The organism is Lysinibacillus sp. NPDC098008, from assembly GCF_044760715.1.
GTDB lineage: Bacteria > Bacillota > Bacilli > Bacillales_A > Planococcaceae > Lysinibacillus.
In genome coordinates this window covers 55071-107608 of the sequence record NZ_JBIWBA010000012.1, presented here as the reverse complement: position 1 = coordinate 107608, position 52538 = coordinate 55071, and the positions used below count along the sequence as shown (strand labels likewise).

Genomic DNA, 52538 nt, shown 5'->3' with positions numbered 1-52538 from the left:
CACACCCGTTCCCATCCCGAACACGGAAGTTAAGCTCTTTCGCGCCGATGGTAGTTGGGGGCTTCCCCCTGTGAGAGTAGGACATCGCTAGGCAACCTATATAGAAAAGCAGTTAGCATTTAGCTGACTGCTGTTTTTTTATTATAGAATAGACAGCTCGCATGTCCTCTACATTCATACAGCATATGCTATTTGAACATTCCATGCGAAATCGCAATAAATGCCTTTTTGCTTTATGTTCACTAACTAACCAACCTTATATAATAAACTTCTTCTTATACAAATACATATTTCCCTTCATTTTTTAAAATTCAACTAATGCTACTTACATGATTCGGTAGCCAAAATCCAACTATTACATACAAGTACAAGGGTAACTAATTGAACGAGGGGCATTTTATCAACTAAGTACATAGTTCAACAAATGCTTTTGCATGTACTAATAAGAGCATTTTATATTACCGACTAAAATTTCAAACAATGACAAACCCAAACTATATGATGAAATGCTCATTTTTAATGTTTCATCGTAGTTTGGGTTTTCTATTTATATATGTGGATTTTACGTGTTCTAGCCTTATTTTTTTATTATTTAAAATTCCAGAGCATTTCTAAGGTTATTAAGATAAGATTGGCTGACTGGTAGTTCACTTCCATCAACTAATGTAACGATAAAATTGGATGTGAGATCGCGTGCCATCTTTTTGATAAAATGAATATTTACAATATATGATCTATGAATACGAATAAAATAGGAGGGTAACCTTGTTTGTAGTTCCTTGAGTGTAATATTTGTTTTAAATTGCTCACTATCTACATAAAACCACGTTTTTTTCTGCAGGCTTTCTATATGAGATATTTTATTGATCGCTATAGGATTCCATTCTTCCTCTTGCTTCCCTGTTAAAAATTGAAATGGCTCTGTCTTTTTTATAGAAAAGGATGGAGGTAAAACAATTACTAATGCTGCAGGTTGATTTTGCAGGCTAATTGGATAACCAATGCCATAATAGGGTGTATCAAATAAAGAATTATCTAAAATAGCTTCTGTCTTTTGACGTGTTTGTAGCACCTGCTCTGCAATACTGCCTGGTAATACCGGTTGCCCCACTTCTAAGTGGATATTTTGATGGCTTGAATGAAAATAAACATACATATTATTAACAGCAATAGCTACGGATGAATTTGCAGGAATCCAATCCCTCAACATCGTAATATATTGTTGTGAAATATCTTTTGTGAACGAATCTAACTTATTATTCATTGTGAATATCCCCCTTGTTTGTAAACAGTCTTCCAAATTTCATCGTTAGAAAAGGCAGTTTCATCTTTGAAATTTGGTCTTTTATCAAAAAATAATGAAAATTTAAATATTCTGTTATATATTAATTTACAACAAATAAACCTGTTATGGAACAGTAAATTAAAAGTTTTTTAACAGAGTATATTGTACACAAAGGGGAAGGTGGAATTTTAATATGTCAACTCGTCAAGAAAGAATCGAAGCTTTAGAAAAAGAATGGGCTGAAAACCCACGTTGGGCTGGTATTGAACGCACATATTCAGCAGAGGAAGTTGTTAAACTACAAGGTTCTGTTGTTATTGAGCAGACATTAGCACAAAGAGGTGCTACTCGACTTTGGAATTCACTACATGAGGAGCCATTTATTAATGCATTGGGGGCATTAACAGGTAATCAGGCAGTGCAACAGGTCAAAGCGGGATTAAAAGCTATCTATCTATCAGGTTGGCAAGTAGCGGCAGATGCAAACCTTTCAGGGCAAATGTATCCTGACCAATCGTTATATCCAGCAAACTCTGTACCAGCAGTAGTAAAACGAATTAATCAAGCGCTTCAACGTGCAGATCAAATCGATTACGCTGAAGGACGAGTAGATGAATTCGATTGGTTCGCACCAATTGTAGCAGATGCGGAGGCGGGCTTTGGTGGTCCATTAAATGTATTCGAGCTTGTGAAAGGTATGATTGAGGCTGGAGCAGCTGGCGTTCACCTAGAGGACCAATTAGCTTCTGAGAAGAAATGTGGTCACTTAGGAGGTAAAGTTTTACTGCCAACGCAAAATGCAGTGCGTAACTTAATTGCTGCTCGACTAGCAACAGATGTTCTGGGTGTAGATACAATTTTAATCGCTCGTACAGATGCTGATGCTGCGGATATGGTTACATCAGATATTGACCCACGTGATGCTGAGTTCATTACTGGCGAACGTACTCCTGAAGGCTTCTTCCGTACAAAAGCAGGTATCAAACAAGCGATTGCTCGTGGTTTAGCTTACGCGCCATATGCAGATTTAATTTGGTGCGAAACTTCTAAGCCATCACTTGAGGAAGCTCGTGAATTTGCTGAGGCTATTCATGCAGAGTTCCCAGGTAAAATGCTTGCCTATAACTGCTCGCCTTCATTCAACTGGAAAGCAAATCTTTCAGAGGAGGAAATTGCTGAGTATCAACGCGAGCTTGGTAAACTAGGATATAAATTCCAATTCGTTACATTAGCAGGCTTCCATGCACTTAACCATTCTATGTTTGAGCTTGCATATGACTATAAAGATAATGGTATGGCTGCATACTCTAAGCTACAGCAAGCGGAATTTGCTTCTGAATCAAAAGGCTATACAGCTACACGCCACCAACGTGAAGTAGGTACTGGATACTTTGATGAAATCTCTCAAGTAATCTCTGGCGGTACTTCTTCTACAACGGCAATGGCAGGTTCTACAGAAACAGAACAGTTTGTTTAAGCTTTTATAAAATACGTATACTCCTAAATTCATAATCATAGAGTAGTCACCTCTGCTCCTCCTAAAGCAGAGGTGACAAAATTACAATCGCAAAGGTGGGTAAGCAGCTAATGGAACAAGCAACAACAGGTAAGCTTAAAATTATTGGAGAACAAAATGAGCAAACAAATGAAATTTTAACACCTGAAGCTCTTGAGTTTATTCTTGCTTTGCATGAAAAATTTGATGCTCGTCGCAAAGAGCTATTAGAGGCTCGTCAAGAACGACAAAAGCGACTTGATGCAGGAGAGAAGCTTGATTTCTTACCTGAAACAAAGCATATTCGTGAGGGTGATTGGACAATTGCTCCACTACCAGCAGACTTGCAAGATCGTCGTGTTGAAATTACAGGACCAGTTGACCGCAAAATGGTTATTAATGCATTAAACTCTGGGGCTAAAATGTTTATGGCTTGCTTTGAGGATGCTTCATCGCCAACATGGGAAAATATGATTGGTGGTCAAATTAATATGCGTGATGCTATTAATAAGACGATTGAATTTACACAACAATCCAATGGCAAAACGTACAAGTTAAATGATAAAACGGCTGTACTTTTAGTGCGTCCTAGAGGGTTACATTTATTAGAGAAGCATGTACTTGTTGATGGAGAGCCGATTTCTGGGAGCTTCTTTGATTTTGGCTTATATCTATTCCATAATGCTAAAAATGCATTGGCACAAGGAACAGGACCTTATTTCTACCTACCAAAGCTTGAAAGTCATTTAGAAGCACGTCTATGGAATGATGTCTTTGTATTTGCTCAAGACTATATTGGTATTCCACAAGGCACAATTAAGGCAACAGTCTTAATTGAAACAATTTTAGCAGCATTTGAAATGGATGAGATTTTATATGAGCTTCGAGAGCATTCAGCAGGGCTAAATTGTGGCCGTTGGGATTATATTTTCAGTTATATTAAGCGTCTACGCAATCAACCTGATGTTATTTTGCCAGACCGTGGGCAAGTAACGATGACGGTGCCATTTATGAAGGCATATACATCATTATGTATACAAACATGTCATAAGCGTAATGCGCCAGCAATGGGCGGTATGGCTGCGCAAATTCCTGTTAAAAACGATGATGAGGCGAATGCTATAGCATTTGCAAAGGTTGCAGAGGACAAACGTCGTGAGGCAACAGAGGGGCACGATGGTACATGGGTAGCACATCCAGGTATGGTTGCAACAGCAATGGAGCAATTTGATGCTATTATGCCAACACCGAATCAAATTCATAAAAAGCGTGAGGATGTACATGTTACAGCAGAAGATTTAGTAGCTGTGCCAGAGGGAACAATTACACTTGAAGGTCTTCGCATTAACTGTAGTGTTGGTGTCCAATATATTGCTTCATGGCTTCGTGGTAATGGTGCTGCGCCAATTAATAATTTGATGGAGGATGCTGCGACAGCAGAAATTTCTCGTACACAAGTATGGCAATGGATTCGACATCCAAAAGGTATTTTAGAGGATGGTCGTGGTATTACATTAGCATTTGTATTAGAAATCTTGGAGGAGGAGCTTGTGAAAATTAAAGAGGCTGTTGGGGAACAAGCCTATAACAATGGTCGCTATGAGGAAGCTGCTGAATTGTTTAAATCTTTAATTGAACAAGATGAATTTGCGGAATTCTTGACGCTCCCAGGATATGAAAAATTAGCATAAACAATAAATCTACTATCTTAATCAAACTTTCCTATTCCACTTTATTTAAAGAAATGAGCACGAGTTATCAAAGGGGTCTATTTATAAAATGTAAGAGATTTAAAGGGGGAAAGATGTCTTGCTAGCTTAGATGGGGAGCTAGTAAGGCATTTTTTTGTATGGAAATCTGCATGACTGTATGTCTATGCGGATTTTTTATTTTTCAATGCTATTTATTTTTGTTATACTATTTATATAACAAAAATGGAGTTGATAACAATGTTTATTCAAATAGAGCCAAATTCTGATGTACCGATCTATGAGCAGGTGACACGTCAAATTATTGAAGGAATTGCAAGGGGAGAAATGAAACCAGGTGATACTTTACCTTCTGTGCGAAGTTTAGCTGCTGATTTAGGGGTGAATATGCATACAGTCAATAAGAGCTATCATGAATTGGAGGCAAAAGGTATTATTACCATACGGGCCAAATCGGGAGCAATTGTACGCTCTACAGAGGAAAGAGCTTTAACGCCTGAACAATTGCGACAAATTGAAAAGAATTTAAAGCCTGTTGTGGCAGAAGGTATGGTGCTTGGCGCAACAGCAGAACAAATTGAGCACATGATGAAAAAGGTGTTTGCTGATTTACAAATACCAGCAGAGGGAGTGTAGCAAAATGTTACTTGGTGTTTTTAGTATAATCTACATCATAACGTTAATTTTGCAAATCATTGTGCCATTTATTGTCCGGGAAACGATTGTTTTTGGCGTAACAGTGCCAGAGCAAAATATTAAACATTCTACTTTAGCTAAGATGAAAAAGCGTTATACTCAAATTGTAGGAAGTGCAGGTTTTTTCTTGTTCATTATCATGGTTATTAGTTATAAAATGCTAGCTCCATCTGAATCCATGCAAAGCCTTGTTCTCCTTGGCTGCTTATTTGGTATGTTAATCGTAAGCATGCTGCTATACTGGGTGAATTATCAAAAGGTATCTGCGCTGAAAAAGCAGGAACAGTGGGGGCTGCATATTAAGCAGGTGCGAGCAGTTGACTTAACAGCACGTAGTCGCGATGAAATGCTACCATGGTCATTTTTTGCTGTGCCTCTAGCCATCCCTATATTTTTAATGATTTATACGGTGCTGTATTATGATCAAATGCCAGCAAATATAGCGGTGCACTGGGGACCAAATGGGGAAGCAGATGCTTGGAAAGCTAAAACATACTTCACAGCTATGTCATTGCCGATACTTATGCTGTTGATGCAATGCATGATGTGGGGAATTGCAGATTCCATTAAACGATCTGCCATTAAGCTAGCAGTGAATCGCAAGGAGGAATCATTGGAGGATCAACTAAAGACACGTAAATATATAAGTTGGAATCTTCTATTGGTAAGCTATGCTTTAACAATTTTATTGACGGTGTTGCAGTTAAGCAATATTTATCCTTCTATAATTGAGGGCTATAAACTTTTACCACTGTTTATTTTATTTTTAGTTGTTGTGCTTGGCTCACTAGTAGTGTATGCAATGAAAAAACATAAGCATAAAGTACACTATAAGGAAAGTATTGATTCACAAGTAATGGATGTCGATGAAGACCGCTATTGGAAGGGCGGTTTAATTTATATGAATCGCCATGACCCATCTGTTTTTGTGGAAAAACGCTTTGGTATCGGCTGGACAATGAACCTTGCTAACCCTAGAGGTTATATTGTGATTGGCTTGCCATTTATCTTATTACTGTTGATTTCCATTTTTTCATTATAAAATAGTCATAACTACTAATAAAAATTCGTTCCAAGTGAGCGGATTTTTTATTTTGATTGAACGGGGGCAGGCTAATGAAAATACTTGTTGTTGATGATGATGTGCATATTTTACAGCTTGTAACAATTTATTTAACAAAAGAGGGCTATCAGGTGCTTTGTGCAAAAAATGGGCAGCAGGCATTGGCATTATTGGAGGAAAATGTACCTGATTTAGCTGTAGTTGATGTGATGATGCCAGGAATGGACGGTTTTACATTAACAGAGATATTAACACAGCAATATGATATTTCCGTTTTATTATTAACAGCAAAGGGTGCATTAGCCGATAAGGAGCGGGGCTTTTTGGCAGGCTCAGATGATTATGTTGTCAAGCCGTTTGAACCAAAAGAGTTATTATTTCGTATAGCGGCTATACTACGCAGGTTGGATAAAAGCAATCAAGCAACCACTCAGGTAGGGAACCTTATCATTGATCGCCGAAGCTTTGAGGTTGGGATTGGGGAAGATACGCTTCTATTGCCTCTAAAGGAATTTGAATTACTAGCATTACTGGCTTCACGTCCGAATCAGGTATTTACACGCAGCTATATTATGGAACAAATATGGGGCTATGACTATGACGGAGATGAGCAAACATTGACTACACATATTAAACGAATTCGTGAACGATTAAATCGCTATCAGACAGCTGTTACCATTACAACAGTGCGAGGCGTTGGCTATAAGTTAGAGGAAACTAGATGAAAACGTTATATGGAAAATTTGTTATTATAACGATGCTTGTAATGGTTGGTAGTATGGGTATTGGCTTTTTAGCGACAAATACTTATTATCATCAAGTAGTAAAAGCTAAAAACGATGCGAAAAATGTAAAAATCGCACAGGATATTGTCAACTATATTGAAACGGCTAAACCACAGGATTTAGATAATTATTTAGCAACACTTGGCGATATTGGCTATCAAATTTATGTAACAACTGGTGATGAAGCACGCTTTTTTGGTGGGCAATATCGTGATAAAACATTGCCACAGTCGGTTATTGAGGATGTATTAGGTGGAGAAATCTATCATGGTATGCGGGACTTTCCAAAAGAAACCTTTGTAACAGGCTTTTTTGCGAATGAGCTTATTAATACAATTGGTGTACCCTTTCGTTATAATGATCAATCCTATGCATTATTTATTCGACCAGATATTCGACTATTATTTTCAGAAGTGCATACAATACTTGCTGGGTTAATTTTAGTGATGACAATATTGAGCCTACTTGCGATGCTATTGTTTGCAAGAGCATTGATTCGACCAATTACAAAGCTAACGGCTGCAACACATCAGCTTGCACATGAAAAGTTTGATACAGCACTTGATATTGAGCGGGCAGATGAAATAGGTCAATTAGCAACGAGCTTTACGATTATGACTGAAAAATTACAGGAAAATGATCGTATACGAAAGGAGTTTATTAGCAATGTATCACATGATTTTCAGTCGCCATTGCTAAATATTCAAGGCTATGTTGATCTCCTGAAAAATCCACAATTATTAGAGCAGGAACGGCAGGAGTATGCAACAATTATTGAGCTTGAAACAAAACGTCTATCTACATTAACAAAGCAATTATTATTACTAACATCACTCGATCAATCCACAAGAATAATGACACAACAGCCCTATCGCTTGGATGAGCAGCTAAAAGAAACGATAAGAAAATATCGTTGGCAGATTGAAGAGGCACAGCTCCAGCTTAGTTACAAAATGGAACAAATAATATATAAGGGAGATGCAGAGCTGCTCCAAAATGTTTGGGATAATTTGCTAACAAATGCTATCAAATATAATAAAGAGCATGGGCAGATCGATATCCGCCTGCTGGAGAATACAAACTCTATTGATATTTTTATCGAGGATAATGGTATTGGAATGACATCTGAGCAATTATCAAAAGTATATGAACGTTTTTACCGTGCAGATACTTCTAGAACGAGGCAGGGCACAGGGCTGGGATTAGCGATTGTAAAGCAAATTATTGAGCTGCATGGTGGCACTATACAAATGGAAAGTGCTATAAATGCTGGCACAAAGGTTACTATTCATTTGCCTAAACTGTTATAAGAAGTTCATATAAAGTTTATATTCACACGATAAACTCCTTATTAAGTTAAATACGCTTAGAAGGAGTTATCGTATGGAACAAAAATGGAGTATACGTCTTATTCGGTTAGCAGCGATTTTTGCGTTCATTGGCACATACTTAGGAACACATATGTCAGGCTCAGGTAGCTATGAATATCGACCAATCCATGCACATATTTTACTTGTTGGCTGGTTGACTATGTTTGCGTGGGGTATTTTTTATCGTGTTTTCCAAGTAAAATCGCCAAAATTAATAATGATTCATGGCTGGACAGCGATTCTCGGTGTTTTTGGTTTAACAGTGGGAATGTGGTTTTATACAATGAACCCGTTTCATTTAGACGACACCTTTACGTTAGTATTCTTTATTATAGGTGGCACTACATTGTTAATTAGCTTTGCTTTATTTATTGTTGTCACATTTATGATTCGAAAATAATAACAACGCCCATATCATAGGCTAGTTTGTGATATGGGCGTTTTGATTAGCAGAGGTGAAGAAAATGCCACTGATCGAGGGTTTACTTTATTCCATATTTTCGAGTGATCTTTTTAACCACATTGTTGCTTCTTGATAGTCTTGTGCGACACCAAGTCCCTTTTTGTAAAGCATACCAAGCTGATACTGTGCCTTTTGATGCCCTTGATTGGCCGCAAGTCGATAGAGCTGGGCAGCTCTTGCAAAATCCTTTGGTACACCTTGTCCATGAATGTGCATTTGAGCTAATTGATATTGAGCCTTTGCATGCCCCTTTGCTGCAGCCTGTTCAATCCATTTTGCTGCCTCCGTGTAATCCTGCTCAACGCCCTTTCCTTTATCAAATAAATTACCAAGCTGATATTGTGCACCTGCATGTCCCTGAATCGCAGCTAACCGATAGCATCTACGTGCCTCCTCAAGGTCTAGAGCAACCCCTAATCCTTGCTCATACAATAGCCCTAATTGATACTCCGCCTGAATATGTGATTGATCGGTTGCCGCTCTCCACCATTTTGCCGCTTCCGTATAATTTACAGGAATATCCGTTCCTGCTGTTAGTAATAGCCCAAGCTCATATTGTGCATCTGCATAACCCTTTTCAGCCGCAGCCTTTAAGTATGATAGTGCTTTTTTGGGCTGCTGTAGCTGATAAGCATAGAGGCGTCCAAGCTCAAAGCCTGCACTAATATGCCCTTGCTCCGCAGCTAATAATAGCCATCTCTCTGCTGTGGCAAAATTTTGCTCTTTTTGATACAGTAGCCCAAGGCAATATTGAGCATTTAGATGCCCTTTATGTGCGGCAAGCTTAAACCACTTAATGGCTTCTTGCCCGTCCTGCTCAATGCCTTGCCCCGTATTATAGAGCATGGCTAGCTGAAACTCTGCATTTGTATGGTCCTGCAATGCAGCTATATGAAACCATTTTGCTGCCTCTTCAAAATTTTGCGAAATACCACGCCCCTTAAGGTACATATAGCCTAAATTGTATTGGGCACTAGCATCTCCTGCTAATGCAGCCATTTCAAAATAAGCAATCGCTTCTTCATAGCTTTGCTTAACACCTGTCCCATTATGATAGAGAAAGCCAAGATTATTTTGAGCGCTTGTATTCCCTTGATTGGCAGCTAATGAGTACCATTTTGCCGCTTCCTGAAAGTTTTGCGCCATACCAAGCCCTTGGTTATAAAGTACACCAAGGTTGTATTGTGCATCTGCATTGCCTAAATCCGCAGCAATTTGATAATAGTGTGCTGCCTTCTGATAATCTTGTGTTATACCTTGACCTAGATGATAAAGCACACCAAGGCTATAATAAGCATTTGCATCATTTTGCGCTGCTGCTCGTTCATACCACATTTTAGCGAGTGCATAATCTTTTTGCACACCACGCCCATGATTATATAAAACACCTAAATTATATTGAGCGCTAGCATCGCCATTTTGTGCAGCAACCTCAAACCAGCTTGCTGCATGTTGATAAGCCTCTATAGATTCCTCTTGCTGTAGCGTGTCATTGAAAAGAGCAACTGCCTCTTTAGCGAGAGCGGTTTGGCGAGTTGATTGAAATTTTCGGTCATATCGCTTAATAAACCATTCTACAATATCACTATTATAATCAAGCACAATTTTTGCAGCCTTTGCTTCTACAAGCTCATTGCTATTACTATTGGTCATTTTATATACAAGGTTCATCAATAAATAAATACGACGTGGATGAATTTGTGTAATAAAGCTTCGATTATTGAGCAGCGTTCGAACATTTTTTAATTTCGGCTTTGTATGCATCTCCAAGCGATAGACCTCATATAAAATGTCCGCTAGTACAAGGAGAGATTTTTGCAAGGATAGCGCTGGATTTGTAGCAGCAAGCATACTAGCCTCCCGAAAATTTTTAGCTAATGTTGTAAAGGATAGTTGCTGTAACTTTTGATATTGCTTTTGTAGCACTTCATTATGTATAACGATAACAATCACCTCTTTCATCAAATGTTCTTCCTTCATATATCGGAAAAATCGCCATTTTATTGATATGTTTTCATGGTATTCATCAGTTGAATTGTTAGTATTACATGATACTATTTGATATAAGGAAAATGCATACAACCTGTCAGCCTATAGGTGGAGGAGAAAAATGAAAAATATTGCAGCTATTATTCCAGCATATAATCCACAACAGTCACTTATTACTTTTGTCCATCAGTTATTAACAACAACGATTACACAAATTATTATTGTGGATGATGGCAGTGATGCAAAATATAAAGGTATTTTTGATGAGTTAAAACAAATAGATGGCTGCCAAGTCCTTCATCACGATTTCAATATTGGAAAGGGTGGTGCACTGAAGACAGCGTTTGCTTATATACAGGGACATAGAAAGATGTTTCAAGGTGTTCTTACTGTAGGAGCACATGGTCAGCATACATTACAAGATGTTAAGCTTGTCTTAACAATGACAAAGGTATTTTCAGAAGGAATTGTGCTAGGTGTTCGTAATTTTCACTCCACTGATAGTACATTTTTTTCCTATTGGGGAAACCGTGCAACAACATTGCTTTTTGAACTACTGTACCATCGAAAATTAATGGATACACAAACTGGTTTACGTTATATTTCGATTAATGAGTTGCCTTGGTTGATAAAAGTAAAAGGTGAACGCTATGATTATGATACAAATATGCTTATTGCTGCACTTAAAAGAAAGTGTCCTATCTTTGAGGTAGAGATTGGACAGCTACGTATAAAGAAAAATACAATTATCCAATATGATGAAGTTACAAATGCAGGAACCATTATTACGAAAATGCTAATGAATTATTTAAAACCAAGAATATAGTGCAGTATAAATAAAAGGAGCAAAGCTTATGGAATACTCAGACCAAGTGAAAAATCGTGTGAAGCGGATGGAGGGGCAGCTACGTGGTATTTTAAAGATGATGGAGGAGGGAAAGGACTGTAAGGCAGTTATTACCCAGCTATCAGCTGTCCGCTCTGCTGTAGATCGTACAGTCGGTGTAATTGTTAGCACAAACCTATTGGAGTGTGTACAAAATGCTGAAGGCGATGGTGAAAAAATGAATGAAGCTATACAGGAAGCTGTTAATTTAGTGGTGAAAAGTCGATAATATTTTCTTGAATGAAGTAAGGCAACACTGAATCTATAATATATAAGAAGCATAAAAGGGCTTGAGAGTGAGTTCTTTATGCTTTTTTTGTATATAATGAAAGAAAGACAACTGGAGGTGAGGAGTTTGTGGAAGAAGTTAGCGATTATCGTGATGATCATTATTTTTATCGACCCTATTTATACAGTTGGGAAGACGGTTGTTCAACAAGTGAAGACATGGGTAAATAATGATGAGATCGAAACAATGCTTGTGTCAACAAAGGATAAAATTATAGATGTTACTGCTAAACTATCAGATAAAGCCTCTATCGAAACAGCTACACCAATAGAAGATGTGCATCAAGCAGAGGTAGCCCCTACAGCTCCACCAGTTCAGAAACCAGAAACAAAGCTAGTTGTGACAAATGTCAAGGAAATGGCTGATGCAATGTATGCATACTACAGTAGCTTTTCACCTACATTTGAAATTCAGTATAAGGGCAATACGCAACGAATCGAGCAAATAGTGGAAGAGGCTTATAACGATGCCATTAAACGTGATGATTATGTATACGGTCATATTAGTAAACATGCTATTCGTTTCGAGTATGGGCGGAATCAGGCAACCATTTTTGGAGAGCAAAGCTATTTAATGACGCCAGAGCAGGCTGCCTATGTGGAGATGAATGCTCAGGAGATTATCGAAAAAATCGCAAATAATGCAATAACAGATGTAGAAAAAGTGCGAGCAGTTAACGACTATATCGTTGCAAATACAGTTTATACAGAGCAAACAAATGCTAGCCCACATAGTGCCTATACAGTTCTTGCGGAGCGTGGCGGTGTATGTCAGGGCTACGCCTTACTTGCACATACAATGCTGCAAAAGCTAGGCATTGAAACAAAATATATTGTCGGCTATGTTGGTCAGGAGGGACATGCGTGGAATTTAGTAAAGCTAGATGGTGAGTGGTATCATCTCGATACAACATGGAATGATCCAGTGCCAGATCGTAAAGGGGCAATTCGCTATCAATACTTTTTAGTGGATGATCGTACAATGGCAAAAGACCATACATGGATTGCTGAGGATTACCCAAAAGCAACAAGCACCCTTTATAGCTATTACCATGATATTGATTTCCCTGCACAAGTTGGCGATCAGTTATTTTTTAGTAATATTGCTGATGATAATAAATTATATGTACTTAATATGAAAACAGGCGATACAAAGCGTGTTACAAATTCACGTGCGCAATATATTGTTTACTCGGATGGTTGGCTCTATTTTAGTAATTATTCTAAAGGGGCATACTTAACGAAGATTCGTCCTGATGGAAGTGGGGAGCAGCTACTAAATAGGGAAGATACAAAGGATTTATTTGTAAAGGATGGCTATCTTTATTTTACAACAAATGAATTAAAGAAAATGGCACTATAAGCAACAGAAAAGGGCATGACTGGTTAACAGCCATATGCCCTTTTTGTACGTTCAATTAAATAAGTGATCGGCTGATGTTGGCATAAAGCGATAGTAATATGCGGATACATAGATGTTATTTGGGCTGTAAATGTTTTGAAAATCAATGGGTTATGTTTGATAGCACCACCATTACAATAAAGTGTGAAGGGTCCACTTTGATAATCAATTTTTTTCAAAACGGCATTTGCTAGCAGTGCCAATTCATAAGCTGCTTGCTGTGATATTTCAATCGCACAGCTATCATTTTGTACTACTGCCTCTGCAACAAAGGCACCCATTTTAGCAAGCTGTGCATTTGTATAAGAAGGATGAAATAGCCATGCGGCAAGCTCTGTTACATCTTGAATACCGAGGGCATGATAGACAGCATCCTTTAAAATAGTTGGCTTGCCACGACCATCCTCCATTTTAAAAATGGCTCGTATGACCTCCTGCCCTAACCAATACCCGCTACCCTCATCACCAGCTCGATGCCCCCAGCCTCCTGCACGGACAATTTGGTTGCCATCGTAGGCATAGGCAATGGCTCCTGTCCCAGCAATTAGTAAAGCTCCTGCTTGTCCAGCTGTGACACCTAATAGGGTAGCTTCGGCATCGTTTTCAATAATAAGGGTATCAATATGTAGCTGTGTAGCAGATAATGCCTTTTGAACGATTGCTGTTACCATTTTATGATCTTTTGGGGAGTCAATCCCCGCTAATGCAAAGGTAGCCACAGCAATATGCTTAGAGGAATGCTTTTGCAAAAAGGCTTCGACGGTTGCTAAAAGCTCTTGTAATATTGCTGTAGCTGCTTCAACACCAATTGCTTGATAATTAGAGCCCCTAGTTGATGTTGTATATTGAATAGCACCAGAATCAGCATCTACAACGGCACACGCTGTTTTTGTTGCACCACCATCAATTATCAACAGCCATTTTGTCATTGATTCCATTCCTCGATAAATGTTGTTAATTGCTTTTCAGCTTCGATAATGGCGTTTTCCTTTAAACGAATCCATTCATAAAGATGGTGCGTATTTAATTTCGAGCGCTCAAGGGTTGCCTTCATTGTGGCTGGGGCAGGGCCACCTAATACTGTTCGAACACCGACAAAAGATTCTGGTTTTAAAATTTTATAAAAGTCCTCTTCCGAAAGCTTCAATTCCTTGCCTGTAATCAATTTAGATTGTGTATTTGCCAGTCCCCATGTAAGGCTTGCAAGCGACTCCTCACCATGAGCGAGTAAAACTTTAATACATTTACTAACAATGCTATGTGCTTGGCGGAATGAAATCCCCTCTGAGCGCACTAATGTATCAGCAAGCTCGGTAACATTGGCAAAGCTATTTTCTGCACGATCCCTTAATTTTTTCTTATTTACATCCATTGTGACAACAAGAGAGCCAAATAGCTTATAAATACCGATTAGACGGTCAATAGCACGCCATAAATAAGGCTGCATATCATCCTCCGTATCTACAATATCCCCGAACGGTGTATTATGCACCATTTGTAATACAGTATTTGCATCACCCACAACGGCGGATAACAGCGAACGTGTATGCTCTATTGACACTGGATTACGCTTTTGAGGCATAATCGAGCTTATTTGTACATAAGGACTTGCTAGTGTAAAAGCATTAAATTCCTGAGTAGCCCATAATAAGAAATCCTGAGATGTACGACCGAGGTTTAGTGCAGCGAGCTGTACAATACTAGCTGTTTCTGCAATATAATCTGCACCTGCTACAGCATCCCATGCATTTTCAATAATATCATCGAACGCTAGCAAATCACGCATACGCTCTCTGCTAATATTAAAGCCTGTTGTTGTTAAAGCAGCAGCACCCATACTACTGCGGTTAACTGTTTTGTAGGCATGTTGCATCCGTTCAAAATCACGCTCAAGCTGGTCGATAACAGCCTTTAAATAATGAGCAAAGGTTGTTGGCTGAGCCTGCTGCGTATGCGTATAGCCAATCATAATCGTATCAATATGCTCCTCTGCAGCAGCAATAAGATCATCACGTAATTTCAGCAATTCGTGCATTAATAATAATAATTTTTTTCTCAGTGTCATGCGATAGATGGCGATGCCCATATCATTACGGCTTCTTCCAATATGAAGATTTCCAGCAACATCACCAGCAAGCTCGATTAATTTATTTTCAATACGGAAAAATAAATCTTCATATTGGGGGTTGTAATCCTCTAAACGATAATAATTTAAGTCTAATTTTTTTAGAGCAATCCCAATTTGTTTTGCTTCATCTGCTGTCACAAGTCCTTGTTCTTCTAGCATTTTTAAATGAGCGATATTAACTTGTAGCATAATTGTTAAAAAGTTTTTCTTAGCTTCATCATAAGCTGGCTGTAAAACAATTTTACGATAGATGTTAGACGGGAATATCATCCCATCCTCCTGCTGTGTTTTGTTGCGAAAATCTTCAAACATTGTAATGGCCTCCTAACAGATTAGCAGTTATATGGCTGAGCCAGCACTGCCTTTCGATAATTTTTCAGAAATAATAAGGACAACTAAAATTAAGCAAATTTGTAAAACACCATAAGCACAGGCGGTTCCAAATTTGAATGCGTATAGTTTTTGAAATATTGCGACAGATAATGGGATAGTAGATGTACTATAAATTAAAATGGATGCAACAAACTCACCAAAGCTTTGAACAAGTGCTAATAATGTCCCTGCTAATATCCCAGTAAATGTTAAGGGCACAACAATACGTCTAAATGTATACCACCAAGTAGCACCTAAGCCGCGGGATGCTTCCTCAATGGATTGATCGAGCTGGACAAGCGAAGCGGCGGTCGATCGAAAAACAAGTGGTAAATGTCTAATAAAATAAGCTAATGGCAAAATCCAAAACGTTCCAATTAGTACTTGGTTAAAGGCAAAAATGTTTTCTGTGCTAAAGGCAGCAATTAAATTCACTGCAACAACTGTCCCTGGTAATGCCCATGGCACCATAATTAAAATATCAAGCACTGTTTTACCTTTAAAGTTTAAGCGCACCATTGCATAGGCAGCCGCAACACCGAAAAGTATATTACCGATTGTCGCGATAACCCCCATCTGAATTGAGTTCCAAATAGGACGCCATGTGCGCTCATCCGTAAAGAGTGCGATATAATGATCAAATGTGTAATCGGTAGGAAGAATTTGTGTCTTCCAAGCACCATCGACAGAAAAGGAGATGAGTATTAATACTAATATTGGTAATAGTAACATGAATGTACCAATAAAGGAGGAAATTGTTGCAAAAATTTTCATTCCTTTAGAGGAAACTTCTGAGCGATGGACACTAATTCCTTTACTAAGGTTTTGATAGTTACGTCGATTTTGATACCAGCGCATTATGATTAAAAATGTAATGGATACAAAGGATAGGATCATCGACTGTGTTGCTGCCATTTCCAAATTTCCATTTGTTCGTGATAAATAAATTTGCATTGTCATCGTACGCTCAACACCAAACATTAAGGGTGCGGTATACGAAGCCATTGAAATCATAAATACTAATAGAGAAGATGCGACAATGGACGGGGTCAGCATTGGTAAAATAACCTTTGTCCATACGCGAATACGCCCCGCACCTAAACTTGTTGCAGCTTCTTCTAAAGCAGGGTCAAGCCCCTTAATTGCAGCAGAAGCGGTTAAATAGAAATAGGTATACATTGTAAAGGTGTGAACAACAATAACGCCCCAAATCCCTTTTAAGGAAAATGGTACATGGTCTAAACCAAATAACTGCTGAAAGAAACGTGGGAAAATACCGCTATCTCCATATAAAAATGAAAAGGACAGTACACCTACAAGGGGAGGGAGCGCCATAGGGACTAATACTAAAATAGAAAGTATTCGCCTTCCCGGGAAATTATAGCGTTCAAGTAGAAACGCCATCGTTACGCCAACAATGGCACAACTTATAACACTAATAATAGATATATAAACACTGGTCCATAAAGCCTCTAAATTTGCTGGACTTGCAATATCAAAAAACTTTTTATAATGAAAGAATGGCTCATCACCAGCAAAGCTTTGGATAAAGGTTTGATAGAAAGGATAAACGACATAGGCGAACAGCACTAAAAATAATGGTGCTATTAAAATATACACAAACCAATTGGAATAAAAAATCCGTGTCCATCTACTTTCGCTAGAGGCATTGGCAGACTGTTTTTCCATACTGGCTTCCTCCTATTCCCCTAAAAAATACAGTGAATCATAAGCAATATTGATAGTTATATCTTCACCGATATTTTTTATTTGGTCATAAGAATGAATAATCATTACTTTAAGTGAGAACGCCGTAAAATCTACAATATAATTAACACTTATCCCAGTAAACTCTACAAAGGTAATTTTCCCTGTTAGTGTGTTATCACCAGTTCCTAAATAGATGGATTCTGGACGAATCGAAATAAATACCTTGTTTCCAATCATATGCGTTAAAGCTGGAGAGCTTTGTTGTTTTCGCCCAGTGAAAACAAGTCCGTTTGCTGTGGTAACTTGTATATCCTCATCATCGATTGCCTTAATTGTACCTTCAATTAAATTTGTTTCACCAATGAAATTAGCAACAAAGCGATTGATAGGTCGATGATAAATTTCCTGAGGTGTGCCAATTTGCTTAATATCGCCATTTTCCATCACCATAATACGATCTGACATTGACATGGCCTCCATTTGGTCATGAGTAACATAAATCGTAGTAATACCTAGCTCAGCTTGGATACGTTTGATTTCAACACGTGTTTCCTCACGTAGCTTTGCATCTAAGTTGGATAAAGGCTCATCAAGCAATAAAATATCTGGCTCAATCACTAAAGCTCTTGCTAAGGCTACTCGCTGCTGTTGACCACCAGAAAGCTCATTAATTTTTCGCTTACCGTAATCGGCTAGATGTACTTGTCCTCTAATACGGTCAACCTTGTGCTGAATCTCTGCCTTTGAAAGTTTGCGTACTTGTAAGCCAAATGCAATATTCTCATCAACAGTCATATGCGGGAAAAGGGCATAATTTTGAAATACCATACCGATATTGCGTTTATTTGGCGGAAGTCGTGTAACATCGCGCGTATCAAAAAGAATTTTTCCATTGGTAGGGTAGTAAAAGCCAGCAATCATTCGTAAGGTCGTTGTTTTTCCACAGCCGCTAGGACCAAGAAATGTAAAGAACTCGCCTGCCTTTATCTCAAGATTTAAATTTTTTACACCATATACCTGACCAAATTGCTTAGAAACATTGTCGATATTGACACTTTTCAATCATAAGCTCCTCTCCAACAAAGAATTAGGGGATGATACAGAAAGGTAAAAATTCGCTAACAAAGCCGAATTTTTACCGAATTGCTTATTTCCCGCGTCCTTTAATATTGTTATCCCAATATTCCATCCACTTAGTTTCTTTGTCGGACATTTGCTGCCAATCAATATCAAATGTTGTTAAATTTAATTCCTGATACCATTCTGGCATGGAAGACTTATCAATATCAGAACGTGTTGGAATTTGATAATAATCATTTGCTAGTTGTGTTACCATGTCTTTTTCAAATAAAAACTCTACAAATAGCTGCGCATTCTCAAGGTTTTTCGCATTGTTTACAACTGCTACACCATCAACTAAAATAGGTGCACCACTTTTAGGGTAAATATAATCAAAAGGATAATCTGTTGTATATTTCTTTAATAAAATATCTTGCAGGTTCCATAACGATACACTGCCTTCCTGACGTGTAAGCTTTAAGTACAATGCATTAGGGTCTTGTGTATATTCCTTTGTATTGGCATCTAATTGCAGTAGCCAATCATAGCCCTTTTCAGGAGAATTAGCATCTTGTCGTACAATCATTGAGGAGTAAATTGTTCGCATTGTCCCTGATGCAAGCACGCCACGGATTAAAATTTGATCCTTCCACTTAGGGTCAAGCAGCTCATCCCAATCCTGTGGTCCCGTTTCCTTTGTGAGTACATCGCTATTAATCATAATCACCTCAGGCAGCAACATTTCCCCAAACCAGCGTCCAGCGGCATCTTTATGGTCAGGCTCGATAGCGTCGATAAAACTAGGCTGCCAGCTGTGCAATAAATCCTCATTTGCCCCAACAATTAAAGCAGATTGTGTACCACCCCACCAAAAGTCAGCCTGTGGATTAGCCTTTTCACCACGTAAGCGTTCTAAAATTTGCTGAGCGCCCATTGTTAAATACTCTACTTCAATGTCTGGATACTTTTCATTAAACTGAGCGATCACCTTTTGCACCATTTCCTCGTCACGCCCCGTGTAGATGACGAGCTTGCCAGAAGGTGTTGTAGCTGCTACCTCTTTTTTGTCATTATTTGTAGAATTTTTACTATCATTCGAACTACAGGCAGCCACCAGCATAAGCATCAACACAAGGAAAAAACTAAGAAGGCGTATTTTTTTCATTATATTCCCCTTTCTTAAAGTAAGGTACTTGCATATTGCAGTATAATACGAAGGGAGAATATTAATGTTAGAATTATTAAAAAAATTACATTCAACTTCATCATAACGAAGGCTATTATCGTTAGCAACGACATTTCAGTAAAATTCAAAAAAGCTCCTTAAAAAGGATTTTTCCATTTTTAAGGAGCTTTTTATTATTCGTTAATGTGCCTCTAATAAATTATTTTTTTGTCGACGTTGGGCAACAATTGTCGGTAGCATCATGCCTACAAGTACAAAAACAATCCCAATAATTTGTAAAATTGTTAAAGGCTCATGTAGCACAATAACCGAAACTGTAACTGCCACTGGCAATTCAATGGCACTTAGAATCGATGCAAGAGCGCCACCAATTTTAGGGATAGCAATAGAGAATAAATAAATCGGCAAAATAATACCGAACAGACCTAGTGCTAGTCCAAATTTCCATAAGCCATGAATAAATAATTGACCATTCCAAATAATTTCAGGGCTAAGGAAAATACTAATCATAATCAGAGCGACAAAGGAAACAATTAGCACCCTTGATGTTGTTGTGACACCCTCTACAGGTCGAGAGTTAAATTGAATAAAGCAAGCAAAGGTTACAGCAGCCGCAAAGCCAAATAGCCAGCCTTGGAGCGGAATGCCGCTTAAGTCTACATTTAAAACACCTGCCGCTAAAATAGTGCCTGCAAATAAAATAATAAGAGAAATGACCTCAGCTCGGCTTGGCCATCTTCTATGTAGCGCACAGTCGATTAGTAGACCAATCCATGTAAATTGAAACAGCATTACCACTGCAAGAGATGCAGGTAAATATTTCAATGATTCACCATAAACAATGCCTGTTGTTCCAGTAAAAATACCTGACCAAATTAAAATCAATAAGCCACTTTTAGAGGGCCTTGGTAACTGTCTTTGTGTCACAATAAAAATAAACACAATCAGCATAAAGCCAATAATATATTGACTTGATACAGCCTCTGCTGATGTAAAGCCATGCTGCATAGCTACTTTAATAATGGTTGATAAAATACCATAGCTACTAGAGGCAATGACAATCAAAAGAGGATAAATAAAATTTGTTTTCATAGATTTATGTTGTCACTTTCTAAAACTGTTTCACCATATGATGAAAAGGTTCATCAATAATGAACCATGGCTCTGTAATGACAAAGCCTAATCGTTCATAAAGACGGCGAGCATCTTCTTTTTCGATTTCAACATTTAATGATAGCTTTGTATAGCCTCGTTGCTTTGTTAGCTCCTCTGCAAATTGCAATAATAATGTACCAATACCTTTCCCGCGCGCTGCTGGTGCTACACAAACTGTATCAATATAGGCTTCATCCTCATGAGCCTCACGATCAATTACAATGGATGGAGCATTTTTTGCTGCTAGCCATTGCACAAGCTTAGCGTCCATTTCAATGGCATGTGCACCATAATAATAAACAAGAATTCCTAATATTTGTTCATCTTCAGTAGCAACAAAGGTATTTAAGTATGAGTGTCGATTGTCCTCACGTTGAAAAAGAATTGTTAGTTCCCGTATAACAGCTTCCGCTGATTGCTCGCCAGTTAAGCGATTAGCAATATCGCCAATGGCATCGATAATTAAAGGCACAACGGCATGGGCATCTTGTGGTTGCGCTTGTCGAATTGTAATAGTCATCTTGAACATCCCTACCTTCCTATAGGCAAGTATAACAAAGATAGAGGATGACTCAAGTTTTCCAGCTTGTTATAAAAAAATGCCAAAAGTAAAAACCTTTATAGAATGACAATTTTCGTGGTAATCTATAATGACTAGACTTTCAGGAGGCCAATCATGACAAAGCAAGATAAGGAATTTATATTAGTCTATGGAGATGCTTTTATTGACTATATTGCTGATGATGTTACAAATACATCATTTACTAAATATATGGGAGGTGCAACCGTAAATGTTGCAGCAGGAATTAGCCGCATTGGTGCGCCTTCCGCATTAATTACCATTACAGGAGATGACGAAGGCTCACAATTTGTGCGCGATGGACTTGCACAAGAGGGTGTAAAGCTAGATTATGCCGTATTTCATCCAGCTAAGCGTGTTAGTGGGGTTTATGTGCATTTAACAGAGGCATGTGAGCGTATTTTTAAAGATTATGTGGATGAAACACCAGATTTACAAGTTGAATCAACACAATTAAATGAAGAGGCCTTTAAGCATGCCTCTGCTTTAACAGTATGCTCAGGCACAATGTTCCATCCAACAGCACTTGCTACAACACAAGCTGCTGTAGACATGGCTAAGGATAAGGGAGCGATTATTGCAATGGATGCCAATATTCGCCCGTTACGCTGGAGCAGCGAGGAAATTTGCCGCGAAACGGTGACATCATTTTTTGAGGATGTCGATATTCTAAAGGTTACGGATGATGAATTATTTTTCTTAACAGAAACAACTAGCTTAGAGGAAGGTATTGCTCAGTTAAGCAGCTATTTAGTGCCTATTATTTTAGTAACAGTAGGGGAAAATGGCACATATGCCGTGCTAAATGGTGAGGTTATCCATGTGCCAACAGAAAAAGTAGTGCCTGTAGATACAACAGGCGCTGGAGATGCATTTATGGCAGGGGTATTACGCGATATTCACTATAACGGTTTACCTACAACAAAAGAGGAGCTTGTGCGTTGTACAAGCTTTGGCAATAAATTAGGTGCTTTAGCGGCGACAAAAGCAGGTGCATTGACGGCACTACCATACTATCAAGATATTAAGCATTTACTAAAATAACCTTAGAGGTGTATAAAAATGGAGAAAAACTATGATGTTTTAGTAAAAGACAAAATATTTTTTGGCGGTGCAAAAGATGCAGAAGCAGCCTTCGAACAAGAAGCCGTTGATATTGTAATAGATGTACGTGTTAACGGACTGTCATCACAGGAGCAAGAGGTAGCTTCTTATTCTTACAAGCATCTACCTATTGCGGATGAGGATATCGCTGTTGCCTCTTCGATTGAAAAAGTCGCGAAGGAAATTGCTTCAGCCTATAAAGAAGGACAGAAGGTATATATTCATTGTGGAAGTGGTGGGGGACGTGCAGGCGTAGCAGCAACAGCTACATTAATAGAGCTAGGAATGGCACAGTCATTAGAGGAAGCAGGGGCCGCAGTCAAGAAAGCCCGCCCACAAGTAACAATTCGCCCAAAAATGGAGAAAGCTTTACAGGAATTGTATAAATAGACAATAAGATGTGCCAGTCAATGGTGCATCTTTTTTATCTTGGTTCAGCAAATTATTTTTGTATCAAAAGCGAAGCATCAGCAGCAGATGTTTTATGTACTGAAAGCATTAGCAACAGATATAATTATGCTGGGGCGTAATTGATAAGCAGTATTCAACAATGAATAGCCTTTTTGCTCATTTAAGGGGATAATGGTACAGTAAAAATATCGTACTTATGTAAGAATAAAGGGGTGGAAATATGTTTACAGTCGGCGTTGTAGGCTCTGCAACATCCGTCCATAAAGTTATCTCAATTGCACAAAACTTAGACCTTAAAGCACATTTTATTTCACTACCATATACAAACTTCCAAGAAACAAAAGAAATTATTCAAGCACATGATCATGAAGTAGATTTTTGGTTTCCAACGGGGCAGCTTCCGTATGCCATTGCCCAAGAGAGTTTGCAAACAGGTGAATATTTAATACCAATACAAAACAATGAGGCAAGCCTATATAAAGCATTTTTAGAAGCTGCCTATAACTCCAATGTCTTTTTAAAACAACTAAGTGTAGATGAGATGGCTGAACATATATTAGAAGATGCACTTATGCAATTGAATATTCCCTCAGCTAATATTTACTTAAAAATCTATGACACTACAACGACAACAGAAGAATTGATTGATTTCCATCAAAAGCTATGGGAAGAAGGAAAAACATGTGGAGCTATTACGAGCTTTGAAGGCGTATATCGAGAGTTAAAACAAGCAGGCATCCCTGTTTATTGGTATTCCATTAGTCATTCTGAGATTATTCACGCGTGTAAAATGTTAGAGGAGAAAATAAAAACATCCTTCTTCAAAGATACACAAATAGGTGTATGTATTATCGACGTTGAGGATGTTGATGCGACAATTTTGCCAACAAACCCTTACGCACAACAATATCAAGCACTACAAATCAAAGAGGTACTTATTAATTTATGTGAGCATGTAGATGGGCTACTAACTGAAAAGGGAGATAATAGTTATCTAATCGCTAGTACGCGTGGGGCAATTGAGAAAAATATGCAAACTTTGCGACAAAAAATCCATGAATTAAAGCTACTATCTGATAAACGAATTATTACAGGCATTGGTTATGGTGAAACAGCATTAGCAGCTGAGGTAAATGCAGCTTTAGCCAACCAGCATTCAAAGCAAAATGAGCAAAATGAAGTGTATATTATTCAAGAGGATGGTTCAGTTATTGAGCATCTTGGCAATAATAAAGAGCTTATTTATTTGAATAAACTATTAGACACACCTTCTGTTGAAGCATTGAAGGAAGCAAATATAAGTATGCGAACATATAACCGTATAAAGGCATTATTATTAAAATTAGGAACAGATCATTTTACAACACTTGATTTAACGAACCATTTACATATAGAAAATCGTAACGCACGCCGTATCGTTACAAATTTAAGCAAGGCAGGGCTTATTGAATGCATTGGTGAATCTACACATCATGTCAAAGGACGCCCACGTAAAGTCTATCGTTTTACTCAAAAATAACCAGATGATAATTTAAAAAGCGCTTAGCATAATGGAAATGCTAAAGCGCTTTGCTTTATCGTAAATGAACCTTAGTTCCTTTGCTTAAAATACTATGATAATCAATGTAATCATAAATATCTGATTGAATAGTATCACTAAATTGCTGAAGCTCTTGTAATGTAAGGTCCTCTATACCTTTATTATGATCCTCACAATAAATAACTACTTTCCCAACAATACTATGTGCATCTCTAAATGGTGTACCTGCCTTTACTAAATAATCAGCAAGCTCTGTTGCATTAAGGAAGCCTTTTTTTACAGATGCATACATATTCTCCTCATTGACCTTTAATGTACGAATCATTTCCGTCATAATTTTTAATGAGGCAAGCGTTGTATCAATCGCATAGAAGAATGATTCCTTTTCTTCCTGCATATCTTTATTGTATGTTAATGGAATACCTTTCATAATCGTAAAAATGGAGAATAATGCGCCATATACTTTCCCTGTTTTTCCACGAATTAATTCTGCTGCATCAGGATTTTTCTTTTGTGGCATAATGCTACTACCTGTTGCGTAAGCATCATCAATTTCAATAAACTTAAATTCTTGACTGCACCATAAAATTAATTCTTCACTCATGCGGCTTAGATGCATCATAATAATTGAAAAATCAGATGTTAATTCAAGTACATAATCTCGCTCACTAACACCATCCATAAAGTTATCTACAGGCTTTTTAAAACCAAGCTCTTGTGTTGTAATTGTGCGGTCGATATTATGTGTTGTGCCAGCGAGTGCGCCACAGCCAAGCGGATTTTCATTTAATATTTCAAGTGCATTTTGTACACGTTTTTGGTCACGGTCTAACATGTGATAGTAAGCCATTAAATGATGCTTAAATGTAACGACCTGTGCTCTTTGTAGATGTGTATAGCCAGGCATAATATATGGATTAGCCTCTGCTTTTTCCTTTAATGCATACTTAAAGGCTTCAATGGCTTGGACAACTTCAAGTGCCTTTTTACGTGCATACATCCTTGTGTCTACTGCTGTTTGATCATTACGGCTCCGTGCTGTATGAAGCTTTTTCCCAACATCACCAATGCGTTGAATTAAATTCATTTCTACAAAGCTATGAATATCCTCGTAATCACCTTTAATCGGCAATATACCATTTTCAATATCTTCTAAAATACTCTTTAGACCATCTGTAATAATCTCACCTTCTGCTTCAGAAATAATATCACACTGTGCAAGCATTTTTACATGCGCTAAGCTCCCAGTAATATCCTCAAAATAAAGTCGTTGGTCAATTGCTAATGAGCTATTAAATTCCTCCATTAAATGATTTTCTTCATTGCGAAAGCGTCCGCCCCAAAGCTTCATACCTTTAAACCTCCTCTAATTGTTGCTTTCTCTCTTTATTTCGTGCAAATCTACCTAAAATAATCGTACCGATAATCATTAAAATAATCGCTAATACTGCTGTATAAACGCTCTCATATACACCTGCAACTAAAAATGCTATTAATGTAATACATGCATTAAATAACGCAATTGGAATTTGTGTTTTATTATGATCAACATGGTCACAGCCAGCACCTGTTGAAGATAAAATTGTTGTATCGGAAATTGGTGAACAATGGTCGCCAAAAATTCCTCCTGAAATTACTGCTCCAATAGCGATATAAACTGAAATATCCATATGATAGGCTAACGGAATTGCCAGCGGTAGCATAATGGCAAATGTGCCCCAAGATGTCCCACAAGCAAAGGACATAATTGCGCCAAGAATAAAAATAATAGCTGGGATTAACATCACTGGAATGGCTCCATCCATGACACGTACTAAATAGTTAGCTGTTCCCAATTGCTCTAATACCGTACCTAATGACCATGCCAGTACAAGAATAATGACAATATCCATCATGCGGCGCATACCTGATACATAAATATCAAATGCTTCAATAAACTTTTTAACTTTATAAATAACCATTAAAGCAATTAACACCATTGCAGCTACTAAATATGAAATACTTAATGCTACCCTAAAGTCGCCACCTGGCACTTGTTTAAATGGGAAGCCCAATGGAATTAATTGTCCAAATAGCATTACAAGCAATACAAATATTGGAACTAATACTAGGCTTGCTTTACTTTTTGTTTCCAGATATTCATTCATCGCCTCTGTTTTACGTAATGGCTTTGAGTGTGCCCAATAAATTTCGCCTGTTTCTTCAATGCGTCGGTCTGCCTTACGCATAGGGCCGAATTCAGATTTTGTTAACAGCATAATGGGCACAATTAGTACTGCTAGCATTGGATAGATGTAGAATGGTAAAGCATTCATAAAGGCATCCCAATCCGACTCTTTAACACCTAAACGCTCGTACTCCTTGCTAATAAGCCCCATAATATAAACACCCCAGCCAATGAATGGAATCATTACTGCTACTGGAGATGCTGTAGAATCAATAATCCATGCAAGCTTTTCACGAGAGGCTTTGAGTTTATCAAAAATAGGCTCAAAAACAGGACCTATAATTAACGGTGTTCCTAAATCTGAGAAGAAAATAATAATACCGCCAACCCATGCAGACAATTGTGCACTAATTTTTGTCCGAATAAATATTGAAATTTTCTCAGCAAATGCTCCTGCGCCACCTGATTTCTCCATTAAGGCAACGAATCCGCCGATAAATACAAGCAGTGCTAGAACAGCCGCATTATAACTATCTGTCGATTGAACAAAAATATAATCACCGACAATAGATTTCACAGCCTTTAAGACATTACCGTTTAATAGAATCAATATCCCTGTAAAAGCGCCTAAAAATAATGAGATAATTACATTCCTTGTGATAAATGCTAAAGCAATCGCAACCACGGGTGGAATAATCGAAATTAATCCGAATGTTTCCATATATACGCCTCCTTTGATTTATGAGTATTTACTAGAAGTAAAGGTTTCATTAAAGGGTATTTACCCTTTAATTATCCTTTATTATAATTGCGCTTTATTTAATTTACAATCTATTCTGAAAAAAATAATTCTGTTGCTATAACAGATTACTGGATAGCCTATTTAAAGTGGCGGATAGGATCATTAAATCAACGGATAGAATGCCAAAGTTAACGGATTTACCATATTTGTTATATACATATTAGAACAAAATTGTTATATTAAATGTATAACAAAAAATGAGGTGATTTGTATGATGGAGGAGTTAGCAAAGGTTCCATGGGCGATAATAGCACCAATAATCGTTGTGCAACTTATTTTAATGATTGTTGCATTAATTGATTTACGTAAAATTCACGCAACAAATGGACCTAAAGTTTTATGGGTGTTTATTATTATCTTTGCCAATCTTATAGGCTCTATTGCGTACTTTATAGCGGGGAGAAAGCAATCATGACAACATTACTTCAAGTCACAGGTTTAACAAAGCAATTTGCAGAGCACAAAGTCGTAGATAATGTGCATTTTATGTTAGAAGAAAAAACTTCAACAGCATTAATAGGTCCTAATGGTGCTGGGAAAACAACAACATTGTCCATGTTAACAGGGCTGTTAAAGCCGACTGTTGGCAGTGTTGAGATGCTTGCAGGTGATTTACGCACAAATATAGGGTTTTTACCGCAATATCCTCAGTTTCATCCTTGGCTGAGTGGATTGGAGTTTACGGAAATGGCTGCGAGGCTAAATGGTGTAGCAGCAAAAAGGGCAAAATTAGAGGCACAAAAAACATTAGAATTTGTTGGCTTAGGAAATGCTCAGCATAAAAAAATTGCCATATTTTCTGGTGGCATGAAGCAACGTCTTGGTATTGCTCAGGCAATTGTGCATAAGCCTAAATTATTGTTATTAGATGAGCCTGTATCAGCATTAGACCCAGTTGGACGTCGAGAGGTGCTAGATTTACTAAAAGGGTTACAGCAAGAAACAACGATTTTATATTCAACGCATATTTTAAATGATGCAGAAGAAATGACAGATCAACTATTATTTTTACAACATGGCAGACTGGTGGAGCAGGGAACATTACATGAGGTACGACAACGCTTTGATGAGTCGAATTATATGATTGAATTTAGTACAGAGCAAGAGGCACAGCTTTTTGCAGGTCCATCTGATAATGTCAAAGGCTATTATGTTTTTGTAAAAATTATTAATGAGGAGCCAACAATGAAGGAGCTGCTTCAGCGTTTAAGTAAGTGTCCTTATACAATACGAAAAGTGGAAAGGCAAACAGCATCCTTAGAAGAAATTTTTATGAAGGTGGCGAAAAAAGCATGAGGGGATTTAATGTGTTGCTACAAAAGGAATTTAGAGAGGCATGGCGTAGCTGGAAATTTCTATGGATACCCCTTGTCTTTGCTTTGCTTGGAATGAGTGATCCACTAACAAATTATTATATGATGGATATTTTAAAGGCTGTTGGAAATGTCCCTGAAGGCTTTGAAATGCTTATGCCTGAATTAATGCCAGTTGATTTACTACAAGCTTCTATTAGTCAATTTCAAACGATTGGCTTGCTTGTGATGATGGCTGTCTTTGTTGGTACAATTAGTAAAGAACGAGCAAGTGGTATGGCAACATTATTATATGTACGCCCCATTTCATTTAGTGCTTATTTTCTCAGCAAGTTTATTGTTATGAGTACAATAAGCTTGGTAAGCATTTTAGCTGGCTTTACAGCAAGCGTATACTACACAAATATTTTATATGGAACATTAGATATTGGCTTATTACTCGCAGGCTTTCTTACGTATTATATATGGCTATTATTTGTAATAGCTGTAGCATTGATGATGAGTGCTAGCTTTAAAACTGTTATTGCTACTACATGTGCATTTACACTTATTTTTCTAGGGCAAATAGTAGATATGATTGTAGGAATTTTCTGGACAATATCTCCTTGGAAGCTAGCAAGCTACGGCACATTACTAATTCGAGGGACAATGGAAATGTCTAATTATTGGTGGAGCCTTTCGATTACTATAGTCCTGACAATGCTCTGCATTGGCATTGGAATCTTAATGATGAAAAGAAATGCCTCAATGGTGAAAATTTAAGAAGATGAGGCGAGGAAAATCCATTCAATAGGATTTTCCTCGCTTTTTTCTAGTTAAAACTTCCTTGGATTATCCATTATATAGACATATAATGTAGCTATAGCTCGAAATTTGTCAAATAACTCGGAAAATATAAAAAGAAGGTGCATAAAATTGGGGACAAGAAACTCTGATCGTTTCCTAACAGCGTTTAACCGAATAGACCATAGACTTAGAGATATTGTTGGTGTAAAGGATTTTATGCCCTTTTCACGTCTGATTGAACAGGCTAAGAGGAAGGATGTGCTGGTAAAGAAATATGAAGATGATTTACGTTCCTATGCAGACTTGCGCAATGCAATTGTGCATCATCGTACGTCTTTAAATTATGTGATTGCAGAGCCACATCTGGATGTAGTAGAAAGAATTGAATACATAGACGCTACCTTAGCGAAGCCAACACTTGTTGGACAGATGTTCTGTAAAAGGGTACTTGCTTTCCAAGAAAATGATTCCCTCAAACAAGTGTTAAAGGTAATACGTCAACGTAAATATACACAGTTTCCTGTTTATCATAACAAGCAATTTAGAGGGCTTATTACTACAGTAGGTATTACAAATTGGCTGGCATCCACAATGGGCGGCAACCAATTGCCAAATAAGGTTCCAACATTGCATGATATTTTAATACATGAGAAAAATAGGGTGAATTATAAATTTATCAGTAGGTATATAACGATTTATGAGGCGGAGGAGATTTTCAAGCAAGGGGTTGAAAGAGGGAAGCGCTTTGAGGCATTATTAATAACGGAACATGGCAAACCACATCAAAAATTAATTGGTATTATTACGCCATTAGATATTGTAAAGGTAGACTAACAAAAGTCGAGACAACAAGCAATTATGGGCTTGCGTGTCTCGCTTTATCTTTTAAGCTGATATATAGAGAACCATTTGTTTGAACTTGTGCAAAATAGACATCCTCAACAGCATGCACATTTTGCTTTTTCAGCTTCTTCATTACCCAGTCCTCTGTTAACTCAAGCTCCACAAGGTTTTCTTTAATAAGCTGCCCATCAGAAATAACCTCAGTAGGCAGGTAGGTAGGTGGTGATACGTCTGCTTTTACGTCCTGCTTTGTCGCAACCTGTTCAGAGGTTTTTTGTAGCACACTTAGTTTCCCATTTGTTTCAAGTAGCGCATATTGTACATCCTGAACAGAGAAAATAGCTTGCTCACGAAGCATCATCGTTAGCTCATCTAAATGCAAACGATTTTTCTTTAGGGCAGATTCTAAAATAAGACCATTTTGTACGACAATTGTAGGCTTATCGTCAACAAGGACACGAGCTTTTTTAGATTTAATAGTAATGAGGGTCATTAAATACGTTAAAGCACTCCACCAGATAAGAGAAATCATGCCATCTAAAAAAGGTGTTTCCTCTTGTGAGGCAATTTCAGAAGCAATCGACCCGAATGTAATACCTGTAATGTAATGGAAGAATGTTAGCTGGCCCAATTGCTTTTTCCCTAGAATACGGGCTAAAATGAGTAACGCAAAGAAGGAAAGTGTTGTTCTTAAAATCATCTCCCAGAAATGAGCATGAATAAAGCTTTCCATATCTATATCAACTCCTTTTACGGCTTGTCATTTTATAGCTTGTGCAAAAAGGTCAATAGTATGCGACAATCGTCTATACACATCATGTGAAAAAAGAGGTGGCAGCATGAATCACCAATTAAATACAACAAATCCAGTCTATCCTATTATGATTGCAATAGGCGTTGCGCACCTTATCAATGATACAATGCAGGCTGTTATCCCAGCGATGTTCCCAATATTTAAAAGTGAATTAGGGCTAACCTTTACACAAATAGGGCTTATATCGTTTGTTTTAAATATATTTGCTTCCGCATTACAGCCTGTTGTAGGCTTTGTCAGTGATAAAAGACCAATGCCATATGCGTTGCCGATAGGAATGGTTAGTTCCTTTATTGGTATAGCAGTTATAGCGTTTACAACACAATATTGGATTATTCTTATTGCGGTATTATTTTTAGGCTTTGGTTCAGCAGTATTCCATCCAGAGGGATCAAGAGTATCATTTATGGCAGCAGGCTCTAAACGAGGGCTAGCTCAATCAATTTATCAAGTTGGGGGAAACTCAGGACAAGCACTTGCACCATTAATTAGTGCCTATATTTTTGATATTTTCGGTCAGCGTGGTGCAGCAATAGTCTTAGTGGTTACAACATTCGGTATTATTTTATTGAGCAAAATTGCAGGATGGTATAAGAAGCAATTGGAGCAAGAGCGTATTGCAAAGAAAAAACGAGTATTAGTGTCAACATTGCCGCCTTTAACAAAAAAACAAGTCGGGATTGCATTAGCATTATTATTTACAATTATTTTTGCACGATCATTTTATACCACAAATATTACAAGCTTTTATGTCTTTTATTTAATGGATCATTATGATGTAAGCCTTCGATTGGGACAAATATTAATTTTCACCTTTATGGCTTTTGGTGTAGTGGGGACATTTTTTGGTGGTTCCTTATCAGACCGTATTGGCAGAAAGAATGTTATTATTTTATCGGTAGTAGTGCCTATGCCATTTTGTTTGGCATTGCCATATGTGCCATTATGGGCGGCAGTGCTATTTTTAATCATTATCGGTACATTAATTATGATTAGCTTCTCTGTCACAGTTGTCTACGCGCAGGAGCTTGTACCTGCGAAAATTGGTACGATGGCAGGGCTAACAACAGGCTTTGCATTTGGCATGGGGGCAATTGGGGCAATGGTGATTGGTATTTTAATGGATCACAAAGGCATTGATTTCACAATGATGGTTGTTTCCTTATTACCATTATTACTGCTAATTGCCTTCTTCTTACCAAAGGATAAGCCCGCATCAACTGCTATCTAACAAAAACGCGCCCTCTTTTAAAAAGAGGAGCGCGCTTTATTATTGTCTTAATGGCGATAAAAATTCTGCTGGCAGTTTTTCTTGGTCAATCACATAACCCTCTGAAATGTGAACCTCATGCATTTTATCGTTGTAAGTAAATTTGAAAATACCGTTATCAAAATCCGTACCAATTTCCTTGAAAAATATACCTTCTATAGATACATACTTAGGACATGTAAAAGCTACTTTAAAATTATCCTGCTCTTTAATTAAGTAAGCACGCACACCTTTTTCATATGTTTCATTTGCATCATCATCAGTTGGGCGTTGAACAGCAACAATATGAAAATCTACAAAAGGTACTTCTTTTAACAAGACGTTTAAGAAGGAGCCTTTTGTGATTTCCTCCCAGCGGCTTTGAGCACTTTGCCCTACAATTATTTGGGATATGCCATAATTTTTTGCGACCTCTGCAATAACCTTTTGTATCGGGCGTTTTTCATTATCTTGTAAAATGAATTTTTCAACCTCAAGTTCTTCTGCTAATTCTTTCCATTTTTCAATGTAATTAGATTTCTCTGCGTCAAATGCATCAAGGGGTTGCGAATCGACTGAAAGAATATAAAGCGGACAATCTAGCATTGTGGCCATTTTGTGACCACGACGTATTAAACGTTCGCCATTGCGACCATAGTAAACACAAACTAATATACTTTCGTCTAAACGCCCTTTTACATGCTTCATAAAAAATCTACACCTCTTATCTGTTATTATTTGGTTCACTGTTGATTTTGAAAAAATTATCCTAAAACAGCTAAAATCGATGCTGTTACAGTGCATTATGCTCATTAATATTGTATACTTAAAAATGTATAAAAGTTAACGATAATATATTGGAAAACCCTTGAAAAATTAAGCTTAAATCAATAATTATAAGTTATTTAATTTATGCATTACATGCATTTAATTAAAAATGTTGCCATATGAATCACTATTATGCAGGCTGTTAATTAGATAGTCAAGTGTATTTATAATGCTGATATTACTGATTTTTATTTGTATAAATTATTTGATTTTTCACAAGTTATTTAGGCTTACACAGGGTTAGAGGTGATGAGTCTGTAACCTCTTTGCATTTTGTGTTTTTATCTATTACCATGCTATCTTTTAAGAAGGTAACAATCGTTACTTTCTTACCCCGTGCAGTTTGCAAAAAATCAAGTTCACCATCTAATATATTCCTTAGCTTGAACAAATTTCTCTAGTGTTAACACTAAATATTCCAATCACCACAAACTTTGTTAGATGATTTTAGATAGTAGGAGGTTTTTATTTGCTTACAATTCTTATCGCAATTCTTTTGCCATTTGTTGGTGCTGCACTTATCCCATTGCTTTATAGGCGACTAAGGCGTGTCACACATCTTGGCTGGTTTGTTTTATCAGTCCCATTACTTTTATTTATTTTACTTATACGCTACATTCCACAAGTTGCCAAGGGTAAAACATTTATCCATACATATGAGTGGATTCCCTCTTTTAATATAAATTTTACAACCTACCTTGATGGACTCAGTATGATTTTTGGCTTACTGATTACAGGCGTGGGTAGTTTAGTTATTTTATATTCTATTTTTTATTTATCAACGAAAGAATCACTTCATCATTTTTACTGCTATTTATTACTATTCATGGGTGCTATGCTTGGTGTCGTTTTTTCAGATAACCTAATGGTATTATACACATTTTGGGAATTAACAAGTGTGTCATCGTTCCTATTAATTGCATTTTGGCATCATCGAAAGGCATCGCGTGCAGGTGCTAAAAAAGCGATGATGATTACAGTCTTTGGTGGACTATCTATGCTTGCTGGCTTCCTTATGCTTTATGTAGCTTCCAATACATTTAGCATTCGCGACATTGTGGCAAATGTAGCGGTTATACGAGATCATGCTTTGTTTACACCAGCATTAATTTTAATTTTACTAGGGGCATTTACAAAATCTGCTCAATTCCCATTTCATATTTGGCTGCCTGATGCAATGGAGGCGCCAACGCCTGTTAGTGCCTATTTACACTCAGCAACAATGGTGAAGGCAGGAATTTATTTAGTAGCCCGTTTTTCTCCGGTGTTTGGCGGAGAGGCTATCTGGTTCTGGCTAGTAAGCATTATTGGTCTTGTAACATTATTCTGGGGCTCCTTTAATGCGGTACGTCAAACAGATTTAAAGGCTTTATTAGCCTATTCAACTGTAAGTCAGTTAGGCTTAATTATGAGTCTATTTGGTCTTGGTTCTGTTGGGCATTATTACGGCTATGCAGAAAGTTCTATTATTTATACACAAGCAAGCTTTGCAGCATTATTTCATCTTGTGAACCACTCTACATTTAAAGGTGCACTATTTATGATGGTCGGCATTGTCGATCACGAAGTAGGTACGCGTGATATTCGTCGCTTGGGCGGCTTAATGGCGATAATGCCTGTAACATTTACAATTGCAGTTATTGGTAGTTTCTCAATGGCAGGGTTACCGCCATTTAACGGTTTCTTAAGTAAGGAAATGTTTTTTGCGGCAGTATTAGCTATCAGGGATGTTGAAGCATTCTCCATTGCTGATATGGGGCTACTGTTCCCGTTAATAGCATGGGTAGCGAGCGTCTTTACGTTTGTTTACAGTATGATTTTAATAAGTCGTACATTTTTGGGAAAACTACAGCCTGAGAAATTGGATAAAAAGCTGCATGAAGCACCATTCGGTATGTTAATTTCACCACTTATTTTATGCTTATTTGTAGTCGGTATCTTTTTCTTCCCAAATGTGTTAGGTCACTATATTTTAGAGCCTGCTATGGCAAGTATTTATCCTACTTTCCCAACGGCAGGTGAGTTAGCACCACATATTCATGCTTGGCATGGCATTTTAAGTCCAGAATTATGGATGACAATCGCTGTTATTCTTATTGGTACAATTTTATTTAAGACACTAAAAAAGTGGAAGCCGTTGTATCGCATATTTTCTCAAAAATATACGTTTAATACGTATTACAACCGATTGCTTGAAATGAGCGAAAGTGGCTCAACAAAGCTAACACGTAAATATATGACAGGTAATTTAACACATTATTTCATCTATATATACGTATTCTTTGTTGCTCTTATCGCAGGCTACTTTATTTGGTCAGATGCTATGACATTTAACTTTGACAAGGACTCTGCTATTGAATCTTACGAATTAATACTTGTATTCGTAATGATTTTTGCATCTATATGGATGGTTTTTGTAAAGGGTCGTGTGACAGCGATGCTGCTAAATGGAGTATTAGGTTATTCTGTTGCCTTTTTCTTTGTAATTTTCCGTGCACCTGATTTAGCCTTAACACAATTAGTTGTTGAGTCAGTTACAACAGCATTATTCCTTCTGTGCTTTAAATATTTGCCAGATTTAATGCCTGAAGTTCCTCGCAGAAGCGTGAGATGGTCAAAAGCACTTATTTCTATTTTGGTTGGGGCAACGGTGACAATTGTTGGCTTAGCAGTAGTGCACTATGATCGCTTTGAGTCAGTAGCCACTTATTTTAATGATTCTTATGAGCTGGCTGGTGGTTCAAATATTGTTAATACAATACTTGGGGATTTTCGTGCATTTGATACGATGCTAGAGGTTGTTGTTCTTCTAATTGCTGGCTTAGGGGTTTATACATTAATAAAGCTTAAGCCGCGAAAGGAGGAAGCAGATCATGAAAATTAATGATGTGATATTACGGACGGTTACAAAGGCTGTAGTATTTATTATTCTAACGCTTGGTATATATTTGTTCTTTGCGGGACACCATGCTCCAGGTGGCGGCTTTATAGGTGGACTTGTACTAGCTTCCGGCATTGTCTTGCTTTATCTTGCCTATGATATTGAAACAGTGCATAAAGGAATGCCATTCGATTTTAAAAAGGTCGCTGCTTTAGGTGTTTTGCTTGCTACAGGAACTGCGGTAGGATCATTGTTTTTCGATGTACCTTTTTTAACACAGACATATACGTATATAAATGTACCTATATTTGGAAAGATGGGCTTTTCAACGGTAACTATTTTTGAAGCGGGTGTAGCTTTAACCGTTGTTGGTGTTGTTGTGACAATTATTTTAAGTATAAGTGAGGATGAGTAGCCAATGGAATCTTTAATACTGGTTTTAGTAGGTATATTAGTAGCTGTTGCGACGTACTTAATCCTCTCGAAACAGTTATTGCGTGTTATCTTGGGAACTGCTGTATTATCACATGCCGCCCATTTACTTATATTAACAATGGGAGGTCTTAAAAAAGGGAATGTACCTTTATTAGGGGAATCAGAAGGTCCTTATACGGATGCATTGCCACAAGCATTAATTTTAACAGCCATTGTTATTAGCTTTGCTGTTACAGCATTTGTTCTCGTTTTAGGTTATCGAGCGTACAAAACAAATGGTTCAGGGAATTTTGATGAATTGAGAGGTACGCCAGATGAGTAATATTATCGTTTTGCCATTAATCGTGCCAGTTATTACAGCTATTTTACTGGTGTTTTTAAAGGAGCATGTATTTTTACAACGTATTATTAGCCTATTAACGCTTAGCTTTATTGTTGTAATTAGTATTATTTTATTGCTGGAAGTACAAGCACAAGGTGTTATGCGTATTGACTTTAGTGGTTGGATACCACCGTTTGGTATTTCCTTTGTGGCAGATTCATTTGCAGTCTTACTGGTGTTAGTTGCCAATCTCGTTGCAGTCATTTGTTTGCTTTATGCTATTTTTACAATGGAGCTAGCCTATGAAAAAATGTATTTTTACCCACTTACATTACTAATGGTTGCCGGTGTTAATGGCTCATTTTTGACAGGGGATATTTTTAATTTATTTGTCTGCTTTGAAGTGATGCTGCTTGCCTCCTATGGGCTGATTAGCTTAGGTGGCGAGAAAATTCAACTGCGTGAGGCATTGAAATATGTCTTAATTAATATTGTAGCATCGTGGATTTTCCTAGTGGCGCTAGCATTCCTATATGGAACTGTTGGTACATTGAATATGGCTCATATTTCGCTTCGGGTGATGGAGGCAGGAGTAAATCCATTGATTACAACGGTGGCACTGATTTTTTTAATTGTCTTTAGTTTAAAAGCTGGACTCTTACTATTCTTTTGGCTACCGGGTTCCTATAGTGTACCTCCAACAGCCGTCGCAGCACTATTCGCAGCACTATTAACAAAGGTAGGGATTTATGCACTTGTACGATCCTTTACATTGCTTTTCCCGAATAATACTGAAGTCACACATACAGCACTTGGTATTATGGCAGGGGTTACAATTGTAGCAGGCTGTATTGGCGCTCTTTCAGGGCGAGATGTCAGGACCATTGCTTCCTATAATGTGCTGATTGGCGTTGGATTTATTGTTGCTGGTTTAGCGATTGGTACAGAATCAGCCTTACAGGGTGTTATCTATTATTTAATGCATGATATGGTTGCAAAGGCTATGTTGTTTTTAGCAGTTGGCATGATGATTTATGTAACTGGAGAAACTGTTATTGATAAAATGAGTGGGCTCATTCGAAATTATCCTTTCTTTGGCTGGTTATTCTTTATTGTGATGTGCTCATTAGCTGGTATACCACCATTAAGTGGCTTTTTAGGGAAAGTTTTAATTGGGCAAGGCGCAATAGAGGGCAGCAATTTTGTTCTATTAGGTCTAGGGTTTTTATCTAGTTTAATTGTTTTGTATTCGCTGTTACGAATTTTCCTATCCTCCTTTTTTGGAGAAACGATTATTAGCTTAGAGGATGAAAAGCCATTGCCAAAGCTTGTGATGCTACCGTTAACACTATTGGCGGTGTGTACAATTGGCTTAGGAATTGGCGCAGAAAGCTTAGCACCTTTTGTAACAGATGCGGCAGAAGCACTTTACACGCCCTCTATTTATATAGATGCGGTATTGGATGGAGAATTATGGCAAGGTGAGGTGAATAAATAATGGCGATGCAGTTTATATTAAATTTATTTATCGCAACACTTTGGTTGCTCTTGCAGGATGAGGTAACACCGCAGTTTTCAACATTTTTAATGGGCTTTATTGTAGGTATGGCTATCTTATATGCGATGCATCGCTTTTATGGCACTCAATTTTACTTGCGACGAGTATTTTCCATTATCAAATTACTATGGCTTTTTAATTGGGAGCTGTTTTTATCAAGCTATAGTGTACTCAAACAAATTATGACACCCAAGCTCAATATTACACCAGGTATTTTTACGTATAAAACGGTGTTAAAGGGTGATTGGGAAATTACGGCACTTGCAGTATTACTCACTTTAACACCCGGCTCTGTTGTGATGGAAGTATCTGAAGAGGGCGATGTGTTTTATATTCATGCAATGGATATTGAGGAATCTAAAGACGCTGTCATTCGCTCAATTGGAAAGTTTGAACAAGCAATCATGGAGGTGACACGCTAATGCTTAACAATATCTTGCTACTGGCTCTTGCTTTCTTTAGTATTTCCATTGCGCTGTCGTTGTATCGTGTTATTCGTGGGCCATCTATGCCTGATAGAGCAATAGCACTTGATACAATTGGTGTTAATCTGCTATCAGCTATTGCAATTGTATCGATTATTTTAAAAACAAAAGCTTATTTAGAGGCCATTCTGATTTTAGGAATATTAGCGTTTATTGGGACGATTGCTTTTAGCAAATATATTGAAAGAGGTGTGATTGTTGAACGTAAATCAAATGATTGAATGGGCAGCAGTCGTACTTATTTTAATTGGCTCAATCGTCAGTGTGATTAGTGCATTTGGTATGATCCGCCTGCCAGATGTTTATACACGCTCACATGCTGCTACAAAAAGCTCCACATTATCAGTATTAACATGTCTATTAGGTACATTTATTTACTTTTGGGTGCACGATGGCTATGTTAGTGTACGATTAATTTTAGGGATTCTTTTCGTCTTTGCCACAGCACCTGTTGCAGGACATTTAGTATGTCGTGCTGCTTATCGTTCTCGCGTTCCTTTAGCAAAGGGCTCAGGGGAGGACGAGCTAAAGCCAAAGCTATTTTCAGAAGAAAAATAAAAGGAAAGGGGCTGTGCAAAAGCTTTGTTGCACAGCCCTCTTCTATAAAATAAAAATATGTTAAACATGGTTGCTTCTATGATTGATATTGAAAAATTAATTGATAGCCAGTGCCTCTTGCCATCACAATCTTAGCTGGTTGTCCTGGAATCGCATCTAGCTTTTTTCTTAGATTACTAATATGCACTCGTAATGCCTGTGTTTGCCCAATACTATCCTCATCCCAAATACGTCGATATAGCTCAGCGGCTGGAAAGGCTTGTTGGCTATGCTGTGCTAAAAAGAATAAAATTTGAAATTCCTTTGTTGATAAAGTTAATACAGTATCGCCAATTGAAACCTTTCCTAAGTGTATATGAAAATGCAATGTATGAATAACTTTAGAAGATTCCTCCTCGACTGGCATTATAGATTTAATAGGGTAGCGTCGTTCAGATAATCGTTCAATTGTTTTTAATAATCGATCATGGTCAATTGGCTTTAAAATATAATCCGTAGCTTGTACATTAAATGCTTCTAAAGCATATTGCTCATATGCTGTAACAAAAATAATATCGATTTGATGTGAAGCATTCTCTATTTTAGATGCAAGTTGAAGGCCAGTCATTTCAGCCATTTCAATATCTAAAAACAAAATATCAGGCTTTAATATATCAATATTTGTTAAGGCGTCCTTTGGGTTCCGAAAGGTTCCGATTACCTCAATGGAGTCGCTTGCTTTTAGCATAGATTCTAATAAATGGATGGACAAAATTTCATCGTCTACAATAATTGCCTTTAGCAAAATGCTCAAATCCTTTCTATCGAAATAATTGGAAAACGAATTTCAACGGTTGTTCCTTTATTTTCAATGCTTTCAAAATGGATAGTAGCATTTTCAAATTTTTTCAATCGTTTAGAAATATTGCGAATACCAATACCTTGACTAGGGGTTGTTTCACCATGCTGAATTTGTTGTAAAAGCTCAGAAGATATGCCAATACCATTGTCTATAAGCTGAAAAATTACCATATGCTGCTCCTGCATTATCAATAATTGTAGCTTGCCACCCTCTTTTTTGAGCTTTAACCCGTGAAGCAGGGCATTTTCCACTAATGGTTGAAGCAGAAGCGGTGGAATAAGACATTGAATAGGCTTATCCATACAAATTTCCCATTCTAATTGCTCAGGATATCGGATACGATGAATATCTACATACGCATTAATAAGACTAAGCTCTTTTTCTAAAGGCACAAGGCTATTGGCATTTTCAAAGGCAAAGCTATTGCGTAAAAAAGTAGCAAAGTTTGTAATCATCGCCCGTGCCTGCTCCAAATCTAAATAGCTAAGTGATAAAATTGAATTTAATACATTGTAAACAAAATGCGGTTTAATTTGGGCTTGTAAAAAAGCAGTTTCCATAGCAATTGCTGCCCCAGCTGAATCCTTTAATAAAATAAGATTGCGTACACGTGTCTTTAGCTCCACGCTATCAAGAGGCTTATGTAAAAAATCATTCGCTCCTGATTGAAAGGCTGCAATCATATCTTCTGGACGAATCGCTGCTGTCAGCATTAAAATAGGTAGCTCTGTAGCTGTGTAGCTTTGTCTAATTTGCTGGCAAACCTCATATCCAGAAATCGTAGGCATCATAATATCTAAAATTAATAAATCAATATCAGGATGCTGTGTCAGCTGTTCAAAAACATGTTGCCCATTATCAATAGCAATAACGGAGTAGTTTTCTTGTGTCAAAATATCAATTAATACTTTTAAATTAACAGCATCATCATCTACAATAAGAATTTTTTTCTTCCCTATTTTTTCAACAATATGTGGGAATGTTAGGAAAGGTTGCTGATAGGTTTGGGTAGGCATTGCTGGCAATTCCTCCATTGTTGGCTGTGCTTTTAGGAGTTTGATTGAGAATATTGTACCTTGTCCAACAATAGAATTTACACTAATTTTCCCACTTTGCCGTTCTATGAGCTCTTTTGCAATGTGTAAACCTAGTCCAGTACCACCAACTGAATGGTTTAATTGCTGGAATGGGTTAAAAATGGTTTTTAAATTTTCAGGTGCAATGCCACAGCCAGTGTCTTGTATATCAATGACTAAAAATCCTTGTTCCTCATAGCAAGTGATATCAATTTTCCCTTCGTTTGTATACTTTACTGCATTATGAATTAAGTTATATAAAATTTGCCGAAGTCGATTTTCATCAGCTTGGACAAAGCATCCGCGCTTAATATGGTTATATATTTTTACATCTTTGCTAATCGTATAGGACAACACTTCTACAGTCATATGTGTAACCGCAAATAAATCCACAGATGTTATCCGTAATGTTAATTCATTTTCCTTTAACTTTGAAAAATCAAGTATATCGTTGACCAAATAGGAGAGGCGTTCAGCGATATTAAAAATAAGTGTTACTTTTTCCTTCTGTTCCACAGCTAGGACAGGCTTACTATTGTCATTTAACATAGACTGAGAAATCCCAATAATGCCATGCAAGGGTGTTTGAAATTCATGAGATGTTTTAGCAAGAAACTCATCTTTTAATTGGTCGACATGTATAAGTGCCTCTGTAAGCTTGCCCTTCTCTAAATAGGAATCTGCAAAACGGTGAGAAATATATAAAGAAAGCATTGTTAAGCAAATAAACGGTAGCAATGGTGGCAGAGCATTCAGTTCAAGGTTAATATTGGTGTTTAAAGTAGCAACGATAAAATAAAGTAAAATAGCTAATGAGCTTAAGGTTAAATACATTACACCAGTGGCTTTCTTATAAATAGCGTTAATTTGTACATAGAAAATATAAACAATATTTGCAAAAACATATAATGAGTTGATATTTTGCAATTGTGAATTAATTGCTGTTGGTAGCATACCTGCAAAGATAAATAGGATACCGATAATGCATAATACTTTTACAACTCGACGATTCATATATGTTAGTAATGCGCGATAGAAATATAACAATATAAAGAGACCTACAGATACACTTGACACCATTTGTATGCTTTGAAATGGTGCATAGCTCATATTAACAAAGGCTAGTAACAGCTTTTCACCATGCGTAAGCGTGTAGAGCGCACTAGCAAAACAGAATAAAGCAAAATAGAGCTGCTCAATGCCTAACCTTGAATACAGATAAGAGCCGAAAAAATAAATAAACATTGTTAAAAATCCTGCTAGTGTAATTAAGTCATAGAATAGTGCACCTTCTCGAAGCTTTGCAATACTATGTTGATCCCCTAAAAAGATGGAACTTATAATACCTCCACCTGGTGCATAATCAAAATTGGCTACATGGACAATCAATTCCAGCTCTTTTTTATCAGGCGAAAAATAAGCAGTATACGGTGTATTATGTGGGGTATAGCTATGATCCTCGGCTGGCTCTCCACTATGTCCAATCCGTTGTCCATTAATATACAAGGCGTTTGACATACGTATTGTGCTCGTTTTAATGCCTAAAATCTCCTCAGTATCATCAATTAAAACTTTAAGGCGATAAGTCCCACTTGCAAAGGAGGGTAATGGTTGTCCATCAACTGTATATTTTGTCCAAGGAGAAGGAACGTCAACAATATAGCTTTGATAGGTGTCGAAGGCTTCACCACCCACTAAATGATTTGGAATAAATGCCCAATCCCCGTCTAATTTAACAGGGGCATTATCATGAAATGTATGATGGCGTAAATCCATCACACCTTTAACTGCTTGGGGTTCATGCGAGCTAGGTTGAGTTAAGTAAAAGGTAACGCTCGCTAACAGCAGTGACCCAATAATAATCGCGAATAATAGTGATAATTTTTTCATTTTTAAAAACCCCCTTAACCTGCAACTCCCTCACTCAACATGGTTTTAGTTGGATTATACAAGATAGCCTATCTTATTAAAATAGAAGCAGGCTGAACGTTAAGAAATCTTAACGCTAAAAATGCTCATAATTCTTTTATACTTGATAAAACAATACACAGAAAAAGGAGAATAGTAGATGATAAAAAAATGGAGTAGTATCTTCATTATTGCGGTATTTATTTGGTCACAGCTAGGGCTGCTATCCCCAAAGGCTGATAGCGGTTTTCTAACGGAAACAAATCCAGATGGTTTAACTATTACTGGGTATGCGGGATTAATCCCAGACGGGGACTTAGTTATTCCACGCACTTTATGGGATGGGGGTGTTGAAAAAAGCGTAACAGCAATAAAAGAGTCCGCTTTTTCAAATAAGCAATTAACATCCTTAACATTTGAGCCAGCGTCCGAGTTAGTAGAGATAGGGGAAGGAGCTTTTGCTGGCAATGCATTAGGGAGTGTCCAAATCCCTTCTTCCGTTCAAAAGATAGGGAATGTTGCCTTTTCAGTTAGTCAACTAACCTCTTTAACATTTGAACCAGGGTCTGAGTTAGTAGAAATAGGAATTGGAGCTTTTACTGGCAATACATTAGGGAATGTTCAAATCCCCTCTTCCGTTCAAAAGATAGGCGACAATGCCTTTATGTTCAATCAACTAACGTCCTTAACGTTTGAGTCACCTTCTAATTTGGAGGAAATAGGGGCAACTGCTTTTCAACTAAATGAACTAACAACCGTTACCATTCCTTCTTCTGTTCAAAAAATAGGTAATGGTGCCTTTCAACAAAATAAACTAACATCAGTAAATTTTGAACCAGCATCTAACTTAATTGAGATAGGGCATAACGCTTTTTCGTCTATGATGCTGACTGGAGAATGGAACAATATAGTATCTATTACTATTCCCGCAAGTGTAACAAAAATAGGCGAGTCAGCATTTTTTGGGAATAAACTAACAACAATTATATTTGAAGAGGGAAGTCATCTTGAGAAAATAGAAACGAGTGCATTTGTAGGAAATGAGCTAGAGAGTATTACGTTCCCATCCAGTATAAAAATGATTGGTCATTCAGCATTTGTACTTAATAAATTAAAAACAATTGAATTTAAACAACCACTAAATCCGCCAGTAACAGTCGATGTTAGTGCATTTAATTTCCAAGATAATAACATGAGTATTCAGTGGTTTATAAATGGCAATATCCAAACTCCTTGGGATCAGCAAACTGTAACAACTGCACTAAAAATTTATTCTACACCGCAAACAACACATGAAGTAACCTTTGAAACAAATGGCGGAAGTCCGGTGAACACGGAGGTTGTAATAGCTGGAGAGCTTGTCATGAAGCCAGCAGACCCAATACAAGATGGCTATATATTTGATGGCTGGTATCGTGAGGACTTACAAACGTTATGGAACTTTGCAACAGATACAGTGACAGAGCCAATAACGCTACATGCAAAATGGGCAGCAGCAAGCCCATTTACCACTTCTAACAATAGTGATGGCACTGTAACGATTACAGGCTATAATGGCACTGTACCAACAGATTTAGTGATTCCTGCTGAAATTAATAATAAGCCCGTGACGATTATTGGGATGACTGCTTTTATGCAAAAGGGTTTAACAAGCGTCGTTATCCCAGAAGGTGTTAAAAAGATTCAAACATCTGCTTTTTCAGGGAATCAGTTAACAAATGTAGTGATTCCGTCCACAGTGGAGGAGATTGAAAGCACAGCATTTAAAGGCAATAAATTAGAGCAAGTCGAGTTTAAGGGGAACGTGAGTAGTGTAGATGGTTCAGCCTTTTCTAGCCAAGCATTCGCTACATTTACAGGTTGGTACACAGACCGCACTATGCAACCATCTGCACTATGGAATGGAACTGTACCACAGGCAATGACAATTTATTCGACAGGTATTCCTGGATATACGGTGACATTTAATACAAATGGCGGAAGCATAGTTGCGCCGAAATTTGTAACATCAGGTGAAGGCATTGCAACACCAACAGCACCGACAAGAGCAGGCTATACATTTGCAGGCTGGTACAAGGATAGTCTATTACAAACAGCTTGGAATTTTGCAACAGATAAGGTGACAGCCAATACAACGCTTTATGCGAAATGGAATGCTGTATCAACACCAAATCCACCACCATCTAATTCAGGTTCAACTTCATCTACACCTGCTCCATCTAATCAAATCACGGTGGATGTAGTGGATGCAAGTAACCCAAATGCGGTATTAGTGAAAACGGTTATTACACGTGAAAGTACTGGTGGTGTTGTAAAGGATACAGTGAACTTTACGTCTGCGAATGCAAGAGAGTCGATAGAAAAACTAGTGAATCAAGAAAATAAAAAATCACGTATTGTTATTCCAGATATGGAGCAACAAGTAAGTGAAACAACCGTGGGAATTGCAAGAGAAGCAGCACAGCTATTAACAGAGGGGCAAACAGGCTTAGGGATCGATATGGAAACAGTAAAAATGGATATCCCAGCTACCTCTCTAGCAAATTTAGCAAGCGATATTTATTTCCGTGTAGTGCCAGTCAAAGCACAGACAACACAGCAACAGCTAGAGGAGCGAGCTAAAGCAGAGGCGAGTGTCCAGCAGTTAACGAACAATGCAACCATCACATTACTTGGGCAGCCAATGACTATCGAAACCAATATGCAAAATCGTCCTGTCACGTTAACATTGCCTCTACCAAAAGATGTGACGCAGGAGCAATTAGATAATTTAGCGGTGTATATTGAGCATAGTGATGGCACAAAAGAGGTGGTACGTGGGCAAGTAGTGGATTTCAAAGAAGGGACAAAGGGAATCCAATTTGATGTCACAAAATTCTCGACGTTCTCGATTTTATACGCACCTGTGAAAAAGGAGCAGCCAACAGAGGAAGTGGAAATTGAAGATGAAATCGTGGTAGAGGAACCTATTTTTATACCATATATTAAAGGCTACCCAGACGGTACATTCCGCCCGAATACAGCCGTTACACGTGCGCAAATGGCAAGTATGTTAGCTCGTTACCTAACAGATAACGCTATTCCAGAAGCAACAGCGAGTTTTACAGATACAACAAAGCATGAGGCGAAGGATGCTATCGAATATGTACACATGCAAGGCATGATGAAGGGGTATAACAATCATTTATTTGGACCTAATGATGCCATTACACGTGCACAAATGGCGGTTATTGCTGTACGCTGGATTGACCAGCAGTGTGAGGCTGACTCTACAGATAGCCCTTACTGTAATAACAATAGACATCAAATAACGTATACAGATGTAGCCTCCCAAAATTGGGCTGCCGAGGAAATTGAGCGCATTAGTCAAATGGACATTATGACTGGCATAGGGGAAAATCAATTTGCCCCGAATGATATACTAACGCGGGCGCAAGCTGTAAAGGTGCTGAATCGTTTATTGAACCATCCAGTAACAGAGAAAGTCGAAGCCCCGCTATTTACAGATGTTACAGTTAAACATTGGGCATTCTATGAAATACAAGCAGCTGCAATAAAAAAATAACTATGTTAAATGGCATATAAGAGATATGATGGTATATCTTTTATATGCCATTTTATCATCAATAAATTTTATGCAAAAGCAATTTCTGTATATATTTTATTAATATAATTATTGTTATTTTCATATAATGAGAAAGAGTTTAAAATATCGTATAGGAAATATTTTCTTTAACATAATTGCCTGAATAAATTGATTTATTTGAAAATTACATATATAATATCCTTTTAAAACATTTGAAGTTTTACTTGATTATTGTTGCAAAAGAGTATATCTTAAATAGCAGAAAGATTTTTTATTCTTAAAAATGAATAAATATCCATTAAATGCTTTTGAGAAATATACTCGTATACACAATAAATTATTAATAAAAGGAGATACTTAGTATGAAGAACAAATTATTTATGTTGATGCTTATACTAGTTATTGGTGTGCTTGCTGCATGTGGCGCAAAGGATACTAACGAAAGCAAGTCAGGGGCAGATGTAGAGGATACAGGGGAAAAACAAGTATTAAAAGTAGGGACTTCTGCAGACTATGCACCATTTGAATATGTGGATGCAGCAAAGGGCGAAGAAATTATTGGCTTTGATATTGATTTAATTAATTTAATTGGTGAAAAAATAGGTGCTGAGATGCAGATGCAAGATATGGATTTTAACAGCTTAGTGCCAGCTTTACAGGCGGGCAAAGTTGATGTTGTAATTTCAGGTATGACACCAAATCCTGAGCGTGAAGAAGTAGTAGATTTCTCAGATAAATACAATGAAACAGAGCAAGTAATCATTGTGAAAAAGGATAGTGGCATTGAAAAAGAGGCAGATTTAGCTGGTAAAAAAATAGGTGTACAAACAGCATCTATCCAAGAAAATTTAGGGAATGAAATCGCAGCGAAAGTAGGCGCAACAGTAGAAGGACGTACACGTATTCCTGAAATTGTGCAGGATATGATGTCAAAACGTTTAGATGCAGGTATTGTTGAAGGTGGCGTTGCAAAAGGCTACTTAAAAACAAATGATGAATTAGTCGCTTTCCCTGTAGAAGAGCAGCCAGAGGACTTTAAAGCAATTGCTGTGCCGAAGGGTAGCGATTTAAAGGATAAAATTAACCAAGCATTAAAAGAGCTAGCTGAAGAGGGTAAAATTCAAGAGCTAGAGGAAAAATGGTTAGAGAAAGTTGAATAATACCAATATGCGATAGCTCTTTTGGGGCTATCGCTTGTGCTTTTCATTTCTATAACAAAGAAAGGAGGGGGCGCTGTGAATTTAGATTTTACAGCTATTGTTCCCTCTATTCCTTATATTTTAAAAGGGATAGGTGTTACACTTCAAATTGCAATCGGTGCATCAATCATCGGTTTTATTATAGGTATCTTACTCGCATTATGTAAAATTGGTAATGTCAATGTTTTACGCATGTTCGCTGATTTCTACACATCCATTTTCCGTGGTACACCACTTGTACTGCAATTATTAATTATTTACTATGCAGTGCCACAGCTATTAGATATTCAAATTGACCCTATTCCAACAGCTATTATTGCTTTTGGGTTAAACTCAGGTGCGTATATTTCAGAAATTATTCGTGCAGGGATTAATGCGGTCGATAAAGGACAAATGGAGGCGGCACAGGCTCTTGGTATTCCATATGCCAAAATGATGAAGGATATTATTATTCCACAGGCAGTGAAAAATATTTTGCCATCTTTAGTCAATGAATTTATTACATTAAATAAAGAAACAGCTGTTGTAACAGTAATTAGTGCGCTCGATATTATGCGTCGTGCTTATATCGTTGGTGGTTCAACATATCGTTATCTTGAGCCATTACTTTTCGCAGGGGTTATTTATTATTTAATGACGCTTGTTTTAACGTTCCTTGGTAAACGAATCGAGAAAGGAATGAGAAAAAGTGATTAAAATTGAGGATTTACACAAATCATACGGACAAAATGAAGTTTTAAAGGGTATTTCCACGGAAATTCAAGAAAAAGAAGTAATTGCAATTATTGGGCCATCAGGGTCAGGTAAATCAACATTTTTACGCTGCTTAAATTTATTAGAAACACCTACAAACGGCAAGGTGACCATTGCGGGAGACATTTTAACAGATAAAGGCACAAATATTATGAAAATCCGTGAAGAGGTTGGCATGGTATTTCAGCATTTTCATCTTTTCCCACATAAAACGGTGCTTGAAAATTTAACGTATGCACCGATTAATGTGAAGGGGATGGACAAAGCCTCTGCTAATAAAAAAGCAGAGGAGTTACTCATGAAGGTTGGTCTATTTGAGAAGCGTGGAGAGTATCCAAATCGTTTATCGGGTGGTCAAAAGCAGCGTGTTGCCATTGCGCGAGCACTTGCGATGGACCCAAAGGTTATGTTATTTGACGAGCCCACATCAGCACTTGACCCTGAAATGGTTAAAGAGGTATTAGCCGTTATGAAAAACCTTGCAGAAAGCGGTATGACAATGCTGATTGTGACACATGAGATGGGCTTTGCTCGTGAGGTTGCTGATCGCATTTTATTCCTTGATGGCGGCAAGCTTATTGAGGACGCCCCACCAGAGCAATTTTTCACAGCACCATCAACACAGCGTGCGAAGGATTTTTTAGAGAAGGTTTTATAAATAAAGATAATATAGTAAAACACTCTTGGCTGAAGAATTTATTTTAGTTAAAGAGTGTTTTTCATGTTGCGAGTATAAATAAATCTTAGTGCATTCATAGCTGCAAAATAAAAGGTTAAGAAAACTTAACGTAAAAAATGGAAAAAATTCATGGTGCAATAGATAGACCTATAATATAATTAAAAAAAGTTAAAAGTCACCAAAAAAATAAAACCTTTGATTTTATGAATTAGGTATTATGAATTAATCTTATATAAGTTTGTTTTAATTTATCTGAATATTCCGATTTATTAAGGAGGCTAGATAACTGCAATCTACGAAAGTTAAAAAGATTAGAGTAATAAGACAAACTATTCGATTCTTTTCTTAGTTATTACTAATCAATACATTGGAAAAATAGCTGTATTTTTATTTGTAAATCATGTTTTGAATGGAGGTGGGGAGCTTAGCTAAATGAAAGATATGGTGAAATTGCGAGTGGCATTACCTGAAGAGGAAGATACTCTTTACTCATTATATGTATCTACAAGAAAAAGTGAATTTGCCATGTTGGAATGGAATGAGCAACAAATAGAAGAACTATTACGCATGCAATATGATGCTCAAAAAGTTTCTTATCAGCAACAATTTCCCCATGCCAAATATGAAATCATTATGTATGAGGGTGCAGGCATTGGGAGATTGATAACCGAGGTACAGCAAGAAGCAATACGTCTGATAGATATTTTCGTACTTCCTGAATATAGAGGAAGGGGAATCTGTACAACGCGATTGAGAGAATTGCAATGTACAGCTGCTGAATTAAGATTACCTTTAGAATTAAAAGTGTTGATAGGAAACCCTGCACAGAGGTTGTACGAGCGATGTGGGTTTGTTGTTACAGATGAAGTGTTGCCATATTTATTAATGAGATGGGAAGTTGATAAATAAGGGCTTTTTAATTTCTCAAAATCAATTGATAGGAAAAATAATTTATAAGAATGAAAGGAGAATGGTATTAATGGATGCTTTTATAGGAACTATTTTACCTTGGCCTCTAGACTGGGCTCCCCGAGGATGGTTTTTATGTCAAGGGCAGGAATTACAAGTAATGCAGCATCAGGCGCTTTTTGCATTAATTGGCTATAGGTACGGAGGGAATAATTCAACTACGTTTAAATTACCAGATTTACGAGGTAGGGTGCCAGTAGGAACGGGGCAAGGTGAAGGATTAACGAATAGGCAGATTGCACAAAAGGGGGGCAGCGAAGAGGTGGTCTTGCAAGCTGGTCAGATACCACCACATAGTCATACGGTTACATTAAATAATACATTTAGTGCAGGAATTAGTGGTGGAAGTATTAGTAACGGAACGTGTGAAGTTACTGTGAATTTACCAAATAATGCAACCACGGTAGCAGGGAATGCGACATCTGTGCCAGGTTCAAATACATGTTTAGGTGTAGCAAGAACGACTGCTAATCAACCTATAAACATATACAGCACAAACTCACCTGATACGACACTACAGACCAATTCGGTGCAGGCAACAGGAACGGTAGCAGGAACAGTAACAGGAACAGTAAATGGGACAGTAACAGGAACAGTAAATACTGGCGTAACAGGCTCTGGTACTCCTGTTGCGAATATGCAACCTTATCTAGTTTTAAATTATATTATATGTTATCAGGGTATTTTTCCAGACAGACCATAATTAGTAAACAAATTAAAAGTTTTATAATGCTAATTATTTAATAATTTTATATTTTCATAGAAATGTGTAGTGTATCTAATGATTTGAGGTAGATATTTAGAACATTTTGGATATCCGTAGAGGAGTCTTTAACAGTAAAGTTCCTATATAGTGAGAATACGAATTTTCCAAGTGTTTATATCTTGATTTGTATAAACAATCCTTACAATCAAGGAGCTAAATTTATTTTGAGGAGAGGATTGGATGAAAAATAAAAAGTGGTTGAAAATTATTTCCGTATTTGTAGTTGGGTTATTGCTTTTTAATTTAATTTCTTTTGGTGGATTTGCAGATATAGAAGTAAGTGCAAGTTCGGATACGAATGTTGCGAAAAGCAAGCAATATTCGGCTTCAAGTGTAGAGGGAGGTTGGGCAACAGCCGATATGGCTTTTGATGAAGATGAACTTACTTATTGGGGGTCTAATCTAAGTGAGGGAGAAATTACTGAGAGTAATCCCGCTTGGCTGATGGTGAATCTTGGTACACCACATACGATAAACCGTTGGGTTGTGGTGGGTGCAGCATTCAAGGACACAGCAATGGAATCGTATACCGTAAAAAATATTAAGTTAGAAGGTAGTAATGATGGTGTGAATTTTACCCAAATCGATTTTTCTGATAATAATATAGAAATTGATTCTAGTGGATATACAACAACAATTGATAAAACATTTTCTTCTTCAGTAACATATCAATATTTTCGAGTGAAAGTTACAGAAACTTTTTCGAGTATGCCAGGAGAAATCTTAACGGCTATGATTTATGAATTTGAATTATGGGGGTATCCAGTTGCTGGAACAGTAGATGCGGAGACGCCAGCAATCGGAACGCAGCCAGTAGGAGCGACTGTGAACCAAGGAGCTACTAGTCCAACATTAAGTGTAGGGGCAAGTGTAGGTGATGGGGGCACATTAAGCTACCAATGGTACAGCAATACGACGAATAGTCCGAGTGGAGGAACCTTGATAAGCGGAGCCACAAATGCGACCTATGCAGCCCCGACCTCTACAGTAGGCACGATGTATTACTATGTAGTAGTAACGAACACAAATAATGGAGTAAGTGGT

Annotated in this window: 47 protein-coding genes and 1 rRNA gene; 33 read left to right on the top strand and 15 right to left on the bottom strand. The window is 37.4% G+C overall.

Features of this window, described 5'->3' with window-relative positions; genetic code table 11:
• A 5S ribosomal RNA gene (gene rrf / locus ACIQVU_RS12030) occupies positions 1-93 on the top strand; the annotation flags it as partial.
• 499 nt (positions 94-592) lie between these two features.
• Here the strand turns inward: rrf and ACIQVU_RS12025 are convergent.
• Positions 593-1264 (bottom strand): LytTR family DNA-binding domain-containing protein, encoded by a 672-nt coding sequence (locus ACIQVU_RS12025; protein ID WP_340803870.1) that lies wholly within the window; start codon positions 1262-1264, stop codon positions 593-595.
• A gap of 214 nt (positions 1265-1478) precedes the next feature.
• Here ACIQVU_RS12025 and aceA point away from each other — a divergent pair, with 214 nt between their 5' ends.
• From aceA to ACIQVU_RS11990, 7 genes are all read left to right on the top strand, one after another.
• Positions 1479-2762: an isocitrate lyase gene (aceA, locus tag ACIQVU_RS12020; RefSeq protein WP_340803871.1), complete on the top strand. Its 1284-nt coding sequence runs from the start codon at positions 1479-1481 to the stop codon at positions 2760-2762.
• A 110-nt stretch (positions 2763-2872) separates the two neighbouring features.
• Entirely contained in the window at positions 2873-4471 is a 1599-nt protein-coding gene (aceB, locus tag ACIQVU_RS12015) for a malate synthase A (RefSeq protein ID WP_340803872.1), read from the top strand.
• Between the two features lie 258 nt (positions 4472-4729).
• Positions 4730-5125 carry a GntR family transcriptional regulator gene (locus tag ACIQVU_RS12010; protein ID WP_340803873.1) on the top strand — a complete coding sequence of 132 codons (396 nt, stop codon included), beginning with the start codon at positions 4730-4732 and terminating at the stop codon, positions 5123-5125.
• 4 nt (positions 5126-5129) lie between these two features.
• Positions 5130-6227 (top strand): DUF1648 domain-containing protein, encoded by a 1098-nt coding sequence (locus tag ACIQVU_RS12005; RefSeq protein WP_402895695.1) that lies wholly within the window; start codon positions 5130-5132, stop codon positions 6225-6227.
• A 74-nt stretch (positions 6228-6301) separates the two neighbouring features.
• Positions 6302-6973 carry a response regulator transcription factor gene (locus ACIQVU_RS12000; RefSeq protein WP_340803875.1) on the top strand — a complete coding sequence of 224 codons (672 nt, stop codon included), beginning with the start codon at positions 6302-6304 and terminating at the stop codon, positions 6971-6973.
• Entirely contained in the window at positions 6970-8343 is a 1374-nt protein-coding gene (locus tag ACIQVU_RS11995; protein ID WP_402895692.1) for a sensor histidine kinase, read from the top strand. Before ACIQVU_RS12000 ends, ACIQVU_RS11995 begins: the two co-directional genes overlap by 4 nt.
• A gap of 73 nt (positions 8344-8416) precedes the next feature.
• On the top strand, positions 8417-8803 hold the full coding sequence (locus ACIQVU_RS11990) for a hypothetical protein (protein WP_340803878.1): 387 nt from the start codon (positions 8417-8419) through the stop codon (positions 8801-8803).
• Between the two features lie 87 nt (positions 8804-8890).
• Here the strand turns inward: ACIQVU_RS11990 and ACIQVU_RS11985 are convergent, their stop codons facing one another.
• Positions 8891-10828 carry an SEL1-like repeat protein gene (locus tag ACIQVU_RS11985; protein ID WP_402895690.1) on the bottom strand — a complete coding sequence of 646 codons (1938 nt, stop codon included), beginning with the start codon at positions 10826-10828 and terminating at the stop codon, positions 8891-8893.
• A 148-nt stretch (positions 10829-10976) separates the two neighbouring features.
• Between ACIQVU_RS11985 and ACIQVU_RS11980 the strand changes: the two genes are divergently transcribed.
• The 3 genes from ACIQVU_RS11980 (at position 10977) to ACIQVU_RS11970 (ending at position 13392) form a co-directional block, all read left to right on the top strand.
• A complete protein-coding gene (locus tag ACIQVU_RS11980) occupies positions 10977-11681 on the top strand; it encodes a glycosyltransferase (protein WP_402895687.1) in 705 nt (234 codons plus the stop codon).
• 28 nt (positions 11682-11709) lie between these two features.
• Entirely contained in the window at positions 11710-11970 is a 261-nt protein-coding gene (locus ACIQVU_RS11975; RefSeq protein ID WP_053993550.1) for a metal-sensitive transcriptional regulator, read from the top strand.
• 126 nt (positions 11971-12096) lie between these two features.
• Entirely contained in the window at positions 12097-13392 is a 1296-nt protein-coding gene (locus tag ACIQVU_RS11970) for a transglutaminase domain-containing protein (protein ID WP_402895682.1), read from the top strand.
• 23 nt (positions 13393-13415) lie between these two features.
• Here ACIQVU_RS11970 and ACIQVU_RS11965 read toward each other — a convergent pair whose 3' ends face one another.
• From ACIQVU_RS11965 to ACIQVU_RS11935, 7 genes are all read right to left on the bottom strand, one after another.
• Positions 13416-14360, bottom strand: a complete 945-nt coding sequence (locus ACIQVU_RS11965; protein ID WP_340803881.1) for an N-acetylglucosamine kinase — start codon at positions 14358-14360, stop codon at positions 13416-13418.
• Positions 14357-15871 carry an argininosuccinate lyase gene (argH, locus tag ACIQVU_RS11960; RefSeq protein WP_340803882.1) on the bottom strand — a complete coding sequence of 505 codons (1515 nt, stop codon included), beginning with the start codon at positions 15869-15871 and terminating at the stop codon, positions 14357-14359. The genes ACIQVU_RS11965 and argH (ACIQVU_RS11960) overlap by 4 nt, the downstream gene beginning before the upstream one ends.
• 27 nt (positions 15872-15898) lie before the next feature.
• A complete protein-coding gene (locus ACIQVU_RS11955) occupies positions 15899-17620 on the bottom strand; it encodes an ABC transporter permease (protein WP_340803884.1) in 1722 nt (573 codons plus the stop codon).
• Between the two features lie 12 nt (positions 17621-17632).
• Positions 17633-18703, bottom strand: a complete 1071-nt coding sequence (locus tag ACIQVU_RS11950) for an ABC transporter ATP-binding protein (RefSeq protein ID WP_340803885.1) — start codon at positions 18701-18703, stop codon at positions 17633-17635.
• Positions 18704-18788: 85 nt separating this feature from the next.
• Positions 18789-19865, bottom strand: a complete 1077-nt coding sequence (locus ACIQVU_RS11945; protein WP_340803887.1) for an extracellular solute-binding protein — start codon at positions 19863-19865, stop codon at positions 18789-18791.
• 201 nt (positions 19866-20066) lie between these two features.
• Entirely contained in the window at positions 20067-20978 is a 912-nt protein-coding gene (locus ACIQVU_RS11940; protein WP_340803888.1) for an EamA family transporter, read from the bottom strand.
• 19 nt (positions 20979-20997) lie between these two features.
• A complete protein-coding gene (locus tag ACIQVU_RS11935) occupies positions 20998-21561 on the bottom strand; it encodes a GNAT family N-acetyltransferase (protein WP_340803889.1) in 564 nt (187 codons plus the stop codon).
• A gap of 156 nt (positions 21562-21717) precedes the next feature.
• Here ACIQVU_RS11935 and ACIQVU_RS11930 point away from each other — a divergent pair, with 156 nt between their 5' ends.
• The 3 genes from ACIQVU_RS11930 to ACIQVU_RS11920 all read left to right on the top strand — a co-directional run bounded on the left by ACIQVU_RS11930 (position 21718) and on the right by ACIQVU_RS11920 (position 24655).
• Positions 21718-22665, top strand: coding sequence for a carbohydrate kinase family protein (locus ACIQVU_RS11930; protein WP_340803890.1), 948 nt, complete (start codon positions 21718-21720; stop codon positions 22663-22665).
• Between the two features lie 18 nt (positions 22666-22683).
• The gene (locus ACIQVU_RS11925) at positions 22684-23115 is read left to right on the top strand and encodes a protein-tyrosine phosphatase family protein (RefSeq protein ID WP_340803891.1); all 432 of its coding nucleotides are present in this window, start codon (positions 22684-22686) and stop codon (positions 23113-23115) included.
• 241 nt (positions 23116-23356) lie between these two features.
• On the top strand, positions 23357-24655 hold the full coding sequence (locus ACIQVU_RS11920) for a BTB/POZ domain-containing protein (RefSeq protein ID WP_340803892.1): 1299 nt from the start codon (positions 23357-23359) through the stop codon (positions 24653-24655).
• Positions 24656-24710: 55 nt separating this feature from the next.
• On the opposite strand, the gene argH (ACIQVU_RS11915) is transcribed toward ACIQVU_RS11920, so the two are convergent.
• A complete protein-coding gene (argH, locus tag ACIQVU_RS11915) occupies positions 24711-26027 on the bottom strand; it encodes an argininosuccinate lyase (RefSeq protein WP_340803893.1) in 1317 nt (438 codons plus the stop codon).
• 4 nt (positions 26028-26031) lie between these two features.
• A complete protein-coding gene (locus ACIQVU_RS11910) occupies positions 26032-27564 on the bottom strand; it encodes a Na+/H+ antiporter NhaC family protein (protein ID WP_340803894.1) in 1533 nt (510 codons plus the stop codon).
• Between the two features lie 292 nt (positions 27565-27856).
• Between ACIQVU_RS11910 and ACIQVU_RS11905 the strand changes: the two genes are divergently transcribed.
• The 4 genes from ACIQVU_RS11905 to ACIQVU_RS11890 all read left to right on the top strand — a co-directional run bounded on the left by ACIQVU_RS11905 (position 27857) and on the right by ACIQVU_RS11890 (position 30578).
• Positions 27857-28060 carry a PLDc N-terminal domain-containing protein gene (locus ACIQVU_RS11905; protein ID WP_340803896.1) on the top strand — a complete coding sequence of 68 codons (204 nt, stop codon included), beginning with the start codon at positions 27857-27859 and terminating at the stop codon, positions 28058-28060.
• The gene (locus ACIQVU_RS11900; protein ID WP_340803898.1) at positions 28057-28941 is read left to right on the top strand and encodes an ABC transporter ATP-binding protein; all 885 of its coding nucleotides are present in this window, start codon (positions 28057-28059) and stop codon (positions 28939-28941) included. Before ACIQVU_RS11905 ends, ACIQVU_RS11900 begins: the two co-directional genes overlap by 4 nt.
• Positions 28938-29720, top strand: a complete 783-nt coding sequence (locus ACIQVU_RS11895; RefSeq protein WP_340803899.1) for an ABC transporter permease — start codon at positions 28938-28940, stop codon at positions 29718-29720. Before ACIQVU_RS11900 ends, ACIQVU_RS11895 begins: the two co-directional genes overlap by 4 nt.
• 153 nt (positions 29721-29873) lie before the next feature.
• Complete coding sequence (locus ACIQVU_RS11890; protein WP_340803900.1) at positions 29874-30578, top strand: CBS domain-containing protein; 705 nt, start codon at positions 29874-29876, stop codon at positions 30576-30578.
• Between the two features lie 22 nt (positions 30579-30600).
• On the opposite strand, the gene ACIQVU_RS11885 is transcribed toward ACIQVU_RS11890, so the two are convergent.
• Positions 30601-31320: a DUF421 domain-containing protein gene (locus tag ACIQVU_RS11885; RefSeq protein WP_340803901.1), complete on the bottom strand. Its 720-nt coding sequence runs from the start codon at positions 31318-31320 to the stop codon at positions 30601-30603.
• 106 nt (positions 31321-31426) lie between these two features.
• Here ACIQVU_RS11885 and ACIQVU_RS11880 point away from each other — a divergent pair, with 106 nt between their 5' ends.
• Positions 31427-32632: an MFS transporter gene (locus ACIQVU_RS11880; RefSeq protein ID WP_340803902.1), complete on the top strand. Its 1206-nt coding sequence runs from the start codon at positions 31427-31429 to the stop codon at positions 32630-32632.
• Between the two features lie 39 nt (positions 32633-32671).
• On the opposite strand, the gene ACIQVU_RS11875 is transcribed toward ACIQVU_RS11880, so the two are convergent.
• On the bottom strand, positions 32672-33358 hold the full coding sequence (locus ACIQVU_RS11875; RefSeq protein ID WP_340803903.1) for a histidine kinase: 687 nt from the start codon (positions 33356-33358) through the stop codon (positions 32672-32674).
• 589 nt (positions 33359-33947) lie between these two features.
• Between ACIQVU_RS11875 and ACIQVU_RS11870 the strand changes: the two genes are divergently transcribed.
• Genes ACIQVU_RS11870 through ACIQVU_RS11840 form a run of 7 tightly spaced genes read left to right on the top strand, consistent with a single transcriptional unit; the run spans position 33948 to position 39717 of the window.
• Positions 33948-36362, top strand: coding sequence for a Na+/H+ antiporter subunit A (locus ACIQVU_RS11870; protein ID WP_340803905.1), 2415 nt, complete (start codon positions 33948-33950; stop codon positions 36360-36362).
• Positions 36352-36774 (top strand): Na(+)/H(+) antiporter subunit B, encoded by a 423-nt coding sequence (locus ACIQVU_RS11865; protein ID WP_340803906.1) that lies wholly within the window; start codon positions 36352-36354, stop codon positions 36772-36774. The genes ACIQVU_RS11870 and ACIQVU_RS11865 overlap by 11 nt, the downstream gene beginning before the upstream one ends.
• A gap of 3 nt (positions 36775-36777) precedes the next feature.
• Entirely contained in the window at positions 36778-37116 is a 339-nt protein-coding gene (locus ACIQVU_RS11860) for a Na(+)/H(+) antiporter subunit C (RefSeq protein WP_340803907.1), read from the top strand.
• A complete protein-coding gene (locus ACIQVU_RS11855; protein ID WP_340803908.1) occupies positions 37109-38614 on the top strand; it encodes a Na+/H+ antiporter subunit D in 1506 nt (501 codons plus the stop codon). The genes ACIQVU_RS11860 and ACIQVU_RS11855 overlap by 8 nt, the downstream gene beginning before the upstream one ends.
• Positions 38614-39096, top strand: coding sequence for a Na+/H+ antiporter subunit E (locus ACIQVU_RS11850; protein WP_340803909.1), 483 nt, complete (start codon positions 38614-38616; stop codon positions 39094-39096). The genes ACIQVU_RS11855 and ACIQVU_RS11850 overlap by 1 nt, the downstream gene beginning before the upstream one ends.
• On the top strand, positions 39096-39380 hold the full coding sequence (locus ACIQVU_RS11845; protein WP_340803911.1) for a Na(+)/H(+) antiporter subunit F1: 285 nt from the start codon (positions 39096-39098) through the stop codon (positions 39378-39380). The genes ACIQVU_RS11850 and ACIQVU_RS11845 overlap by 1 nt, the downstream gene beginning before the upstream one ends.
• A complete protein-coding gene (locus tag ACIQVU_RS11840; RefSeq protein ID WP_340803912.1) occupies positions 39358-39717 on the top strand; it encodes a Na+/H+ antiporter subunit G in 360 nt (119 codons plus the stop codon). Before ACIQVU_RS11845 ends, ACIQVU_RS11840 begins: the two co-directional genes overlap by 23 nt.
• 76 nt (positions 39718-39793) lie before the next feature.
• Here the strand turns inward: ACIQVU_RS11840 and ACIQVU_RS11835 are convergent, their stop codons facing one another.
• Entirely contained in the window at positions 39794-40501 is a 708-nt protein-coding gene (locus tag ACIQVU_RS11835; RefSeq protein WP_340803913.1) for a response regulator, read from the bottom strand.
• Positions 40502-40506: 5 nt separating this feature from the next.
• Complete coding sequence (locus ACIQVU_RS11830; protein ID WP_340803914.1) at positions 40507-43524, bottom strand: hybrid sensor histidine kinase/response regulator; 3018 nt, start codon at positions 43522-43524, stop codon at positions 40507-40509.
• Positions 43525-43702: 178 nt separating this feature from the next.
• Here ACIQVU_RS11830 and ACIQVU_RS11825 point away from each other — a divergent pair, with 178 nt between their 5' ends.
• From ACIQVU_RS11825 to ACIQVU_RS11795, 7 genes are all read left to right on the top strand, one after another.
• Positions 43703-47107: a leucine-rich repeat protein gene (locus tag ACIQVU_RS11825; protein WP_340803916.1), complete on the top strand. Its 3405-nt coding sequence runs from the start codon at positions 43703-43705 to the stop codon at positions 47105-47107.
• A 383-nt stretch (positions 47108-47490) separates the two neighbouring features.
• Positions 47491-48288 carry a transporter substrate-binding domain-containing protein gene (locus ACIQVU_RS11820; RefSeq protein WP_340803917.1) on the top strand — a complete coding sequence of 266 codons (798 nt, stop codon included), beginning with the start codon at positions 47491-47493 and terminating at the stop codon, positions 48286-48288.
• A 75-nt stretch (positions 48289-48363) separates the two neighbouring features.
• Positions 48364-49023, top strand: coding sequence for an amino acid ABC transporter permease (locus ACIQVU_RS11815; protein WP_340803918.1), 660 nt, complete (start codon positions 48364-48366; stop codon positions 49021-49023).
• On the top strand, positions 49016-49738 hold the full coding sequence (locus ACIQVU_RS11810) for an amino acid ABC transporter ATP-binding protein (protein WP_340803919.1): 723 nt from the start codon (positions 49016-49018) through the stop codon (positions 49736-49738). Before ACIQVU_RS11815 ends, ACIQVU_RS11810 begins: the two co-directional genes overlap by 8 nt.
• A gap of 453 nt (positions 49739-50191) precedes the next feature.
• A complete protein-coding gene (locus ACIQVU_RS11805; protein WP_340803920.1) occupies positions 50192-50668 on the top strand; it encodes a GNAT family N-acetyltransferase in 477 nt (158 codons plus the stop codon).
• A gap of 70 nt (positions 50669-50738) precedes the next feature.
• Entirely contained in the window at positions 50739-51431 is a 693-nt protein-coding gene (locus ACIQVU_RS11800) for a phage tail protein (protein ID WP_340803921.1), read from the top strand.
• Between the two features lie 243 nt (positions 51432-51674).
• Positions 51675-52538: discoidin domain-containing protein (locus ACIQVU_RS11795; protein ID WP_402895661.1), on the top strand; the 864-nt coding region annotated here is incomplete at its 3' end.

Coding starts and splice junctions, on each gene's coding strand:
- aceB (WP_340803872.1), top strand. CDS start 2,873: ATGGAACAAGCAACAACAGGTAAGCTTAAAATTATTGGAGAACAAAAT.
- ACIQVU_RS11965 (WP_340803881.1), bottom strand. CDS start 14,360: ATGACAAAATGGCTGTTGATAATTGATGGTGGTGCAACAAAAACAGCG.
- ACIQVU_RS11845 (WP_340803911.1), top strand. CDS start 39,096: ATGCTTAACAATATCTTGCTACTGGCTCTTGCTTTCTTTAGTATTTCC.
- ACIQVU_RS11940 (WP_340803888.1), bottom strand. CDS start 20,978: ATGAAAACAAATTTTATTTATCCTCTTTTGATTGTCATTGCCTCTAGT.
- ACIQVU_RS11920 (WP_340803892.1), top strand. CDS start 23,357: ATGTTTACAGTCGGCGTTGTAGGCTCTGCAACATCCGTCCATAAAGTT.
- ACIQVU_RS11805 (WP_340803920.1), top strand. CDS start 50,192: ATGAAAGATATGGTGAAATTGCGAGTGGCATTACCTGAAGAGGAAGAT.
- ACIQVU_RS11855 (WP_340803908.1), top strand. CDS start 37,109: ATGAGTAATATTATCGTTTTGCCATTAATCGTGCCAGTTATTACAGCT.
- argH (WP_340803882.1), bottom strand. CDS start 15,871: ATGTTTGAAGATTTTCGCAACAAAACACAGCAGGAGGATGGGATGATA.
- ACIQVU_RS12000 (WP_340803875.1), top strand. CDS start 6,302: ATGAAAATACTTGTTGTTGATGATGATGTGCATATTTTACAGCTTGTA.
- ACIQVU_RS11935 (WP_340803889.1), bottom strand. CDS start 21,561: ATGACTATTACAATTCGACAAGCGCAACCACAAGATGCCCATGCCGTT.
- ACIQVU_RS11850 (WP_340803909.1), top strand. CDS start 38,614: ATGGCGATGCAGTTTATATTAAATTTATTTATCGCAACACTTTGGTTG.
- ACIQVU_RS11995 (WP_402895692.1), top strand. CDS start 6,970: ATGAAAACGTTATATGGAAAATTTGTTATTATAACGATGCTTGTAATG.
- ACIQVU_RS12005 (WP_402895695.1), top strand. CDS start 5,130: ATGTTACTTGGTGTTTTTAGTATAATCTACATCATAACGTTAATTTTG.
- ACIQVU_RS11910 (WP_340803894.1), bottom strand. CDS start 27,564: ATGGAAACATTCGGATTAATTTCGATTATTCCACCCGTGGTTGCGATT.
- ACIQVU_RS11825 (WP_340803916.1), top strand. CDS start 43,703: ATGATAAAAAAATGGAGTAGTATCTTCATTATTGCGGTATTTATTTGG.
- ACIQVU_RS11800 (WP_340803921.1), top strand. CDS start 50,739: ATGGATGCTTTTATAGGAACTATTTTACCTTGGCCTCTAGACTGGGCT.
- ACIQVU_RS11865 (WP_340803906.1), top strand. CDS start 36,352: ATGAAAATTAATGATGTGATATTACGGACGGTTACAAAGGCTGTAGTA.
- ACIQVU_RS11955 (WP_340803884.1), bottom strand. CDS start 17,620: ATGGAAAAACAGTCTGCCAATGCCTCTAGCGAAAGTAGATGGACACGG.
- ACIQVU_RS12025 (WP_340803870.1), bottom strand. CDS start 1,264: ATGAATAATAAGTTAGATTCGTTCACAAAAGATATTTCACAACAATAT.
- ACIQVU_RS11945 (WP_340803887.1), bottom strand. CDS start 19,865: ATGAAAAAAATACGCCTTCTTAGTTTTTTCCTTGTGTTGATGCTTATG.
- ACIQVU_RS11875 (WP_340803903.1), bottom strand. CDS start 33,358: ATGAAGCATGTAAAAGGGCGTTTAGACGAAAGTATATTAGTTTGTGTT.
- ACIQVU_RS11820 (WP_340803917.1), top strand. CDS start 47,491: ATGAAGAACAAATTATTTATGTTGATGCTTATACTAGTTATTGGTGTG.
- ACIQVU_RS11990 (WP_340803878.1), top strand. CDS start 8,417: ATGGAACAAAAATGGAGTATACGTCTTATTCGGTTAGCAGCGATTTTT.
- argH (WP_340803893.1), bottom strand. CDS start 26,027: ATGAAGCTTTGGGGCGGACGCTTTCGCAATGAAGAAAATCATTTAATG.
- ACIQVU_RS11980 (WP_402895687.1), top strand. CDS start 10,977: ATGAAAAATATTGCAGCTATTATTCCAGCATATAATCCACAACAGTCA.
- ACIQVU_RS11975 (WP_053993550.1), top strand. CDS start 11,710: ATGGAATACTCAGACCAAGTGAAAAATCGTGTGAAGCGGATGGAGGGG.
- aceA (WP_340803871.1), top strand. CDS start 1,479: ATGTCAACTCGTCAAGAAAGAATCGAAGCTTTAGAAAAAGAATGGGCT.
- ACIQVU_RS11985 (WP_402895690.1), bottom strand. CDS start 10,828: ATGAAAGAGGTGATTGTTATCGTTATACATAATGAAGTGCTACAAAAG.
- ACIQVU_RS11905 (WP_340803896.1), top strand. CDS start 27,857: ATGATGGAGGAGTTAGCAAAGGTTCCATGGGCGATAATAGCACCAATA.
- ACIQVU_RS11900 (WP_340803898.1), top strand. CDS start 28,057: ATGACAACATTACTTCAAGTCACAGGTTTAACAAAGCAATTTGCAGAG.
- ACIQVU_RS11895 (WP_340803899.1), top strand. CDS start 28,938: ATGAGGGGATTTAATGTGTTGCTACAAAAGGAATTTAGAGAGGCATGG.
- ACIQVU_RS11885 (WP_340803901.1), bottom strand. CDS start 31,320: ATGGAAAGCTTTATTCATGCTCATTTCTGGGAGATGATTTTAAGAACA.
- ACIQVU_RS11860 (WP_340803907.1), top strand. CDS start 36,778: ATGGAATCTTTAATACTGGTTTTAGTAGGTATATTAGTAGCTGTTGCG.
- ACIQVU_RS11830 (WP_340803914.1), bottom strand. CDS start 43,524: ATGAAAAAATTATCACTATTATTCGCGATTATTATTGGGTCACTGCTG.
- ACIQVU_RS12010 (WP_340803873.1), top strand. CDS start 4,730: ATGTTTATTCAAATAGAGCCAAATTCTGATGTACCGATCTATGAGCAG.
- ACIQVU_RS11925 (WP_340803891.1), top strand. CDS start 22,684: ATGGAGAAAAACTATGATGTTTTAGTAAAAGACAAAATATTTTTTGGC.
- ACIQVU_RS11930 (WP_340803890.1), top strand. CDS start 21,718: ATGACAAAGCAAGATAAGGAATTTATATTAGTCTATGGAGATGCTTTT.
- ACIQVU_RS11880 (WP_340803902.1), top strand. CDS start 31,427: ATGAATCACCAATTAAATACAACAAATCCAGTCTATCCTATTATGATT.